Here is a 55637-nt window from a genome sequence, read left to right as displayed (position 1 = left end):
GCAGGTGCGCCTGGTCGAGCTCGAGCGCGAGAAGCGGGCGCTGCGCACGGAGTGAGCGTGTTGCGGTCGTGTGAAGAAATCGGCCGCACGCCCGTGCCGGTTCGGAGAGCGCTTCCAACTGTGTTACCTATGAGGAACAGCAATGCGGGCGTCCAGTGTCGTGACGCCACAGCCCACAGGAGATCTGTGTGCCGAGAGTCCGCGCGCCCGGAGCGCGCCCGCATCCCATCCTTGACAGGAAGAGGCAGACGGAGATGAATTCCGCATCCACTCGCGGCACCCGTGCACTGGCCGCCGCCGCAGGCTTCGCCGCGGTCGCGCTCGTGCTGACGGGCTGCGCCGCCGGCGGGAACGACTCGTCCGGCGGAAGCGCCGGAGGGGCCCTGACCATCGGCACCACCGACAAGATCACGACGCTCGACCCCGCGGGCTCCTACGACAACGGCTCGTTCGCCGTGATGAACCAGGTGTTCCCGTTCCTGATGAACACCCCCTACGGCAGCCCGGACGTCGAGCCCGACATCGCCGAGTCGGCGGAGTTCACCGCTCCCACGGAGTACACCGTGAAGCTGAAGGAGGGACTGAAGTGGGCCAACGGCCACGACCTCACCTCCTCCGACGTGAAGTTCTCCTTCGACCGCCAGGTCGGCATCGCGGCCGAGAACGGCCCTTCCTCGCTCCTGGCGAACCTCGACAGCGTCGCGGCTCCGGACGACACGACCGTGGTCTTCACGCTGAAGTCCGAGAACGACCAGACCTTCCCGCAGATCCTCTCGAGCCCCGCCGGCCCGATCGTGGACGAGGAGGTCTTCTCGGCCGACGAGCTGACCGCGGACGCCGACATCGTCTCGGGCGACGCCTTCGCCGGCCAGTACACGATCGCGAACTACGACGTGAACAACCTCATCCAGTACAAGGCCTACCCGGACTACCAGGGCGTTCTCGGCGAGGCGAAGACGGACACCGTCAACGTCAAGTACTACGCGGACTCGTCCAACCTCAAGCTGGACATCCAGGAGGGGAACATCGACGTCGCGTTCCGCAGCCTCTCGGCGACGGACATCGACGACCTCCGCGGCAACGACACGGTCAAGGTCGTGGACGGCCCCGGCGGCGAGATCCGCTACATCGTCTTCAACTTCGACACCCAGCCCTTCGGTGCGACGACCGGCGAGGCCGACAGCGCCAAGGCCCTCGCCGTGCGCCAGGCCGTCGCCGACCTGATCGACCGCGACGAGATCGCCGACCAGGTCTACAAGGGCACCTACACCCCCCTCTACTCCTACGTCCCCGCCGGCCTGACCGGCGCGGTCGAGCCGCTCAAGTCGCTCTACGGCGACGGCAACGGCGCGCCCGACGCGGACAAGGCGAAGGCGACCCTCGAGGCCGCCGGCGTCACCGCTCCGGTCACCCTGAACCTGCAGTACTCGAACGACCACTACGGTCCGTCCTCGGGCGACGAGTACGCGCTGATCAAGGACCAGCTGGAGTCGACCGGCCTCTTCACCGTGAACCTGCAGACCACGGAGTGGGTGCAGTACTCGAAGGACCGCTCGAGCGACGTCTACCCGGCGTACCAGCTCGGCTGGTTCCCCGACTACTCCGACGCCGACAACTACCTCTCGCCGTTCTTCATCAAGGAGAACTTCCTCGCGAACCACTTCGACGACGCCGAGGTGCAGAGCCTGATCGCGCAGCAGGTCTCGACCACCGACGCCGACGCGCGCACCGCGCTGATCGAGCAGATCCAGGAGAAGGTCGCGGCGCAGCTCTCGACCGTCCCCTACCTGCAGGGCTCGCAGGTCGCGGTCGTCGGCAGCACCGTGAGCGGAGCCGAGGACACCCTCGACGCCTCGTTCAAGTTCCGCTACGCGGCACTCAGCAAGGGCTGATCCACCCCCCTCGCGGCCGGCGCCTCCCCGACAGGAGGCGCCGGCCGTTCTCCACGAAAGGCATCACGTGACGACAGCCACGACGGCTGCGGCGACGGCGCCCACCCGGCGACCGCGCGGCTCCGGGGGCGGACTCGGGCGCTACCTGCTCGTCCGCTTCCTGCTCATCATCCCCACCGTCTTCATCCTCGTGACGCTGGTGTTCCTCCTCATGCGCTCCACGGGCGACCCGATCACGGCGGCCCTCGGCGGCCGCCTGACCGCGGACCAGCTCGCCGAGCGCGTAGCCGCCGCCGGCTACGACCGGCCGCTGATCGTGCAGTACCTCGAGTACCTCGGCAAGCTGCTGACCGGCGACTTCGGCACCACCCTGAGCGACAACCGCCCCGTCACCGAGGTGCTCCTCACCTACGGCGCTGCGACGGTCGAGCTCGCCTTCTACGCCCTGATCGTGGCGTTCCTGGTCGGCATCCCGCTCGGGATGCTCGCCGCCTACCACCGCGACCGCACGCCCGACGCGGTGCTGCGCATCTTCGCGATCCTCTGCTACGCGACCCCGGTGTTCTTCGCGGGCCTGCTGCTGAAGCTGGTGTTCTCCGTCTGGCTGAAGTGGTTCCCCGTCGCCGGGCGCGCCTCGACGAGCACCGAGCTCTCGCTCCAGTTCCTCGAGAACAAGACCGGCATCTATCTGATCGACGCGATCCAGACCGGCGACCCGGCCGCGATCTCGGACGTGCTCTCGCACGCGGTGCTCCCCGCCGTCGCGCTGGGCCTGCTCACCGCGGGCATCTTCCTGCGCCTGGTGCGCACCAACGTGATCGGCACGCTCGGCACCGACTACGTGGACGCGGCGCGCTCGCGCGGCGTCAGCGAGTTCCGGCTCGTCCGCACCCACGCCTACCGGCCGGCGCTCATCCCGATCATCACCGTGATCGGCCTGCAGATCGCCCTGCTGCTCGGCGGCGCCGTCCTCACCGAGACCACCTTCGAGTGGAAGGGCCTCGGCTTCCAGCTCGCCGAGTACCTCCAGGCCCGCGACTTCGTGGCCGTGCAGGGCATCGTCGCCCTGCTCGCCGTCATCGTGGCGCTGACCAACTTCATCGTCGACGTCATCGCGGCGCTCATCGACCCGCGAGTGAGGTACTGAGCATGAGCACCACCTCCCCGGCGCGTCCGCGCCGCCGCCTCGTCGACCGCCTGCCGGTCGTCCACCAGCTCCGGCAGAGCGTCGGCCTCCAGCGGGGGATGCTCGTCACCGGCCTGATCATCACCGGCGCGTTCCTGCTGGTGGCCCTGTTCGCGCCCCTCATCGCGCCCTACGGCTACTCGCAGCTGCGCTCGGGCGGCGAGTCGTTCGGCGCGCAGGAGCCGCCGAGCGCGGAGCACCTGCTCGGCACCACCGTCGGCGGCTACGACGTCCTCTCGCGAGTGATCTGGGGAGCGCAGACCGCGTTCCTCGTGATCGTCGTCGCCGTGGTCCTGTCCATCTTCCTCGGCGTCTTCCTCGGCCTCGTCTCCGGCTACCTCGGCGGCTGGCTCGACCGCGTGCTCGTCGTGATCTGCGACGCGATCTACGCGTTCCCGACCCTGCTGCTGGCGATCGTGATGTCGATCGTCATCTCCGGCGGGCAGTCGAACCTCTGGGCCGGCATCTTCGCCGCGGCGGTCTCGATCACCGTGGTCTACATCCCGCAGTACTTCCGCGTGATCCGGGCCGAGACCGTGCGGATCAAGGGCGACGCCTTCGTCGAGTCGGCGAAGGTCATCGGAGCGTCGACGCCGCGGATCATGTTCCGCCACGTCCTGCGGAACGCGACGCGCACGCTGCCGCTGATCTTCACGCTGAACTCCTCCGAGGCGATCCTGACCCTCGCCGGCCTGGGCTTCCTCGGCTTCGGCATCGAGCCGACGTCGGCCGCGGAGTGGGGCTACGACCTCAACAAGGCGCTGTCGGACGTCACGAGCGGCATCTGGTGGACCTCGGTCTTCCCGGGCCTGGCGATCGTGCTCGTGGTGCTGGGCATCACCCTCGTGGGCGAGAGCCTGAACGATCTCGCCGACCCGCGCCTGCGCGGTCGGCGCGCGGTGGCCGCCGGTGCCGGCGACGTCGCCGCGACGTCCGTCGTGCCGGGCGGCGTCCTCGCCGCCGACGGCCTGGAGACGCCGGGGCACGACCCCGTCGCCGGAGTGGAGGAGACGCGATGAGCGACCAGCGCATCGTCCGGGACGCCTCAGCGCGTCCAATCGTGGACATCACCGACCTGGAGGTCGCCTTCGCGAGCGACCGCGGCGCCGTCCGCGCCGTCGCCGGCGTGAGCCTGCGCGTCGAGCGCGGCGAGGTCCTGGCGATCGTCGGAGAGTCCGGCAGCGGCAAGACCGTGACCGCGAAGACCATCCTCGGCCTCCTGCCCGAGACGGCCACCGCCTCCGGAGTGGTCCTGCTCTCGAAGAAGGACGGCAGCGCGGCGACCGATGTCGTCTCCGTGCCGAAGGCCCGCCTCCGGGAGCTGCGCGGCACCGACGTCGCCATGGTCTTCCAGGAGCCGGGAACCGCCCTCAACCCGGTCTTCACGGTGGGCTGGCAGATCGCGGAGGGACTGCGCGCTCACGGCTCCGTCTCGAAGAAGGAGGCGCGCAAGCGCGCGATCGACGTCCTGCGCACCGTCGGCATCCCGGAGCCGGAGAAGCGGGTCGACTACTATCCGCACCAGTTCTCGGGCGGCCAGAAGCAGCGCGTCGTCATCGCGATGGCCCTGGTTCTGGATCCCGGCCTGATCGTCGCGGACGAGCCGACCACCGCGCTCGACGTGACCGTGCAGGCCGAGATCCTCGACCTGCTCCGCCGGTGCCGCGACGAGTTCGGCACCTCGATCGTGCTGATCACCCACAACATGGGCGTCGTCGCCGATCTGGCCGACCGCGTCGCCGTGATGTACCAGGGCGAACTGGTCGAGGAGGCGACGGTCTCCGAGCTGTTCTCGGCGCCGAAGGCCGAGTACACGAGGAAGCTCCTCGCCGCCGTCCCGCACGTGGGTCAGGGCGTCGAGCGCGCCCGCGTCCGCGCCGTCGAGCGCGCCGAGGCCCCCGAGGCCGAGACGCTCGTCGCCGCCGAGGGCCTGCGGATCCAGTACCCCGGCCGGCTCGGCCGTCCCGGCTTCGTCGCGGTCGACGGCGTCTCGCTGCGCATCCGCGCGGGCGAGGTGCTCGGCCTCGTCGGCGAGAGCGGCTCGGGCAAGACCACCATCGGGCGCGCCATCGCGGGCCTGACGCCGGTGACCGGCGGGTCGCTGAAGGTCCTCGGCAAGGAGATGCGCGGCATCCGCGAGCGAGCCTTCCGGCCGGTCCGCGGCGACATCGGCTTCGTGTTCCAGGACCCGGCGTCGAGCTTCAACCCGCTGCTCACCATCGCGGAGTGCGTCGCCGAGCCGCTGATCGTGCACGGACGGGCCGGCGACGCCGCCGGGGCGCGCTCGCGCGTCGACGAGCTCCTGGAGGCGGTGCAGCTGCCCCGCTCCTACGGTGACCGCTACCCGCACGAGCTCTCCGGCGGCCAGCGCCAGCGCGCCAGCCTCGCCCGGGCCCTCGCCCTCGAGCCGAAGCTGCTGATCGCCGACGAGCCCACCTCGGCGCTCGACGTGTCGGTGCAGGCCCGCGTGCTCGAGCTGTTCGCCGAGCTGCAGCGCGAGTTCGGCTTCGCCTCCCTGTTCATCAGCCACGACCTCGCCGTGGTCGACCTGCTCGCCGACCGCATCGCGGTGCTCTACCGCGGCGAGCTGGTCGAGGAGGGGACGGGGGCCGAGGTGCTCGCTGCGCCGAAGCACCCCTACACGCAGCGCCTGCTCGCCTCCCTGCCCGTGCCCGACCCGGTCGAGCAGGCCTCGAGGCGCGAGCTCCTGCGCAGCATCGTCGAGGCGGAGCGCCGGGCGTGAGCCGGACCGCCGAGGATCAGGCCCCCATCGTCGTCGACGACCTCAGCGTCGAGTACCCGCCGCGCGGCATCAGCCGACGGTGGACGGCACTGCGGGGAGTGAGCCTCCGCGTGGAGCCGGGGGAGGTGCTCGGGATCCTCGGCGGCAGCGGCTCGGGCAAGTCCACGCTCGCGCGCGTGCTCGGCGGCGACGGCCTGGGGCACGACGGCGGCCGCACGCGTCCGGTGATCATCGGAGGGGACGCGACGGTCGCGGGGCACCGCCTCCGCTCGCTCCCCGCCCGCGAGCTCAAGCGCTTCACCGTCGACGTCGCGCATCTCGCGCAGGACGCCGGTGCGGCCCTCCGCCCCGAGCTGACCGTCTCGGAGCTGATCGCCGAGCCGATCTTCCTCCGCGACCGCCACTACGACCCGAAGGCCGCGGCGGTGCGGGTGGCGACGCTGCTCGACTCCGTGCACCTGCCGCTGTTCCTGCTCGACCGCTACCCCTACGAGCTCTCCAGCGGCCAGCGCCAGCGCGTGGCTGTGGCCCGCTCGCTCGTGCTCGGGCCGAAGGTGCTGATCGCCGACGAGCCGACCTCGGGCATCGACGCGACGGTGCGCGAGTCGATCGTGGACCTCCTCGCCGACCTGCGGCGCCGGGAGGGCTTCGCCGCCGTCGTGGTCAGCCACGACATCGACGTGCTGAGCCGGGCGACCGACCGGATCGCCGTGCTCGTCGGCGGCGAGGTCGTCGCGTACGGGCCGCTGCTGGAGGTTCTGATCGAGGCCCGGCACCCCTACGTGCGCGAGCTCGGAGCGGCCTTCGCCGAGTACGAGCGCTTCGACGCCTCCCGAGCGCAGCGCGTCGAGGCGGCCGACCAGTGACCGTCCCGCGCGTCGCGGTGCTCCCGCGGCCGAAGCCGGTGTTCGCCGAGGCGGTGGAGTCGGGCGGTGGAGTGGTCGTCGGACTCGACGAGAGTCCGGACGCGCTGCTCTGGCTGTCCTACGGCCGCACGGACGAGCTGGCCGCTGTGCTGGAGGAGCACCCGTCGATCCGCTGGGTGCAGCTGCCCTGGGCCGGCGTCGACGTCTTCGCGCCCGTGCTCGCCGCGTCCCGCGCGGACGTCGTCTGGACCAGCGCCAAGGGCGCCTACGCGGAGCCGGTGGCCGAGCACGCGCTCGCGCTGGTGCTCGCCCTCCTGCGCTCGCTGCCGGAGCGGGCGCGCGCCGTGTCGTGGGGGCCGAAGAAGGCGGTCACGCTGCACCGCGCCTCCGTGGTGATCGTCGGAGCAGGAGGGATCGCTCGCGAGCTCCTGCGGCTGCTCGCCGTCTTCGACTGCCGGGTGACGATCGTCCGCCGCGGAGACGAGCCGGTGGAGGGCGCCGCCCGCACCCTGCCGGCGTCGCGGCTCGCCGAGGCCGCGGCGGACGCCGACGTGCTGGTCCTGGCCGCCGCCGCCACCGCGGGCACGGAGCGGATGGTCGACGCGGGTCTGCTCGCGCGGCTCCCCGCCCACGCCGTGCTCGTCAACGTCGCCCGGGGGAGCCTCGTCGACACGGACGCGCTCGTCGCGGCCCTCGCCGAAGGCCGTCTCGCGGGCGCCGCGCTCGACGTGACGGACCCCGAGCCGCTGCCGGACGGGCATCCGCTCTGGAGCGAGCCCCGGTGCCTGATCACGCCCCACAGCGCGGACACCCCCGAGATCACCGCGCCGCTCCTGGCCGAGCGCGTGCGCGCCAACGTGGCCGCCTGTGCCGCCGGCGGGCCGTTCGTCGGCCGCGTCGACCCGGGCTCCGGCTACTGAGTGCGCGCCCGATTTTGCGTTCGCGGAGAGTTTGCTAAAGTAGTACCGCGCTGATCGCCTCCGGGTGGTCGGATGATCCTCGATAGCTCAATTGGCAGAGCAATCGGCTGTTAACCGGTAGGTTCTTGGTTCGAGTCCAAGTCGGGGAGCGAAGGGTCCGGGACTCCACTCTCGGGCCCTTTTTTCGTGCCCGCGAGCGGTCGCCCTCGAGGGCCCACCCGCTCGGACCGACGATCGGAGGGGCGATGCGCGAGGACGTGCTCGCTCTCCTGCGCCGCCGCCCCGACGTCGAGGCGGCGGATCTCGTCGCCGTCGACGCCAGTGACCGTCTGCTGCTCGACCTCGCCGCCGATCGCGGCCGCCTCGCCGTGATCGGGGACGCCTACGGGGCACTGAGCCTCGGCCTCGCCGCCGACGGCCGTGCCGTACGCGTCGTGCAGGACTCGATCACCGCCGAGCGCGCTCTCGCGCAGAACCTCGAGACGGTGCGGGGATCGGGCGTCGATCTCGCGCCGATCGAGATCGTCGACTCCGTCGCGGAGGCCGTCCGCGACGCCGACGCGGTGCTCCTGCGCCTGCCGCGCTCGCTCGACGCGCTGGCCGCCGTCGCGGCCGGGACCGCACTCGCGAACCCGGCGGCGACCCTGATCGGCGCCGGCCGCATCAAGCACATGACCCGCACGATGAACGACGTGCTCGCCGTGCGCTACGAGCGGATCGACGTCTCCCTCGCCCGGCAGAAGTCGCGCGCCCTGCTCGCGAGCGGCGCGCTCCCCGACCAGCCGCCCGCGCCAGGGCCCGAGCGGCGCCGTCTGGACGAGCTCGACCTCGAGGTCGTCGCACTGCCGGGAGCCTTCGCAGGTGCACGACTGGACCTCGGCACCCGCGCCCTCCTCGCCGCCCTCGATCTCGACTCCCTCCCCGCGGGCACCGCACTCGACCTCGGCTGCGGAACCGGCGTGCTCGCCGCCGTGGTGGCTAGGGCCCGCCCCGACCTCGCCGTGATCGCGACGGACACCTCGCGTGCCGCGGTCGAGTCCGCCCGGGCGACCGCGGCGGCCAATGGGCTGGCCGTCCGCGTCCTCCGCGACGACAACGCCTCGACTCTGGAGGCGTCCTCCGTCGACGTCGTGCTCTGCAATCCGCCGTTCCACTCCGACGGAGCCGTCACCGACCTCGTCGCCCGGCGCATGCTGCGCGCGGCCGGCCGCGTGCTGCGCCCCGGAGGCGTGCTGTGGACGGTCTTCAACTCCCACCTCGCGCATCCGGCCGAGCTGCGCCGCGCGGTCGGGCCGACCTCGGTGGTAGCGCGCGACCGCCGCTTCACCGTCACCCGCTCCGTGCGCTCCGACGGCTGAGTCCGGCTCCGCAACCCCCTCCGCGGCCTCAGGTCCGCTGTCCGCGGCGCGGGTACGATCTCTCTCCGGCGCTCCTGTGCCGAACCCGTCCCGTCCCCCCGGAGGCCGTCGTGCTCGAAGTCGTCCTCGTCCTCGCCCTGATCGCCCTGGTCGCGGTCGTCGTGCTGTGGCGCCGCGCCGTCGGCGCCGAGCGCCGTGCCGCCGAGAGCCGTGCGGAGGAGGCGGCGCGCGTCGTCCGCCTCGAGCTGGCGGTCGGCGAGCAGGAGGCGAGGCTCCGCATCGTCGGCGAGCTCGAGCAGCTCGCGGTCCGCAGCGCCGCGCACGTCGTCGAGGAGGCCGAGAGCGTCAGGCTCACGATCGACCGCGACCCCGCCGCAGCCGCGCGGTCGGCGCAGCGTGCCGTGCGGGCGGCCGAGGCCTCGCTGGCGCAGCTGCGCCGCATCGCGACCGTCGCCTCCGTCGATCCGGGGGAGCTGCCGCGCACCGGCGGCTCCGTCCCCCTGATCGAGGGCGCCCGCGAGCGAGGCCTGAGCGTCCGCGAGGATTCGTTCGGCGAGCCGTTCCCGCTGCAGGACGGCGCCGAGGTGGCCGTGCTCCGGGTGCTCGAGTACGCCTTCGACTCGGCGCTGGAGACCGGCGGCGCGGGGACCGAGGTCCGCATCAGCTCCCGATGGACGACCACCGGCCTCCGGGTGGAGGTCGACGACGACCGCGAGCAGCACGGCGCTGCGGAGCAGGACGCCAGCGCTCTTGAGGCGGATCTGCGCTCGCTCACCGAGCGCATCGACAGCCCCGCGCTCGCCGAGCTGCGCGAGCGGGCCGCCCTCTTCGGCGGTGACGTGACCGAGAAGCGGACGCCCGGCGTCGGCCGGAGCGTCACCGCCTCGTTCCCCGCGATCCGCCACCACAACGGCGTGCACGGGGTCGACCTGGCCTGAGTCAGTCCTCGAGGTGCTCCACGCCGGGCAGCCACGAGACGCCGGGGCCGCCCCAGCCGCGCTTGCGGGTGATCTTCGCGACCGGCTTGTGGTAGTCGTGCTCGAGACGGTCGATGTAGAGCACGCCGTCGAGGTGGTCGAACTCGTGCTGGAACACGCGGGCGAACCAGCCGTCCGCGACGATCTCGAACGGCTCCTGCTCGAGGTCGACCGCGCGGAGGATCGCGCGCTCGGAGCGGCGGAGCGGGAAGCGCTCGCCGGGGAAGGAGAGGCACCCCTCCGACTCCGTGTCCTCGTCCGCCTCGCCGAGCGGGGTCGGCGTGACGAACAGCTCGGGGTTGATCGCGACGCCGCGGCGGGGGGTGCCGTCGTCGTCGGCGTAGTCGTAGACGAACAGTCGCAGCGGGACGCCGACCTGCGGGCCGGCGAGACCGACTCCGGGGGCTATGTCCATCGTCTCGAACATGTCGGCGACGAGGGTGCGCAGCGCATCGTCGAACTCGGTGACGGGAGCGGCGGGGGAGTGGAGGACGGGGTCGCCGGCGATGCGGATGGGGAGGACGGCCATGGGGGACAGGGTACAGCGGGGCCGTCGACCGGGTCCGCGAGGATCATCCGCTGGGCTCAGCCCCTCACCCGTGCGTCGGAGGACTCCCGGAGGCGTTCTGGGTAGGGTCGACCCCATGCCCGCCGATCTCGCCGAACTCCTCAACGACCCGGCGAAGTTCATCGGCATCCCGATCGCTCTCGTGGGCGCGGTGTTCCTCTCCCTCGGCGCGCAGTTCCAGCACCGGGGAGTGGCGAAGGTGGAGCGGTTCTCGAAGCGCTCCGGCTCCTCCGGGCTCAGCGGCGGCCAGCTGGTCGCGCTGCTCTCGCGCCCCTCGTGGGTGATCGGCACCCTGCTCCTCGGCCTCGCGATCGTCTTCCAGCTGACGAGCCTCGGCTTCTCCCCGCTCATCGTGGTGCAGCCGCTCGGAGCGGTGGCGCTCGTGATCACCGCGGTCGTCAACGCGCGGGTCAGCCGGGTGCGCCTGAACGCGGCATCGATCCGGGCGATCGTGCTCTGCGTCGGAGGCGTCGGCACGTTCGTCCTCGTGGCGGCGTTCAACGCGGTCGACAAGTCCATCCAGACGCCCGAGCTCATCACGATCCTCGTGATCCTCGCCGTGGTGCTCACGGTCTTCGTCATCGCCTTCCGCGTCTTCCGCCGCGGAGCGAAGGCGATCTTCTACATCGTGGGCGCCGGAGTGGTCTACGGCTTCGTCGCGACTCTCGCGAAGGTCGTGCTCAACCGCATCAAGTACGGCGAGTTCGACCCGCTGACGGTGGTCTGCATCGTGGCGCTCCTGGCCGCGACCGCGCTCGGCGGGTACTTCGTGCAGAACGCCTACTCCTCCGGCCCGCCGGACCTCGTCGTCGCGGGCCTCACCGTCATCGACCCGTTGGTCGCCGTCGCGATCGGCATCGTCGTGCTCGGGGAGGCGCAGTACGCGGCCCCGTGGGCGATCCCGCTCTTCATCGCGGCCGGTGCCGTCGCCATCTACGGCGTCTTCCTCCTCGCCAAGCACCACCCGCAGGCGCGCTGACGGCGCGGGATCCCGAGTGGTGAGGAGTCCTCTGCCTACAATGGGTCCGCGCCGAGAGCCACGAAACCGACCGACCTCCGCCGATCGCTCCCTTCTCTCCCCGAGCGGCACGACACCGATAGGAACTCCCGTGTCAGATCCCCGCGACGCGTCCCGACCGGGATCGCCCGACTCCCGACCGCTGACGGTCGTGATCGGCTGCGACACCTTCGCGCCCGACGTGAACGGAGCCGCGAAGTTCGCCGAGCGCCTCGCCGCCGGTCTCGCGCAGCGCGGCCACGAGGTCCACGTCGTCGCCCCCTCGGCCGACGGCTGGAGCGGCACCCGGGTCGAGACGCACGAGGGCCAGCGGATCATCGTGCACCGGCTCTACAGCTGGCGCTGGTACCCGCACGACTGGCTGCGCTTCGCGATGCCGTGGCGCATCCGGCAGAACAGCGCGCGCATCCTCGACGAGGTGAAGCCCGACGTCGTGCACTTCCAGTCGCACATCATCGTCGGCCGCGGCCTCGGGATCGAGGCGGCCAAGCGCGGCATCCGCATCGTCGGCACGAACCACTTCATGCCCGAGAACATGCTCGAGTTCACCCTCCTGCCGAAGGCCGTGCAGGCCAAGGCCGTGGCGATGGCGTGGCGGGCCGCGCGCCGCACCTTCGGCCGGGCGGAGGCGGTCACCACGCCGACCCGCAAGGCCGCGCAGTTCCTCGAGAAGTACACGGGCCTCCGGGGCGTCCACGCCATCTCCTGCGGCATCGACGCCGACAACTACACGCCCGACTTCTCGGCCCGCGCCGGCGACTCGATCCTCTTCGTCGGCCGCGTGACCGGCGAGAAGCACATCGACGTCCTGCTCCGCGCCGTCGCCCTGCTCGACCCGGCGCTCGACGCGAAGCTCGAGATCGTCGGCGGCGGCGACCAGATGCGCAACCTCCAGCAGCTCGCCGCGACCCTCGGCATCGCCGACCGCGTCCGCTTCACCGGCTACGTCTCGGACGCCGAGCTCAAGGAGGCGTACACCCGCGCCACCGTGTTCGCCATGCCGTCCATCGCCGAGCTGCAGAGCATCGCGACGATGGAGGCGATGGCCTCGGCCCTCCCCGTCGTCGCCGCCGACGCGATGGCCCTCCCGCACCTCGTCCACGACGGCGAGAACGGCTACCTCTTCGCTCCGGGCAGCGCCGAGGCCCTCGCCGAGCGCCTCACCGCCGTGCTCACGGCCGACCAGGAGGACCTCGAGGCGATGAAGCGCGCCTCCCTCCAAATCGTCGCCGCGCACGACATCAACCGCACGATCAGCACCTTCGAGAGCCTGTATCGTGGGGAGCCGGTGGCCGATCCGGCCTCCGACGCAGCGTCCGCACCCGCCGCCACCTGACGGCCGCTCGGACGGCCGCCGCGGGGCGTTAGCTCAGCCGGTCAGAGCAGCGGACTCATAATCCGTCGGTCACGGGTTCAAGTCCCGTACGCCCTACTCCGCTCCACCCGCGGTGGTTCCTTCTCTCCAGCGCCGGGTCGGGCATCCACCTGATGTCGGTCTCGTCGGGGCGGGCGGTCCGGCCCCGTCAGGCCGACGGGCCGTGCCTCAGGACGGTGCCGACGCGGTCCTCGCCGGCACGCCGACCGCGGACGAGTCGGAGGCGACGTTGCGGACGACGACGGCGCCGGCTCCGACCCGCACACGGTCGCCGACGGTCACGTCCCCGACGATCGTCGCGCGGGCGCCGATGTAGACGTCGTCGCCGATGGCGGGCGTCCGACCCTTCGACTCGCCGATGGTGACGCCGTGGTAGATGAACGCGTTCCTTCCGATCACCGTGCGCGGGTGCAGGATCACGCCGCGGCCCCAGTGGGGGAGCCGCAGGCCGGGCCCGACCTGAGCGGCCGGCGGCAGCTCGGCTCCGACGATCATGCGGGTCCAGACGAGATCGACCAGGCGGTAGACGAGGTGGAGGGGGAGCCGGGTCCTCCGAGAGCTCGAGTACTGCCCGAGTCGGAGGACGAGGACGGTGAGCCGGTCGGAGGCGTGGCCCTTGGCGGCCAGGTCCGCGCGGACGACGGCTCGGAGTTCGGCGAGATCCATGCTCCCAGTCTGAGTGGGAGCCTCGCGGGTGAGGGCGGGCCGTCGGAGATCGTCCGGGGCGTGGCGAGCATCCGCGAGCGGACGACACGGTGGCTCGATGCGCTAGCACGTCCTGACGCGCCGCGCCCGTACTGGCCGCTCTCCGCTCGACGTGATTGCCTGAACCCGTGCCTGATCTTCCGATGTTCCCGCTCGGCTCCGTGCTCCTGCCGCACATGCCGCTCCCGCTCCGGCTGTTCGAGCCGCGGTACCTGCGGATGCTCGGCGACGTCCTCGAGGACGAGACCCTCGCGTTCGGCGTCGTGCTCATCGAGCGCGGCCAGGAGGTGGGCGGCGGCGACCAGCGGTTCGCGGTCGGCGCCCGCGCGCGCATCCTGAACATCGACGGGGCGGAGTCGTTCGTCACGCTCGACTCCGTGGGCGAGGAGCGCTTCGAGGTCGTCCGCTGGTACGAGGACGACCCGTACCCGCGCGCCGAGGTCCGCCTGCTGCCCGATCTGGAGTGGGACGAGAAGCACGCCCCCGCGCTGGCTGCGGCGGAGTCGGCGGTCCGCACGGCACTGGCGGTCGCGAGCGAGTTCGTCGAGCAGCGCTACGGCGCGGTCGTCGAGCTCGCCGAGGATCCGGCCGCGCACGCCTGGCAGCTCGCCGGCGTCGCACCGGTCACCGAGCTCGACCGCCTCGCGTTCCTCCGCAGCTCCACCATGGAGGAGCTGCTGGAGTCGGTCCGGGAGCGCTCCGCCGAGGCGACCGAGTCGTTCCGCGCCGGCTGGGCCTGAGCCCCGTCCCGGCGTCCCACGACGAGCCCGTCAGTCCTCGAGGCTGACGCCGCGCTCCTCCGCCAGCTTGACCAGGTCGTCGACGACCACGAGCGCCATCCGCACCGAGCGGTCGCGGCGGTACTCCTCGTCGTCCGGGTCGATCCGCGAGGTGCGGTCGAGGGTCTCCTCGATCGACTGCGCGAGCTCGCGCCACGCGTCCTGACGGGCGTCGTCGACGAGCGTCGCGAGGTACTCCTCGTCCTGCGCCCGCCTGTGGAGGGAGTCGGCGACCAGGAGCGAGAGCCGCTCGCGGTGGTCGAGGTTGTCGACGTCGGCCGAGCGGTAGTCGTGCACGTGGTCGGAGCGGCCGCCCACCGAGGTCACGTCGGCGGCGATGCCGCGCAGGCGCTCGGCGGCCGCCTCGGACTCGCGCGCCAGCTTCTCGAGCTCCTCCGCGGCGACGACGGAGTAGCGGCCCGAGTCGAAGGGGACGTCAGCACCGAGGCCGTCCATCAGCACACGGTTCTTCACGGCCATCCGGCTCGCGTACTGCGCGAGCATCAGGCCCTCCTCGGCGGCCTCCTCGACGGAGGCGGGCTCGCGCGACGGGTTCTCATCGGGGTCGTACGGCTCCATCTTGAACCTGCGTCGACGCCGGAACCACACGTGCGTCACCTACATCCCGGAGCAGGCGCCCCGCCCGCCGGAGCACCTCTTCGAGAGTACCCGGCGGGCGGGCGCCGTGGTCGGCGGCTCAGGCCTCGCGCCAGTCGTCCTGCCGGAGGTGGGAGCCGGCCTGCGGCCCCATCTGCAGCATCCCGCCGTCCACGACGTACGAGGATCCGGTGATGTAGGAGGCAGCGGGAGAGGCCAGGAAGGCGACCACCGCCGCGATCTCGCGGGCGTCGCCGGGGCGGCCGAGGGGGATGCCGGGGCGGTCGATCGTGACGGGGTCCACATCCTCGGCGTCGTTCATCGGCGTCGCGATCTCCCCGGGGGCGACGGCGTTGACGGTGATGCCGAGGGAGCCGAGCTCGAGTGCGGCCACCTTCAGCAGGCCGCCCAGCCCGTGCTTGGCAGCGGTGTAGGCGACGGAGCCGACCCGCGGCTGGTGCTCGTGGACACTGGTGACCGCGATGATCCTGCCGCCCGTGAACTGGGACGCCATGCGCCGCGCGGCGCGCTGAAGGCAGACGAACGCTCCGTCGAGGTTCAGGGCGACGGTCGAGCGCCAGCTGTCGAGGCTCTGCTCGAGGAAGGGCTCGCCCCCGCCTCCGCCCGCATTGCTGACGGCGACGTCGAGCCCGCCCAGTCGATCCGCGAGATCGTCGATCACGTCGCCCGCGCCCTCCAGATCCGTCGTGTCGAGGCGCGCGATCTCGGCGCGCCGGCCGAGGGAGCGCACCTCCTCCGCCGTGCCCTGCGCGCCCTCCTCGTCGCTGTGCCAGGTGATGCCGACGTCCATGCCCGCCTCGGCCAGTGCCACCGCGGTCGCCCGGCCGATGCCGGAGTCAGAGGCGGTCACCAGTGCACGGGTGGGCCGGAAGTCTCGAGGTCCCTGGGTCATGTCGTCTCCTGTCTCGATCGGGCCGCCGATCCGGCGGACACGGGTCGATCCCATCAGGGGATCCGACGCGCTCGGGAGCCGGTTGACAGGTCCGGGCTCGCGCGAGACGCGTGGCGGTGTCCCCGCTGAGCGCCCCGATCGCGTTGACTGGGCGGATGGATCACCGGCGCATCTCGGTCGTCGTCCCCGTGAAGGACGACGCCCGCCACCTCGAGCAGCTGCTCGAGCTCCTCCGCGAGCAGACGCTCGCTCCGTTCGAGATCGTCGTCGTCGACGACGGGAGCACCGACGACAGCGCCGCCGTCGCGCGAGCGGCGGGCGCGCGGGTGGTGCGGCACGACGGAGCCGGGATCCCGGCGAGCACGGCGCACGGCTTCGACGAGGCGCACGGCGACGTCCTCGCACGGCTCGACGCCGACTCCCGCCCGGGACCCGACTGGCTGGCGCGCCTGGCCAGCCACTTCGCCGACCCCGAGGTCGGAGCGGTGACCGGTCCCGGACGCTTCGACGAGCTCGGCCCGATCGCCCGGGTGATCGCGCGGGTCGCCTACATGGACGCCTACTTCGTGCTGATGGGGTCGGCGCTGGCCAACTGGCCGCTCTTCGGCTCCAACTGCGCCGTCCGCCGGTCGGCGTGGGAGGAGATCGCGGAGGAGATGCACCGGCACGACGCCTACGTGCACGACGACGTCGAGATCAGCGTGCACCTGGGACTCCGGCACCGGATCGTGCTCGACCGCCACCTCGAGGTCGGCATCTCGGCCCGCCCCTTCGGCGCCTTCGCGGACATGCTCCGCCGGTTCGACCGCGCTCTCCACACGCTGGCGCGGCACCCCGGGATGGGGTCGTCCCTGCAGCGCTGGACGCACCGGGTGCGCCGCACCCACCGCGACCGACTGCGAGCGACGGCCGCGGCGCGCCGCTCCGGCTGACGACGAGAACCGGCGGCGCCGCCTGACGGCTAGGGCTGGGCCGCGTCCGGCCGGGCCGCGTCGGGCTCGGCCTCCGCCGCCCGATCCTCTCCGGGCGCGGTGCGCCCCTCCTTCGGCATCGCCCAGACCGCGGCGAGCATGCCCACGGCGAGGACCGTGAGCGCGATGCAGACGAAGCGGGTGCCCTCGGCGAGGTCCGCCGGTGCGGGGACGCCGCCGCCCGCCTTCGCGTTCACGATCGCGCCGAACACGGCCACGGCGACGGCGCTGCCGATGTTGCGGGCGAAGAAGTTGGTCGAGGAGACCACTCCGCGCTCGTTCCAGTCGACGCTCGACTGCGCCCGGATCAGCGTCGGAGTCGCCACGAGCCCCATGCCGGCGCCGATCAGCACGCAGAAGCCGGCGATCTCCCACAGCGTCGAGGAGGCGCCGAGCAGGACGGTCAGCGCCGTGCCGATCACGACGAGCCCCGCTCCGAGGAAGCCCGTGTTGCGGAAGCCGATGCGCAGGTAGAGCCGGCCCGACAGGCTCGCCGCGACCGGCCAGCCGAGCGTCATCGCCGCGACGGCGAAGCCCGCGCCGAGGGCGGAGCTGCCGAGCACGCCCTGCGCGAAGGTCGGGAAGTACGAGGTGACGCCGAGCGTGATCGCGCCGACGGTCACCGAGACCAGGCTGGTCGAGATCAGCACGCGCCGCGTGAGGACCCAGAGGGGGAGCACCGGGGCGGCCGCGCGCCGCTCGATCGCGACGAAGCCGGCGAACGCGAGGGCCGAGACGACGAACACGCCGACTCCGGCGGGGGAGAGCCACGGCCAGGCGCTGCCGCCCTCGAGCAGCCCGAGGATGAGCAGCGCGGTGCCCACGGCGAGCACGGAGGCGCCCGCCACGTCGATCCGCTGCTTCTCGCCCCGCGTGGTCTCGCGGAAGCTGCGGATCAGGAGGAACGCCGCCAGGAGGCACAGGGGGATGTTGACGAGGAAGATGCCGCGCCAGGCGCCCAGGTCCGAGAGCACGCCGCCGAGGGTCGGCCCGACGACCGAGGAGATGCCCCAGACGCTCGCGAGGTAGCCCTGGGTCTTCGCACGCTCGGCGACCGTGTAGATGTCGCCGGCGATGGTGATGCCCATCGGCTGGATCGCTCCGGCCCCCAGGCCCTGCAGGGCTCGGAACGCGATCAGCGCGGGCATGCTCCAGGCGAGGCCGCACAGGAGCGAGCCGACCAGGAACAGGGCGATGCCGATCAGCATGATGGGCTTGCGCCCGATCACGTCGGCGAGCTTGCCGTAGAGGGGGACCGAGACGGCCTGGGCCAGCAGGTAGATCGAGAACAGCCAGGGGAACTGCTCGAAGCCCCCCAGGTCGGCGACGATGGACGGCACGGCCGTCGAGAGGATCGTGGCGTCGAGGGCGACCAGAGCGGTCGAGATCATCAGGGACAGCAGGATCGGGCCGCGCTCCGAGCGCAGTCCGACACTCGCGCGGGTGGGGGCGTCGGTCACTCTGCCCAGGCTATTCCACAGCCGGGGGATGGAAGCGGGGAGGAGAGGATCCGCTCCGGGGCTCGATAGACTGGTGGCATGGAACTCGTTCTCTGGCTCGTCGTGTCCGCCATCGCCGGTGTCGGCCTCGTCTCCGGAGTCGCGGCTCTCATCGCCATGACGCGGGCGCCCTGGTCGGCCGACAAGTAGCCGCCCGACCGGCCTCGCGCCGGCACTACTCGTAGATCCGCACCACGCTCCACTGCGGCTCCGTCGACGCGACCACGTCGAGCACGAACGCTCCGCCGGTCGCGACGTCTGTCGCCTGGAAGCGCCAGCCGCCGATGCTCACCGGGGTGCGCCCGAACGTCGGCGGGAACCCCTCGAGGGGCGCCCACCACTCGCTCGTGCAGGTCCACACCGTCGGCCGGTCGGTCACCCGGTAGCTCCCGCCCCGCCACTCGAGCGCGATCGGCACTCCCTCGCCGTCGGTCGAGACCAGCGCCGTCTCGTCGATCACCGCCATCGTCGTGCTCCCGTTCACTCGCCGGACCCGGTTGGCCGTTCGAACATGTGTTCGATAGTCTGCGAGTGTACGCCGCGGCGCTCGTGCTCGCCACGGCCGCGGATCGACCGGTGGGAGGCGCGATGATCGAGTGGAGTCCGCTCCAGATGCTGCGCAGCAGCGGGCAGGACGAGTGGGTGATGGTCGACGCCCTGCGCACCGGCCGGATCGGCCTGGTGCGCCGCATCGAGACCGGCCCGTACCGCGAGACCTGGTTCCGCGCGGTGACCTGGGCGGCGGAGCCGGAGAGGCGGACGCTCGTGGGCTACTCCCGCTCGATGGACACCATCGCGGCCGCCCTGTGGGCCCATCAGCCGCCGACGGCGCAGGAGAAGCCCTTCCCCGGCTACCCGCCCTCGCGGCCGTCGCCGTGACTCCTTCAGCGAGAGGGGGCCCGGCCGTCCCCGCGACGGCGGCCTCCGTGTCCGCCACGGGGGAGAATGGCCCGATGCTCCTCGCACTCGTCGGCGGCCCCACGGGGGCGTGGCGGGCGGTCGACCCCGTCGGCGGCGCCGAGGCCGGGAGCGGCAGGGGCCCGGCCGAGCTGGCGGCGTTCGTCCGGGAGCGGGAGCCGGAGCGCCCGCGCTGGGTCTGGGACGACACCGCGCGCTGGTACCCCGCACTGCTGTCGGCCGGCGTGGTCGTCGCCCGGTGCCACGACCTCCGGCTGGCCCGCGCGATCCTCCGCCGCTCGGTCTCCGCCGCCGCATCGGCTCTCGCGCGCTCGCCCCTCGACCCGTGGGACGCGGGAGCCGCGGCCCCCGCCGCGCAGGACACGCTGATCGGGTTCGAGGAGGCGGCGGGCGGCTCCGACGAGCTCGACCCCGTCCTCGAGCTGGCCCGGCAGGAGGAGGCGCTCTCCGGCGTCGCCGAGGCCGGCCGGCTCCGCCTGCTGCTCGCCGCCGAGTCCGTCGGCGCCCTGATCGCTCGCGAGATCGCCCACGCGGGGCTGCCGTGGCGCGCCGATGTGCACGACCGGGTGCTCACCGGGATGCTCGGCCCCCGCCCGCTCTTCGGCGGCCGCCCGGCCCTGCTGGAGGCGCTGGCCGTCCGTCTGCGCGACGAGCTCGGCGCGCCCGAGCTCAATCCCGACTCGCCGGCCGAGCTCCTCAAGGCGCTGCGGCGCGCGGGGCTGCCGGTCGAGTCGACGCGCTCCTGGGAGCTGCAGTCCCTCGAGCACCCCGCGGTGCCGCCCCTCCTGGAGTACAAGAAGCTCTCCCGGCTGCTCACCGCCAACGGCTGGGCGTGGCTCGACGCGTGGGTGCGCGACGGCCGGTTCCGGCCGGAGTACGTGGTGGGCGGCGTCGTCACCGGCCGCTGGGCGACCTCGGGCGGAGGGGCGCTGCAGCTGCCGCGGCAGATCCGCGCCGCGGTCACCGCGGATCCGGGCTGGAGCCTCGTGGTCGCGGATGCCGCGCAGCTCGAGCCGCGCATCCTCGCCGCGCTGTCGGGCGACTCGGCCATGGCCGCCGCCGGGCGGGGCCGCGACCTCTACCAGGGCATCGTCGACGCCGGCGTGGTCCCCGACCGGCCGAGGGCGAAGGTCGCGATGCTGGGGGCGATGTACGGGGCGACGAGCGGCGAGGCCGGGCGGCTGCTCCCGAGGCTCGCCCGTGCCTACCCGCGCTCGGTCGCGCACGTCGAGGCGGCGGCTCGGGCGGGCGAGCGCGGCGAGAGCGTCTCGACGTGGCTCGGGCGCAGCTCGCCTCCGGCCCCCGAGGGGCTCTCGGCCGATGCGGCCCGGGCACGCGAGTGGGGACGCTTCACCCGCAACTTCGTGGTGCAGGGGACCGCGGCCGAGTGGGCGCTCTGCTGGATGGGCGAGCTGCGGGCGCGACTGCGCGCCGAGGGCGGCGCGGTCGGCCGGGCGCACCTCGTCTACTTCCTGCACGACGAGGTGATCGTGCACGCTCCCGCCGACGTCGGCGAGCGGGTCGCCGCGATCGTCCGCGAGGCGGCGGTGCGCGCCGGACGCTCGCTCTTCGGAGAGGGCGAGGTCGACTTCCCGGTCACCGTCGCCGTCGTCGACTCCTACGACCAGGCGAAGTGAGACGCGGGATCAGTACCAGTGCGGCGAGCGGTTGTTCCAGCTCGACCACGCGTTGCAGGGCGAGCCGTAGGCGCTCTTGATGTACGAGAGCCCCCAGTCGACCTGCGTCGCCGCGTTCGTCTGGTAGTCGGCTCCCGAGTTGGCCATCTTGCTCGCCGGGAGGGCCTGCGGGATGCCGTAGGCGCCGGAGGAGCGGTTCAGCGCGTTCCACCGCCACCCCGACTCGCCGTTCCACAGCGGGATGAGGCACCGGTCGACCTGGTCGGCGCCCCAGCCGAAGCGGCCGACAGCGGTGCGGGCGTAGGCCTGGGCCTGCGCGGGGGAGAGGCCGTCCGTGCGTCCGGCGTAGGTGCCGAGGGCGGCGATGGTCTTGGCGGAGCTGTTGCGCGCGCCGGTCGGGTCGTCGTCGCCGAGTTCGACCGGGCCGCCTCCGCCGCCGCCTCCGCCTCCACTGTTGGAGGGCGCTGCCGGAGCCGCGGCCGCGGCGGGAGCCGACGCGGCGCGCTGGCGGGCGGCCTCGGCCTCGGCGGCGAGGCGGGAGAGGCGCTGCTGCTCCTCGAACGCCGACTTCGCGTCCTGGCCGTCGGCGTACTCCCGCTCGATCTCGGCGGTGGTGTTCTTGAGCGAGGCGAGCTGGGTGTAGAGCTCCTGGCTGTACTTCTCCTGGTCGGCGACCTTGGCGTCGGCCTCGGCCTGAGCGGAGCGGGCGACCGAGAGCGCGTCGGCCGCGGCGGTGGCGAGGGAGACGCGCTCGCCCCGGGCCTGCTCGGCCTGAGCGGCGAGGGAGACGGCCTGGTTCTCGGTCGACTGCGCCGCGGTCTGGAGCCGGCTGGTCTGCTGGGTGAGCTGCGTCATGGTGCCGAGGCGGTAGAGCAGCTCGCTCGACTCGTCGCCGCCGATGAGGAGGTTGAGCGTCGCATCGGTTCCGCCGTTGCGGTAGAGCTGCGCGGCGAGACGGCCGGCCTGCTCCTTCGCGGCGTCGGCGTCCGACCGGGCGGCGGAGGCGCGCTCCTCCAGGGCGCTCACGCGCTGAGTCGCCTCGTCGAGAGCGCTCTGCGCGGCGTCCGCCTCGGCGGCCCGGCTGATGGCGGCGTCGGTGAGGGCGGCGGCCTGGTCGCGCAGGTCGGCGAGGAAGGCGGTGATGCGGTCGACCTCGGCGGCGGTGGCGCTCTCGCTCGACTTCGCGGCCTCCACATCGGACCACGAGGGGTAGTCGGACGGGTCGTAGGCGGCGGACGCGGAGAGCGGAGCGGCGAGGGCGGCGCACAGGACGAGGACCGTGCCCGCTCCGGCGGCGACGAGGCGCCGGCGCGCCCGGGTGGGGACGCGGAGACCGAGGGGGGTGCGGGACATGCGAACCACCCTAGGCGACGGCACCCGCGCCTGTCTCGTCCTAGCTCGAGGCTCGACGGCCCCGACGGGGACGCTCGAGAGCGTATCCGCGGACGCCCCGTCCCGGCCCGTCGCCCGTGAGCTCGTCGCGGGCCGCCTCGAGAAGGCGCCACAGGGCCTCCTCCCGCACGCCGGCGGCGATCGCGGCGAGGCGGCGCTGCGGGTGCGCGTCCTCCTCCTCCGCCTGCTCGTCGGCGGTGGCGGGCAGCGAGCTCTCGTACGCGTCGAGGACGGCGGCGAGGTCGGCGCCGGACAGGCTCGAGGCCAGCAGCACCCGGTCGAGGACGTCGTCCCAGTCCTCCTCCGGGGACGCTCCGTCACCCGTCAGCCAGGCGGCCGCCTCCGCGCGGCCCTCGTCGGTGAGCGCGTGCAGGGGGAGGCCGTCGTCGGTGGACCCGGCCGAGACGACGAGGCCCCGCTCGCGCAGGCGCTCGAGCGTCGAGTAGATCTGGCCGACGTTGACCCGGGGCCGGTGCGCGGCACGGTCGAGGAGCTCGGCGTGCAGCTGGAGGCCGTAGGCGGGGCCGAGCGTGAGCAGGGCGAGCAGGCCGTCGCGGACGGACACGGTGCTCCTCCCGGCGGGCGTCTGGCGGTGTGCGGCGTCCGGCGGCGCGGACGACCTGAGTATAGGCAGGAGCCGCCCCCGGCCGGTCGAGCAGGCGCGGCGAGCCGCCTTGACGGAGGTCCGCCGCTCCTGCATGATCGGGCGTGGTGGCACGCCCACCGTCATAATCGAAGAAGGCGCACCGCAGAGTGTTCCGTGGTCCGGGTCGTTGGGGAAGACGCACCGGGACGAACGGAGGACACCATGGTGGCGCAGCAGACTCGGGGTGTGCTCTTCGTGCACTCCGCCCCCCGCGCGCTCTGCCCCCACCTCGAGTGGGGGACAGGTCGCGCCCTTGGTCGTGCCGTGAACTTCGCCTGGATCGAGCAGCCCGTGCTCCGCAGCACACTGCGCGCCGAGTTCGCCTGGGAGGGCCCGGTCGGAACCGGTGCCGTCATCGCGTCCGCTCTCCGCGGCTGGGCCGACGTCCGCTACGAGGTCACCGAGGAGCCCTCTCCCGGCGTCGACGGCGGCCGCTGGATGCACACGCCCGAGCTCGGCATCTTCTACGCCCAGACCGACAGCGCGGGCAACACCGTCGTGCCCGAGGACCGCATCCGCTCCGCCATGGAGCTCGCCGGCGCCGATCCCATCGAGCTGCACCGCGAGCTGCGCCTCGCCCTCGGCCAGGCCTGGGAGGACGAGCTCGAGCCCTTCCGCTACGGCGGCGACTTCGCCCCCGTCGTCTGGATGCACGGGGTCGGCTGAGCTCATTCGACGCCGCTCCTCGCGCGGCGTCGCGCAGTCGGCTCGGTCGGGTGGTCGGGTTCCGTGGAGCGGCCGGCGTCCGGCGACGCCGATCCGCTGGCACGCGGATCGGCGGATACGCCTCGCGGGGACCGCTCGCTCCCGCCTCCCTGAACCAGGCGGCCAGCGGACCCCCCGTTCCGGCAGAGGTCCGCCTCGAAGCCGCGTCGTCACCTCGCGGTTGCCGCTCGCTGGCACGTCGACCAGAAGGTCGGCGGAGCACCGCGTTCCGGCGGAGGGCGTCGGAAGACTCGCGGAGCCGCCCGCACCTCTGTCGCGCACGACACCGACGGTCCGAGTATTGGCGAGTCGCACGCTCCCCACGAGCGAAGCCGCCCTGATCCGAGCATCCGACCCGAGTCGCGGCGAAGCCCGCGCTCCCCTCGAGCACAGCTGCTTGAACCGAAGCTTTCTACCCGAGCCGCGGCGAAGCCCGCGCTCCCACCCGGACAGCTTCCGCGATCGGAGTATCCGACGCGAGTCGCGGCGAAGCCCGCGCTCCCACCCGGACAGCTTCGTTGATCCGATCATCCGACCCGAGCCGCGGCGAAGCCCGCGCTCCCCACCAGCACGGCGTGCTCACCAGCCCGCACCAGACGGCGGCGCAGCTCCCTCGCGGCACGAGGCGTATCCGGGGATCCGCGTTCCAGCGGATCACCGTCGCCGCACCGCACCGGCCCTCGGGAACCCCGCCCCCCTCCCCAGCGGACGCGCCTGCGCCGCGCAAGGAGCGGCGCAGCCCGCTTACCGCACGGTGGAGCGGGGCTACGCCCCGCTACACCGTCCGGAAAGCGGCAACAGCATTGTGCCCCCCGAACCCGAACGAGTTCGAGATGGCGACCAGCGGTCCGTCGCCGAGGGCGCGGGGGCTGGTGACGACGTCGAGGGGGATCTGGGGGTCCTGCTCGAAGAGGTTGATGGTGGGGGGTGCGGTGCGCTCGTGGAGGGCGAGCACGGTGAAGATGGCCTCGAGCGCGCCGGTGCCGCCGAGGAGGTGGCCGGTGGACGCCTTGGTCGCGGAGACGGCGATGTTCGGGAGGTGGTCGCCGAAGACGCGCAGCAGGGCGCGGTACTCGGCGATGTCGCCGACCGGGGTGCTCGTCGCGTGGGCGTTGACGTGGGTGACGTCGGTGAGCGCGGCTCCGGCCTGCTCGAGGGCGCCGATCATGGCGCGGGCGGCGGCGGAGCCCTCGGGGTCCGGCGCCGTGATGTGGTACGAGTCGCTGGTGACGGCGCCGCCGGCGAGCTCCGCGTAGATGCGGGCTCCGCGGGCGAGGGCGTGCTCCTCGGTCTCGAGGATGAGCGTCGCGGCGCCTTCTCCGAGGACGAAGCCGTCGCGGGAGACGTCGTAGGGGCGCGAGGCGGTCGCCGGGTCGTCGTTGCGGCGCGAGAGGGCCTGCATCGACGCGAAGGCGGCGATCGGGAGCGGGTGGACGACCGACTCCGTGCCGCCGGCGACGACCACGTCGGCGAGGCCGAGCTGCATGTGCTCGTAGGCGTTCGCGAGGGCCTCGGTGCTGGAGGCGCAGGCCGACACGTCGGTGCGGGCGTAGGCGCGGGAGGGGATGGCCATGCTGATCGCGGCGGCGGCCGCGTTGGGCATGAGCATCGGGATGGTCATCGGGAGGACCCGGCGGGGACCGCGCTCGCGGAGGGTGTCCCACGCGTCGACGAGGGTCCAGAGGCCGCCGATGCCGGTCGAGTAGTCGACGCCCACGCGGAGCGGGTCGACGTCGGTGATGCCGGAGTCGGCCCAGGCCTCGCGGGCCGAGATGAGCGCGAACTGGCTGGAGGGGTCGAGGCGCTTCGCCTCGGGGCGGGAGAGCACCTCCTCCGGGCGGACCTTGGCCTGGGCGGCGAAGGTGACCGGGATGTCGTACTGGGCGACCCAGTCCTGCTCGAGGGAGCGGACGCCTGATTCGCCGGCGAGGAGTGCGTTCCAGGACTCCCGGGCGGTCCCGCCGAGGGGAGTGCTGGCACCGATTCCGGTGACGACGATCTTCTTGGTCATGACGAGCTTCTCTGTTCCGTGTGGGTGGGTGCCGGGCTCACCCCGGCCGACGATCGCCGGCCGGGGTGTCCGCCACGAGGACGGGGTGCGCGGGCGACGACTACTCGGACGCCTTGACGATGAAGCGGACCGCGTCGCCGACCGTCTTGAGGTTCTTGACCTCGTCGTCGGGGATCTTCACGTCGAACTTCTCCTCGGCGTTGACGACGATGGTCATCATCGAGATGGAGTCGATGTCGAGGTCGTCGGTGAACGACTTGTCCATCTCGACGGAGTCGGTGGCGATGCCCGTCTCGTCGTTGACAAGCTCGGCCAGGCCGGCGAGGACTTCTTCGTTGGACAGTGCCATGGTTCTCTCCTTGGGGGTTCTTCGGGTGTTCGTCAGTGACCGTAGGTCAGTTTAGGGGTGGGGTCGCGCCGGTCACGGGAGCACCACGACCTGCGCGCCGAACACCAGTCCGGCGCCGAAGCCGATCTGCAGCGCGAGTCCGCCGTGCAGCTCCGGGTGCTCCTCGAGCAGGCGGTGGGTGGCGAGCGGGATCGACGCGGCGGAGGTGTTGCCGGTGGTCTCGATGTCGCGGCCGATAGCGACGGTCTCGGGGAGCTTCAGCTGCTTCGCGAGCTCGTCGATGATGCGCATGTTCGCCTGGTGGGGGATGAACGCGGCGAGGTCCTCGGGCTGGACGCCCGCCTCCGCGAGCGCCTGCTTGGCGACCTTGGCCATCTCCCAGACCGCCCAGCGGAAGACCGACGGGCCGTCCTGGCGGAGGGTGGGCCATTCAGCGGTGCCGTCGCGGTAGGCCGCGAGCGGGTTGTCCATGCCGACGGTGTCCCACTTGGAGCCGTCGGATCCCCAGACGGTCTTCGAGATGCCGGCGGTGTCGCTGGGGCCGACGACCGCGGCGCCCGCGCCGTCGCCCAGGAGGAAGGAGATGCTGCGGTCGGTCGACTTGACCAGCTCGGACAGCTTCTCGGCTCCGACGACGAGCACGTACTCGGCCAGGCCGGAGCGGATGAAGGAATCGGCCTGGGCGATCCCGTAGGTGTAGCCGGCGCAGGCTGCCGAGATGTCGTACGCCGGGGCGGGGTTCGCCCCGATGCGGTCCGCGAGGAGCGCGGCCAGCGACGGGGTCTGCACGGTGTTGCTGATCGTGGAGACGAGCACGACGCCGATCTGGTCCGGGCGGATGCCCGCCTTCTCGATCGCCTCGAGGGAGGCAGTGGTCGCGAGGTCGACCGCGTGGATGTCGGCGGAGGCCCGGCGGCGCTCGATGATGCCGGTGCGCTGGCGGATCCACTCGTCGGAGGAGTTGATCGGCTCGATCAGGTCGTCGTTCGGGACGACGAGGTCGCCGCGGGCCGCGCCGATGCCGAGGATCCGGGTGTAGGCGCTGCCGCTGGACTGGGTGAGGGAAGGGGTCGTCATGGGGTCTCTCCTGCTAGGCGGCGTGCTCGTCGAGGAAGGCGCGGGCGGCGTCCACGTCGTCGGGGGTCGTGATGGCGATGCTCGGCACGCCCTTGAGGCCGCGCTTGGCGAGGCCGACCAGCGCGCCGGCGGGTGCCAGCTCGATGATCCCGGTGACGCCCGCGTCGGCGAAGGCCGCCATGCAGAGGTCCCAGCGGACGGGGGAGGCGACCTGGCCGACGAGCAGCTCGAGGAACGCGGCACCGGAGTCGACGACCGACCCGTCGCGGTTCGTCCAGAGCCGGAGCGTCGGGTCGGAGGGGGTCAGCCCGGCGGCGACGCCGGCGAGGGAGTCGCGGGCGGGCGCCATGTAGCGGGTGTGGAAGGCGCCGGCCACCTGCAGGGGGATCACGCGGGTCCCGCGGAGCGGCTCCGCCTTGAGCGCCTCGAGCGCGTCGACCGCGCCGGCGACGACGATCTGCCCGCCGCCGTTGTAGTTGGCCGGCTCGAGGCCGAGCTCGTCGAGACGGGCGATCAGGGCCTGCTCGTCGCCGCCGAGGACCGCGCTCATCGCGGTCGGTTCGGCGGCGGCCGCAGCGGCCATGGCACGGGCGCGCTCGCGGACGAACACCAGCGCGTCGGCCTCGGTGAGGACCCCGGCTCCGGCAGCCGCGGTGATCTCGCCGACGGAGTGGCCGGCGATGCCCGCGATGCGCTCGCGCCGTCCGCCCTCGAGGAGGGCGGCGAGGCTCACGAGTCCCGCGGAGACGATCAGGGGCTGGGCGACCGCGGTGTCGCGGATGGTGTCCGCGTCCGAGACGGTGCCGTGCGCGGCGAGGTCGATGCCGACCGCCTCCGAGTGCGCGGCGACCTGCTCGGCCACGGAGGGGATCTCGAGCCAGGGGGCGAGGAATCCGGGGGTCTGGGAGCCCTGACCCGGGGCGACGACGACGATCACGGTATCCAGTCTTCCGATCTGCGCTCGCACGTGCGGCGCGTGGAGCCACTGACAAAGCACAAAGAGCTTGTCGCGGGTCTACAAGTGTTCAGGGGCGGGAGGGATTCGGCGAGCAGACGGCCTCAGCGGCGGGACGGCTTCCGGCGGACGGCGCCGTCCGGGTCGCTCATGGAGCCGAGGATGAGGGCGGACTGGAGGATGAGCGCCTCGCGGGCGCCCGTCGCGTCCCAGCCGATCACCTCGGCGACCCGCTTGAGGCGGTAGCGCACCGTGTTCGGGTGCACGAACAGCTCGCGGGCGGTCGCCTCGAGGGAGCGGCCGTTGTCGAGGTAGGCCCACAGCGTGGTCAGCAGCTCGGTCGAGTGCTTCTGCAGGGGCCGGTAGATCTGCGTGATGAGGCTCTGGCGGGCGAGCGGGTCGCCGGCGAGGGCGCGCTCGGGAAGGAGGTCGTCGGCGTTGACCGGTCGCGGCGCGTTCCGCCAGGAGCGGGCGACCGCGAAGCCGGCGAGGGCCGCGCGGGCGCTGCGGGACGCCTCGACCAGGGTCGGCACCTCGTGGCCGAGGACGAGGTGGCCCGTTCCGAAGCCGGGCTCGAGCGCCTCCGCGATCTCGAGGAACGCGACCGGCGGGCCGGTCTCCTCCGTGGCGTTCTCGCTCGGCTCGGCGCGGCCGATGACCAGGACGAGCCGGCTGCCCTGCACGCCGATCAGCACGTCGGCGTCCATGTGCCGGGCCGTGCGGCGCAGCTGGTCGACGTCGAGCATCTTGGGGGCGGTGCCCACCAGGACGGCGACCTCGCCGTGGCCGTGCCAGCCGAGGGCGGCGATCCGGCTGGGCAGCTCGTCGTCGGCCTCGCCCGTGAGGATCGAGTCGACGACCAGCGCCTCCAGGCGCGCGTCCCAGAGGCCTCGGGCCTCGGCGGCGCGCGCGTAGACGTCGGCCGCGGCGAAGGCGATCTCGCGCGAGTAGAGGAGGATCGCCTCGCGGAGGTCCTCCCCGCCGTTCTTGATCCGGTCCTCGACGACCTCGACCGTCACCTTGATCAGCTGCAGCGTCTGCGTCAGCGAGACGGAGCGCAGCAGCTCGCGGGGAGCGGCTCCGAACACGTCCGCCGCGATCCACGGCGTGGCCGACGGGTCGTCGAACCACGAGATGAACGAGGTGATGCCGGCCTGGGCGACGAGGCCGACCGCCGAGCGCCGACCCGGGGGCATGCTGCCGTACCAGGGCAGCGTGTCCTCGAGGCGCTTGATCGTCTGCGTCGAGAGCTCACCGGCGAGGGTGCGCAGCCAGGCGAGGGTCTGCTCCTTCGTGCGGGGAGCGCCCGGCCGGGTGGCCGGACGCTCCGCCGCAGGAGCAGGACCCCGCGCACTCGACGGTGCGGGTTCCTGCGAGAGCACGGACTCGTCCGTCAGCTCTCGCCGCCCCCGGTGGTGCCGGCGTTGACGTCGAGGAGGCGGTACTTCTCGATCGCCTGGACGGCGAGCGAGGGGTCGACCTCGCCGCGCTTGGCGAGCAGCTGCAGCGTCCGCACGACGACCGAGGGGCCGTCGATCTGGAAGTAGCGCCGCGCCGCCGCACGGGTGTCCGAGAACCCGAAGTCGTCCGCGCCGAGCGTCGCGAAGTCGCCCGGGATGAACTGGCGCAGCTGGTCGGGGACCTGGTGCGAGAAGTCCGAGACGGCGACGAAGGGGCCCTTCGCGTCGGCCAGCTTCTGCGTCACGTACGGCACCTGCTCGGCGTCCTCGGGGTGGAGGAAGTTGTGCTGCTCGGCCTTGATGCCGTCGCGGCGCAGCTCGTTCCACGAGGTGACCGACCAGACGTCCGCCGAGACGCCCCAGTCCTCGGCGAGGAGCTTCTGCGCCTCGATCGCCCACGGCACGGCGACGCCCGAGGCGAGGAGCTGGGCCTTCGGCCCGTCCCACTGACCCCAGGAGATGCGGTGGATGCCGCGGACGATGCCCTCGACGTCGACGTCCTCCGGCTCCTTCGGCTGCACGATCGGCTCGTTGTAGACCGTGATGTAGTACATGACGTTGGGGTCGGTGTGCTTCCCGCCGTACATGCGCTCGAGACCGGACTGCACGATGTGCGCGATCTCGTACCCGTAGGCCGGGTCGTAGCTCACGACGGCGGGGTTGGTCGCCGCGAGGATCGGGGAGTGCCCGTCCGCGTGCTGGAGGCCCTCGCCGGTCAGCGTGGTGCGTCCCGCGGTGGCGCCGATCATGAAGCCGCGCGACATCATGTCGCCGGCCGCCCAGATCGCGTCGCCCGTGCGCTGGAACCCGAACATCGAGTAGAAGACGTAGACCGGGATGAGCGGCTCGCCCTGCGTCGAGTACGAGGTGCCGATCGCGGTGAACGCCGCGAGGGCGCCCGCCTCGTTGATGCCGACGTGGAGGATCTGGCCCTGCGGGCTCTCCTTGTAGGCCAGGAGGAGCTCGCGGTCGACCGACGTGTAGTGCTGGCCGCGCGGGTTGTAGATCTTCGCGTTCGGGAAGAACGCGTCCATGCCGAAGGTGCGCGCCTCGTCCGGGATGATCGGGACGACGCGGTTGCCGAAGTCCTTCGAGCGGAGGATGTCCTTCAAGATGCGGACGAACGCCATGGTGGTGGCGATCTCCTGAGTCCCGGAGCCCTTCTTGCCGACCGCGTAGGCCGAGTCCTCGGGAAGGTTCAGCTGCGTGTACTTCGAGCGGCGCTCGGGGAGGTAGCCGCCGAGCGCGCGGCGGCGCTCCTGCAGGTACTCGATCGCCTCGTCGTTCTGACCGGGGTGGTAGTACGGCGGGAGGTAGGGGTTCTCCTCGAGCTGCGCGTCCGTGATCGGGATGCGCATCGTGTCGCGGAACGACTTGAGGTTGTCCAGCGTCATCTTCTTCATCTGGTGGGTCGCGTTGCGGCCCTCGAAGCTGCGGCCGAGACCGTAGCCCTTGATGGTGTGGGCGAGGATGACGGTGGGCTGGCCCTTGTGCTCCGTCGCGGCCTTCATGGCCGCGTAGATCTTGCGGTAGTCGTGGCCGCCGCGGCGCAGGCCCCAGATCTGCTCGTCGGAGTAGCCCTCGACGAGCTTCTTGGCGCGCGGGTCGCGGCCGAAGAAGTTCTCGCGGACGTAGGCGCCGTCCTCCGTCTTGTAGGTCTGGAAGTCGCCGTCGGGCGTCTTGTTCATCAGGTCGAGCAGCGCGCCCTCGGTGTCGCGGGCGAGCAGGTCGTCCCACTCGCGGCCCCAGATGAGCTTGATGACGTTCCAGCCCGCGCCGCGGAAGTACGACTCGAGCTCCTGCACGATCTTGCCGTTGCCGCGGACGGGTCCGTCGAGGCGCTGGAGGTTGCAGTTGACGATGAAGTTCAGGTTGTCGAGGCCGTCGTTCGCGGCGACCTGGAGCTGACCACGCGACTCGACCTCGTCCATCTCGCCGTCGCCGAGGAACGCCCAGACCTGCTGGTCGGAGGCGTCCTTGATGCCGCGGTTGGTGAGGTACTTGTTCGCCTGCGCCTGGTAGATCGCGTTGATCGGGCCGAGGCCCATCGACACGGTCGGGAACTGCCAGAACTCCGGCATGAGCCGCGGGTGCGGGTAGCTGGAGAGCCCGCCGCCCCGGTGCGACTTCTCCTGGCGGAAGCCGTCGAGCTGGTGCTCGCTCAGGCGTCCCTCGAGGAAGGCGCGCGCGTACGGGCCGGGGGAGGCGTGGCCCTGGATGAAGACCTGGTCGCCGCCGCCCGGGTGGTCCTGGCCGCGGAAGAAGTGGTTGAAGCCGACCTCGTACAGCGAGGCGCTCGACGCGTACGTCGAGATGTGGCCGCCGACCCCGATGCCGGGACGCTGCGCGCGGTGCACGAGGATGGCCGCGTTCCAGCGGATCCACGCGCGGTAGCGGCGCTCGACGTCCTCGTCGCCCGGGAAGTCGGGCTCGTTCTCGGGCGCGATGGTGTTGATGTAGTCCGTGGTGGGCACCATCGGCACGCCGAGGTGGAGCTCCTTGGAGCGCTTGAGGAGGCTGAGCATGACGTCGCGCCCGCGACCCCGGCCCCGCTCCTCGACGAGCGCATCGAGCGACTCGTTCCACTCCGACGTTTCCTCGGGGTCCGAGTCCACGTGACCGACGGAATACGGGTCCTGATCGTTAACAGTCACCCTCGACCTCTCTCTGGGGGCAGATCGTGCCCGAGACATCACTCTCATGAAGCGGTGCGGATCCGCGGATCCGGGGCTCGGATGACGAGCCGCGCGCGGGCACCTCCGTCAGCCTAGCGATTCCCGTGCCCCGAACCTGGAATCGCACTGTGGTGATCCACGAGGAATGGGCGCCGACGACTGTAGGAGAGCGCCAGACGGGACGCGTCGACCGGCCCGTGATCGGGGGAGACGGGCCGTTCCTTGGAGTCTGCGCGGAGCGGGTCTAGCATTGCCCCTCGTGCTCGCGCGACTCTCGTGCGCACGGAAGGACATCGGACCGATGGCTCTCGAGAAGCTGACCCTGGCTCCCGACTTCGAACTCGCGAACCAGTACGGCGAGCGCATCCAGCTGGGCGACTTCCACGGGCGGCGCAACGTCGCCCTGGTGTTCTTCCCCCTCGCCTTCTCCGGCACCTGCACGGGCGAGTTCTGCGCGCTGCGTGAGAACCTCTCCCTCTTCGAGCACGCCGACGTGGAGCTGATCGGCATCTCTGTCGACTCCAAGCACACGCTGCGCGCCTGGGGCGAGAAGCAGGGCTACGACTTCACGCTCCTCTCCGACTTCTGGCCGCACGGCGATGTCGCCAAGCAGTACGGCGTGTTCACCGAGGCGAAGGGCTACGCGACCCGCGCGACCTTCCTGATCGACAAGGCCGGCGTCATCCGGGACACGTTCATGACCGCCCCGGGCGAGGCGCGCTCGATCGACGCCTACCGCGCCGCGATCGACGCGCTCGCCCCCGCGCACGTCTGACCCTCCGGAGGCGGACCGCCCCGGTCGTCAGCTGAGGATGTTGACGGCCCGCGAGATCACGAGGGCCAGCAGGACGAATCCGGTGAACGCCTCGGCGATCATCAGGAGCTTCATCCGGCTCGACAGCGGCATCGTGTCGGTCGGGCTGAACGCCATGGTGTTCGTCGTCGAGACCGAGAGGTAGTCGACGAAGCCGGGCCGCCAGTCGGCGCGCTCGGAGGAGGTCGCGGCGACCTCGGGCGCGGTGTCGCGGTAGGTGTCCTGCGGGAAGGCGAAGTCGGCCGCCGGCAGCTCGGTGCGGGGAAGCGTTCCGCGGGCGACCGGACCGCCGCGGTCGAGCTCCCAGAACAGCAGCGCGTACGCGACGACGTTGGTGACCCAGACCTGGAGCGCGGTGAGCAGCAGCGGAGGGCCGTCGGCCGTCCCGTCGACGAGGTCGATCACCACGGCGACCACGTTCACCTGGTTCGCCACGGCGAGCACGACCGCCAGCGCGATGGAGACCCCGCGCGACCAGCGCGTCTCGCTGTCGAGTCGGTGCGGGTTCACGACGAACAGCGGCACGAGCAGCGCGAGCGTGATGCCGGCGGCGACGAGGCGGACCACCGAGGTGTCGGCGCTGTGGCCGGCCACGTTCAGGGCGACGGCCACCAGGATCGCGGCGGAGGCGGGCCAGCGGCTCTCGGCGCGCCGCCTCGCCCGGGAGTCGCTGTCGGCGGTCATGTGCCGAGGCTAGTGCCCGCAGGGGGCCGCTCCGCCTGCCGTAGGATCGAGTCGATCGTCCGCGGGTGAGACCGCGACGGGGGCCTTTAGCTCAGTTGGTAGAGCGCCACGTTTACACCGTGGATGTCATCGGTTCGAGCCCGGTAGGGCCCACCACGTCCGGCGATCGGACACTGCGCGTCAGCGGGACTGGCGGCGCTTGTAGGGCTTGGGCTGGCCCTTGACGATCGGCGCGCGCCCGGTCCCCTTGGAGGCCTTGGCCTTGCCTCCCGACTTCGGGGCCGCCTCCGGCTCGTCGCCGAGCGCGGCGAGCTCCTCGCGGGCCGAGGCGAGGCGCTGCCGCCCGGCCGCGGTGAGGGTCGTGGCGGCGGCACCGGGCTCGAAGAGCGGCTTGCCGAGGTCGAGCTCGACGGCGGCGACGGAGGAGTCGAGCTTCTGCCGCGAGATGCCGAGGCGCTCGGCGGCGCGCACGAAGTGCAGCTCCTCGGCGACCGCCACGAAGTGGCGCAGCTGGCTGATCTTCATCCCGAACCCTTCACGGCCGCTCTCTGCGGCACGACCACGGTACGCGGTCCGGGAGGGGGCGCCGACCGCCGGGAGCGCCGTCGGGAGCAGCGGCGACCCGTCGATCCGCGCCAGAGGACCCGGCGGACATTGCCGGACGGAGGCGGGAGGCCTACGGTCGCGCCCGTGGGCGGTCCCGAAGCCGGCCACGGAGAGAGGCCGACGTGGGCGCGCTCATCTACAGCTCGATCGCGTCGCTCGACGGCTACGTGAACGACGCGGACGGCGGATTCGCCTGGGCGGAGCCGCGACCCGCCGTGCACCGCTTCATCACGGAGCGCGAGGGGCGGGTGCGCACGTACCTGTACGGGCGGCGCATGTACGAGGTCATGCGCGCGTGGGAGCAGACCTGGGCCCTCGCGGAGGAGTTCGCGTTCATCCGCGACTTCCAGGAGATGTGGCGGGCGGCCGACAAGGTCGTGTACTCGACGACGCTGGAGTCGGCCGAGACCCGCCGTACCCGCGTCGAGGGCGGGTTCGACCCGGTCGTCGTCGCCGCGCAGGTCAGCGCCGCCGACCACGACGTCTCGATCGGCGGGCCGACCCTCGCCCGGCACGCGCTGCTCGCCGGGATCGTCGACGAGGTGCAGGTCTACACGGTGCCGGTGGCGGTGGGCGGCGGGACCCACTTCCTCCCGTGCGGGTTCCACGCGCGCCTCGACCTGCGCGAGGAGCACCGCTTCGCCGACGGCACGGTCTTCACGCGCTACAGCGTGCGGCGCTGAGACCGGCTACTCGGCGCCGACCAGCGCGGCGATCCGAGAGGCGAGACGGGCGCCCTGAGCACGTCCGGCGCGGGCGGAGGCGGCGCGGACGGCCGGGTCGAGCGAGTTCGGGCCGAAGGCGCGCACCGACTCCTCGTCGGCGTAGAGCACCTCGACCCGCGAGTCCGCGAGGGCGTCGAGCTCGCCGGTCGGGATCAGGCCCGCGCCGGGCGTGCCGACTCCCGGCAGCGGAGTGACGATCAGGACCCAGTCGGCTCCCGCGGCGAGGTCGGCGTTGCTGCCGGAGCGCACGCCGCCGTCCATGTAGCGGACGCCGTCGATGCTGACGGGAGGCCAGACCCCGGGGACGGCGCAGCTGGCGGAGATCGCGTCGACGAGGCCGACACCGCTCTCGCGGTCGAACACGCGCAGCTCACCGGTGGCCGTGTCGACCGCGGTGATGAGCAGACGCTGCTCGGGCCAGTCGGCGTCGCCCACGCGGGCCGAGATGACGGCCCGGCGCGTGTCCTCGGGGAGCGTCTCGGCCTCGAGCGCGAGGGTGCCGATGCGGCGCCGCGCGTCCTGGGGCGAGGTCGCGCCCTCGACGGCCGCGGCGAAGAGGGCCTGGAGGCGCTCACCGTCGACGTCCGCTCCGATCTCGGCGGACTCCTCCTGGAGCTGGGCCTCGTACGACTCGTCGAGGCCGGTGCCGGTGCTCAGCTGCGCGGCGACCGCGGAGCCCGCGGAGGTGCCGATGAAGGTCGTCGACGGATCGAGCAGGAGGCGGGCCGCCTCTGGGGAGGCGTCTGCGAGGCCGCGGAGGACGCCGAGCTCCCAGGCGATTCCGGCGAGGCCGCCGCCGGCGAGGACGAGTGCACCAGGCATGGGGGAGGTCCTTTCGATCAGGATCAGGAGGGGGCGGGCGCTGCGGAGCGCCGCAGCACCAACGCTGTCACATCGTCGTGCGCGTCGTCTGCGAGAGCGTGCAGACGCTCGAAGAGAGCGGGGTCGTCGTTGCTCCGCACCAGCTCGGCGAGACGGTCGAGCGCGTCGAGGCGCCCGCCGAGGACGTCGAGCAGGCCGTCGCTGCAGGAGAAGAGCGCATCGCCGGGGGCGAGCACGCGCTGCTCCTCCTCCCAGGAGACGTCGGCGGCGATGCCGAGCGGGACGCCCGTGGAGGCGAGCCGCTCCGTGGTGCCGTCGGCGCGCAGCAGGAGGGTGAGGCCGTGGCCGCTGTCCACGAACGAGACGGCGCCGCTCGCGAGGTCGACCCGGGCGATCAGCGCGGTCGCGAACATGCCGGTCGCGGTCAGGTCGGGCAGGAGCTGGCGGTTGACGGCCTCGACGGCTGCCGCGGGAGGGAGCTCCGGCCGCGCCTGGAACGCGGAGCGGATCGCGGAGGCGACGATCGCCGCCGAGACCCCCTTGCCCATCACGTCGACCAGCTCGAGGGAGAGGTCGTCCCCGCTGCGGCGCCACGCTGTGTAGTCGCCGGCGACGTCGTGCAGCGGCGTGGTCAGCGAGTCGAGGCTCCACTCGCCGAGGTCGAGGCGCTGGGGCCAGAGCCGCTCCTGCGTCTCGCTCGCGCGTCCGGAGAAGGCGATCTCGCGCAGCTCCCGCTCGGCCCACCGGCCGAGGTCCTCGAGGATCTCGCGCTCCTCCTCCGAGAAGCCGCGCACCTCGCTGTCGATGATGCAGATCGTGCCGACGCGGAGGCCGTCCCCGACGACGAGCGGGCGGCCCGCGTAGAAGCGCACGTGAGGGGATCCGGTGACGACTCCGCGGTCGGCGAACCGCGGATCGGCGGTGGCGTCCTCGACGACGAGGATGTCGCCCTGCTGGACCGTGACGTCGCACATCGAGTCGGCGCGCAGCATCCTGCTCGCCCGCGCCGAGCGCTGGGGCGACTTCGTGAACTGCGTCGACTCCTCGAGGATGTTGATCTCGGCGAGGGGGACGCGCAGGAGTCGGCGGGCGACGCGGGTGATCCTGTCGAAGCGCTCCTGGGGGGTGCTCAGGCCGATCCCGAGCTCGGCGATCGCGGCGAGGCGGGCGCGCTCGGTCGGCTCGCTCACGTGCGGGTCCGGGCGAGTGCCCAGAGGTTCTGCCCGTCGACACGGCGGTAGGAGAACTCGGTGACGAGGGCGTGGATGAACGGGATCCCGCGGCCTGCCTCGTCCCACTCGTCCGGCATGTCGCGGGGGTCGGCGACCTCGGCGGGCGCCTCCTCGGCGGAGTCGTTGAGCGAGGCGCGCAGCTCGGTCGCGTCGACGCGGATCTCGACCAGGCAGATGATGTGCCGGTACGACCGGGCATGCTGGACGATGTTCGAGGTCAGCTCGACCAGCGCGGTCTCGAACGACATCCGGTCGACCGGCGCGACGCCCGGCTCCTCGAGCCACAGCTCCTCGAGCGCCTCGTGGACGGCGGTGACGCCGTCCTCGGGCGGCGTGCGCACGACGAAGGAGCGCTCAGGCACGGTAGGCCTCCTCGACGGTCTCGGCGCTCCCGAGCAGGCGGTCGAGGTTGGACAGGCCGAGCACCATGGCGGGCTGCTCGCCGGCGGCGGCCACGCGCAGCTCGCCGCCCGCCTTCCGCGCCTCCTTGAGTCCGGCGACGAGGACGCCGAGCCCGGACGAGTCGAGGAACTCGACGGCCGCCAGGTCGACGACCACGCGGACCTCTCCCGCCTCGAGCGCGCGCTGGAGGACCGCTTCGAGCTCCCACGCCGTGGACAGGTCGAGCCGGCCGACGGGGCGGATCACCACGATGTCGGGCTCGATCCGCTCGGTGCTGATCCTCGAGCTGGGCTCCATGGTTTCCTCCTGACGGGACGGCACGCGGTTCCGCAGGGCTCGGAGACGTGGTGAGGACGCGGTCGGGGGCGCGACCGAGGGATTCCGGGTCCGGTGCGGGGGTGAATCGGGGAGTTCGTCCGCCTCCGACCGTACAAGGGAACGGGGCGCCCCGTGGGAGGCGTGACCGCATCCGCGCTGCGACACGCGGTCCGCGGCCCCGGGAGGAGGCTCCGCTCAGCCCCTCGCGGCGGCGAGAGCGTCGGCGGCGAGCCGCACGGAGGCGTCCCGGCCGGTCAGCCAGAGCGGCACGGAGCGGGCGCGGAGCCCCGCCGACTCGAGCGCCGGGACCGCGTCCGCGTCCTCCTCGCCGACGAGCCAGGCGTCGAGGAGGCCGCCCCCGCTCCGGGCTCCGTAGTGCCGGCCGACGGCCTCGGCGGAGGTCTCGACGCCGATCGCGGCGAGGCAGGCGTCGGCCATGCCGCGCACCACCGCGCCTCCGATGACGGGGGAGACGCCCACGACGGGTGCGGAGGTCCGGCGGAGGGCGTCCGCGATCCCGGGCACTCCGAGGATCGTGCCGATCGAGACGACGGGATTGGAGGGGGCGACGAGCACCGCGTCGGTGTCGGCGATCGCCTCCAGCACGCCCGGGGCGGGGCGGGCGCTCTCCACCCCCTGCTGGACGAAGCGGCGCGCGGGCGCTGACGCCCGAAGCCGCACCCACCACTCCTCGAAGTGGAGGAGCCGCACGCCCTCGCCGGGAAGGTCGACCTCGACGTGGGTCTCGACGTCCTGGTCCGACATCGGCAGCAGGCGGACCCCCAGCGGCCAGCGGGCGGTGATCCGCGCGGTCGCCTCCGAGAGGGTGAGGCCGTCGCGCAGCATCGAGCTGCGGGCGATGTGGGTGCCGAGGTCGAGGTCGCCCAGGGTGAACCACGGCCAGCCGACGCCGAAGGCGGTGAGCTCGGCCGAGACCCGCTCGCTCTCGCCGGCCCGCCCCCAGCCGCGCTCCGTGTCGTTCACTCCGCCGAGCGCGTAGGTGATCGAGTCGAGGTCGGGGCAGACCTTGAGGCCGGTGAGCCACATGTCGTCGCCGGTGTTGACGACGACGGTGATCTCGCTCGCCTCGCCGCCGGCGGCCTCGAGATCGCGGAGGTGCTCGCGGACCGCCGAGGTGAAGCGGGCGCCGCCGACGCCTCCGGCCAGGATCGTGATGCGCATCCGCCCACGCTAGCGGCACCGACGGATTCCTCCCCCGGCGAGCCTTAATGCTGCGGATCCGCGCCGGAAACACCGGGGAAACGTCGAACCCCGACGATGAAGCCCTGTCCCCGGAGCCGGACGGTCCGTCATTGCCTTCGGGCCCGGCGGGGACCACAGTGGGTCCACGTCCCCGGCTCCGCACCGCCCGGCGGAGCACGACCGGAGCCGGACAGGGACGCCCGAGCATGGAGGTACCGATGACCATCGTCCGCGCAGCGATCACCCAGACGACCTGGACCGGCGACAAGGAGTCGATGCTCGACAAGCACGAGCGGATGGCCCGGGACGCCGCAGCCGACGGCGCGCAGATCGTCTGCTTCCAGGAGCTGTTCTACGGCCCGTACTTCGGCATCACCCAGGACAAGAAGTACTACCGCTACGCCGAGCCCGCCGACGGGCCGATCGTGCAGCGCTTCGCGGCCCTCGCGAAGGAGCTGGGCGTGGTGATGATCCTCCCGATCTACGAGGAGGAGCAGACCGGCGTCTACTACAACACCGCGGTCGTGGTCGACGCCGACGGGACGATCCTCGGCAAGTACCGCAAGCACCACATCCCGCACCTGGACCGCTTCTGGGAGAAGTTCTACTTCCGGCCCGGGAACCTCGGCTTCCCGGTCTTCGACACCGCGGTCGGCAAGGTCGGCGTCCACATCTGCTACGACCGCCACTTCCCGGAGGGCTGGCGGGAGCTGGGCCTGAACGGCGCCCACCTCGTCTTCAACCCCAACGCCACCAAGCCCGGCCTGTCGAACCGCCTCTGGGAGGTCGAGGGCCCGGCGGCCGCGGTGGCGAACGGCTACTTCGTGCTGCAGCCCAACCGCGTCGGCCGGGAGGACAACGAGTACGGCGACCTCGCGGTCGACTTCTACGGCACCAGCCAGATCATCGATCCGCGGGGGGAGTTCGTCGGGGAGCGGGGCTCGGGCGAGGCCGAGGAGATCCTGATCCGCGACCTCGAGATGGACATGGTGCAGGAGATGCGCGACGACTGGCAGTTCTACCGGGACCGCCGGCCGGAGTCGTACACCAGCATCCCGAAGCCGTGACCGCAGACCGAGACGGGGAAGACCGATGAAGACCCTCATCACCGGCGGGACGGTCGTCAACGCGACCGGCACCGGAGCCGCAGACGTCCTGATCGACGGCGAGACCATCGCCGCCGTCCTCGCCCCCGGCTCCACGCTGCTGGGCTTCGACCTGGCGGCCCACGTCGACCGGGTGATCGACGCGAGCGGCAAGTACGTCATCCCGGGCGGGATCGACGCGCACACGCACATGGAGATGCCGTTCGGCGGCACCTCCGCCTCGGACACCTTCGAGACCGGCACGCGCGCCGCGGCCTGGGGCGGCACGACGTCGATCGTCGACTTCGTGGTGCAGTACCCGGGCGAGAGCGTCGTCGACCGGTTCCAGGCGTGGCAGGAGAAGGCGGCCGGCAACTGCGCGATCGACTACGGCTTCCACCAGATCCTCTCGGACGTGCAGGACTCCTCGCTCGTCGCGATGGACGAGCTGATGCGCGAGGGGGTGACCAGCTTCAAGCTGTTCATGGCCTACAAGGGCGTGTTCCTCTCGGACGACGGGCAGATCCTCCGGGCGTTCCAGAAGGGCGCGGAGAACGGCGCGATGATGATGATGCACGCCGAGAACGGCGCCCTCATCGACGAACTGGTGAAGCAGACCCTCGCCGCCGGGAACACCGCGCCGTACTTCCACGGCACCTCTCGACCCTGGCAGGCGGAGGAGGAGGCGACGCACCGGGCGATCATGATCGCCGACCTCACCGGCGCGCCGCTGTACGTGGTCCATGTCTCCGCGAAGCAGGCGGTGGAGCAGATCGCGCAGGCCCGCGACCGCGGCATGAACGTCTTCGGCGAGACCTGCCCGCAGTACCTCTACCTCTCGCTCGAGGAGCAGCTCGGCGCGCCGGGCTTCGAGGGCGCGAAGTGGGTGTGCTCCACGCCGCTGCGCTCGAAGGCGGAGGGGCATCAGCACCACATGTGGCAGTCGCTGCGCACCAACGACATCCAGATGGTCTCGACCGACCACTGCCCCTTCTGCATGAAGGGCCAGAAGGACATGGGGATCGGCGACTTCTCGACGATCCCCAACGGCATCGGCTCGGTGGAGCACCGGATGGACCTGATGTACCAGGGCGTGGTGTCGGGGCAGATCTCCCTGCCGCGCTGGGTCGAGCTCACCTCGACCACCCCGGCGCGGATGTTCGGGATGTACGGGAGGAAGGGCGTCATCCAGCCCGGGGCCGACGGCGACGTCGTCGTCTACGACCCGAGCGGGCACACCTCGATCGGGATCGGCGAGGGCCGAAGCCACCACATGAACATGGACTACTCGGCCTGGGAGGGCTTCGAGATCGACGGCCACGTCGACACGGTGATCTCCCGCGGCAGGGTCGTCGTCGACGACGGCTCCTACGTCGGCACGAAGGGCGACGGGGCGTACATCCCGCGCGGTCTGAGCCAGTACCTGATCTGAGCCGGCACCCGATCCGAGCCAGCACCTGATCGAGCAGAAGGAACCCCATGGACTTCGGAGTCGTCCTCCAGACCAACCCGCCCGCCTCGCGCACCGTCGCGCTCGCCGTCCTCGCGGAGACGCACGGCTTCGACTACGCGTGGACCTTCGACTCGCACCTGCTCTGGCAGGAGCCCTACGTGATCTACTCGCAGATCCTCGAGAGGACGCACCGGATCACGGTCGGCCCGATGGTCACCAACCCCGCCACGCGTGACTGGACGGTCATCGCCTCGCTGCACGCGACGCTCAACGAGATGTACGGGAACCGCACGGTGTGCGGGATCGGCCGCGGCGACTCCGCGGTGAGAGTGACCGGAGGAGCTCCGACGACGCTCAACACGCTGCGGGAGTCGATCCACGTCATCCGCGAGCTCGCCAACAGCCGTCCGGTCGAGTACAACGGCCAGACGCTGCAGTTCCCGTGGAGCCGGGGCTCGTCCCTGGAGATCTGGGTGGCCGCCTACGGCCCGCTCGCCCTGAAGCTCGCGGGCGAGGTCGGCGACGGCTTCATCCTGCAGCTGGCCGACGTGGACATCGCGCGCTGGATGATCGGCGCCGTCAAGGAGGCGGCGGCGAACGCCGGCCGGGATCCCGGGTCGCTGCAGTTCTGCGTCGCGGCGCCGATGTACATCGGCACCGACCGGGAGCACATGCGCGACCAGTGCCGCTGGTTCGGCGGGATGGTCGGCAACCACGTGGCCGACATCGTGGGCCGCTACGGCGCCTCCGGAGCGGTGCCGCAGGCGCTGACGGACTACATCGCCGGGCGCGAGGGCTACGACTACAACGAGCACGGCCGCGCGGGCAACAGCCACACCGCCTTCGTGCCGGACGAGATCGTGGAGCGCTTCTGCGTGCTGGGCACGGCGGACGAGCACATCGAGAAGCTCCGGGCGCTCGCCGACATCGGCGTGACGCAGTTCGCGGGCTACCTCCAGCACGACAACAAGGAGGAGACGCTGCGCGTGTACGGCGAGCGGGTCATCCCGGAGCTGCGCGAGCACATCGTGGCCCGCGCATGAGACCGGCCCTCGCGCGCGGGCTCGTGCTCGGCGCCGGCGGGCTCCTCCTGCTCGCGCTCGTGTGGGAGGGCTGGAAGGCGCTCGGGCCCGAGGCCGGGGTGGTCGTCGGAGGAGTCACGGTGCTCCCGCGCACGAGCGCCATCGCGATGCCCCACCTCTGGGAGATCGCGGCCCGGCTCGGCGAGCCGGTCACCGGAGCGCGGAACGCCCCGGCGCTCTGGTCGGCCGTCCTGGGGGCGAGTGCCTTCTCGCTCGGGATCGCCGCGGTCGGCTGGGTCGTCGGCACCGTCGTGGGGCTGCTCCTGGCTCTCCTGATGCAGCGGTTCCGCACGGCGGAGTCGGCGGTGCTGCCCTGGATCGTGCTGAGCCAGACGGTGCCCCTGATCGCGATCGCCCCACTGGTGCGGCGCTGGGGGTCGCAGCTCGAGCTCGGACCGGTGACCTGGGAGAACTGGATGTCGGTGTCACTGATCGCCTCCTACCTCGCGTTCTTCCCCGTCTCGATCGGGGCGCTCCGCGGGCTCGGCTCGCCGACGGCCCACCAGGTCGAGCTGATGCACGTGTACGGCGTCGGCTGGTGGAAGACGCTGGTGCGCCTGAGGCTCCCGGCGAGCGTGCCCTACCTGCTGCCGGCCCTCCGGCTCGGAGCGGTCAGCGCCGTCGTCGGCACGATCGTCGCCGAGGTCTCGATCGGCCTGCGCGGCGGGATCGGCCGCATGATCATCGAGTTCGCCTCCGCTGCCGGAGGCGACCCCGCCAAGCCCTGGGCGCCGATCCTCGGGGCGGTGCTGGTGGGCCTCGCGGCCGCCGGCTCCGTCGGTCTGCTCGGCACCCTCCTCCGTCCGTACCGCCGAGGGGAGCAGCCCGCATGAGCCCTGCAGGATCCGCGGTCGTCGTCGACTCCGTCACGAGGACCTTCACCACCGCCCGCGCCGCGAGCGTCACGGCGCTCCAGGACGTCTCGCTCGAGGTGGCCGCGGGGGAGTTCGTCTCGCTGATCGGCCCGTCCGGCTGCGGCAAGTCGACGCTGCTGCGGCTGATCGCCGACCTCGACGAGCCGGACTCCGGCTCGATCGCCGTGTTCGGCAAGACGGCCCGGCAGGCGAGGCTCGACCAGGACTACGGGATCGCGTTCCAGCAGGCGGGCCTCCTGCCGTGGCGCACGATCCGGGCGAACATCGCCCTGCCGCTGGAGCTGCACGGCGTCGCCGCGACCGCCCGGCGCTCGCGCGTCGACGAGCTGCTGGCGCTGGTCGGGCTCGGCGACTTCGCCGACTCCTACCCGGACCAGCTCTCCGGCGGGATGCAGCAGCGCGTCGCCATCGCGCGGGCGCTCGCCGAGAGCCCGCGCCTGCTCCTCATGGACGAGCCGTTCGGGGCGCTCGACGAGATGACCCGCGAGCGGATGCAGACGGAGCTGCTGCGGATCCGGCGCGAGACCGGCGCCGCCGTCGTCTTCGTCACCCACTCGATCCCGGAGGCGGTGTTCCTCTCGGACCGCGTCGTGGTGATGTCGCCGCGGCCGGGAAGGATCCGCGACGTCCTCCCGGTCGGACTCCCCGGAGCATCCGAGCGCGACGCGGCGGTCAGGGAGGACACGGCGTTCTTCCGCGACGTGAGCGCCGTGCGCGAGCTGCTGCACGGCGATCCCGCCGCCGTGCCGCGCGGAGTGGAGAACCGGTGAGCACGACGGCGCTGGCGCGCAGCGTGCTCGCGCCGCTCGTGCTCGGGATCGCCGCGGTCCTGCTCTGGCAGGCCGGGGTCACCGCTCTGGCGATCCAGCCGTTCGTGCTCCCGTCGCCGCTGGCGATCGGACAGGAGTTCGCCACGAACCTCGGCTCCGTCGCCGAGGGCAGCGCGGTGACCGGCCGCAACGCGCTGGTCGGCCTGCTGGTCGGCGCGGTGCTGGCGGTCGTGGTCGCCGGGCTCTCGGCGCTCGCGCGGGTCTTCGACGGACTGGTCGCGCCGATCGTGGCCGCGGCCGCCGTCGTGCCGATCGTCGCCCTCGCTCCGGTGCTCTACACGATGTTCGGAGCGAACGCCGAGACCGCGAGGCAGCTCGTCGCGGCGCTCGCCGTGTTCGTGCCGGTGTACGTGACGACGCTGCGCGGGCTGCGGCAGGCCGCTCCGGTGCACCGCGACCTGCTGAAGGCCTACGCGGCGACCCCCTGGCAGACCGCCCGCACGATCACGCTGCCGGGAGCGGTGCCCTACGTCTTCACGGGGCTCCGCATCGCCTCTTCGCTCGCGGTGATCTCGGCGCTGGTCGCCGAGTACTTCGGCGGACCCGTGGGCGGGCTCGGCAAGTCGATCACGACGGCGGCCTCGGGCAGCGACTACGCGCTCGCCTACGCCTACGTCCTGGGCGCCGTGCTCGTCGGCCTCGCGTTCTACTGCGTGACGGCCGCGCTCGAGGCGTTCGCGCTGCGCCGCAGCCGGCTGCGCTGAGCGCGGCGCCGCGCGTCCCCGCACCCTTCTCGATCCTCCCGATTCCCGACTCCCGATTCCCGACTCCACCCGACGCACCATCCGCACCGCCCGCATCATCAGCGCCACCTGCACCACAGCACCACCTGCACCGCCGCACCACGGGGCGCGCCGCACCGGCGACCCCGCAGACCGCACCAGGAGGACCCGTGACCAGACGCACCCGCATCACCCTGACGACGACCGCCGCCTTCGCGGCCGTGGGCCTCGCGCTCACCGGCTGCAGCGACTCCGGCGGCTCCGACCCGGGGTCGGACTCCGGCTCCGGCGGCCTCACGCCGGTCACCCTGCAGCTGCAGTGGGTGGCCCAGGCGCAGTTCGCCGGGTACTACGCCGCGCTCGACCAGGGCTACTACGAGGACGAGGGCCTCGACGTGACGATCGCCGAGGGAGGCGGCGACATCGTCCCCCAGGACGTGCTCGCCTCGGGCGACGCGGACTACGCGATCTCCTGGGTGCCCAAGGTCCTCGGCTCGATCGAGCAGGGGGCCGGGATCACCGACGTCGCGCAGATCTTCGAGCGCAGCGCCACCACGCAGATCTCCTTCAAGGACAAGGGGATCACCTCGCCGGCCGACCTGGCCGGGAAGAGCGTGGGCAGCTGGGGCTACGGCAACGAGTGGGAGCTGTTCGCCGGCATGCAGAAGGACGGCGTCTCCCTCGACGACATCTCGCTGGTCCAGCAGCAGTTCGACATGAACGGCTTCCTCGCAGGCGACATCGACGCGGCCCAGGCGATGACCTACAACGAGTACGCCCAGGTCCTCGAGACCGTGAACCCCGCCACAGGCGAGCTGTACCGGCCGGACGACCTGAACGTCATCAGCTGGAACGACATCGGGACCGCGATGCTCCAGGACGCGATCTGGGCGGACGCGGGCAGGCTCGCCGACGACGACGCGTACGCCGAGCAGACGGTCGCCTTCATCAAGGCCTCGATCAAGGGCTGGATCTTCGCGAAGGACGACCCGCAGGCGGCGGCCGACATCGTCACCGCGGCCGGATCCACGCTCGGCACCAGCCACCAGCTCTGGATGACCAACGAGGTCAACAAGCTGATCTGGCCCTCGACGAGCGGCGTCGGGATGATCGACGAGGCCGCGTGGCAGCAGACGGTCGACATCGCGAAGGAGACGGAGAACGAGACGGGCGCGACGATCATCAGCGCGGACCCGCCCGCCACCGCCTACTCGAACGAGTACATCGAGAAGGCGCTCGCGGAGCTCGCCGACGAGGGAGTGGACACGAGCGGTGCCGACTACGCGCCGATCGACGTGACGCTGGAGGCCGGCGGCGCCTGAGCCCGGACTCCGCCCCTCCCGGCTCCTCCCGGCCCCTCCGGCCCCGGAGGGGGCCGGGAGGGGTAGGCTGGACCCTCGTGACTACTTTCAAGAAGACGCCGTTCACCGTGAACGTGCGCGACCTCGTGAGGCGACCGGGCGAGATGCGCGAGCACCGCCTCGAGCTCGAGGCGCCGGAGCAGTTCGGCGAGGGGATCGTCGCGGTCCGCAAGGGATCGGCCGTCGATCTCGACGTCCGGCTCGAGTCCGTGCACGAGGGGATTCTGGCCAGTGTCGAGGTGTCGGCGAGGGCCGACGGCGAGTGCAGCCGGTGCCTGACCGACATCTCCCTGCCTGTCGATGTCGAGTTCCAGGAACTTTTCGCGTACTCTTCTGACGAAGCTTTCGACTATGAGGTTCACGACGACCACGTGGATCTTGAACCTCTGGTCAGGGATGCGGTGGTTCTGTCGCTGCCGTTCCAGCCGGTCTGCCGGCCGGACTGTCCGGGCCTCGACCCCGTCACGGGGGAGCGGCTGGCCGATTCCTCCACGCCCGAACCCGAGGCGCCGCGCGACTCCCGGTGGGCCGCGCTCGCAGGGTTGAGCGAGGAGGACGGCGGGGCCGCAGCGCCCGGAGCTTCCACCGACAGAGCTTCCGCAGACAGCGGTGAGGGCGCGACCGCCCGCACCGAATCCGACTAGAGGTAGAGAAGAGAGAATCATGGCTGTTCCCAAGAGGAAGAAGTCCCGCGCGAACACCCACGCCCGTCGTTCGCAGTGGAAGGCCGAGGTCCCCACCCTCGTCAAGACCATCGAGAACGGCAAGGTCGTCTACAGCCTTCCCCACCGCGCCAAGGTCGTCGAGGACTCCGCGGGCACCGCGCTGTTCCTCGAGTACAAGGGCCGCAAGGTCGCCGACGTCTGATCCCGCTCCTCGTCCGCACGGCGCGGGGCGCACCGCCTCTCGACGAACGGACCGCGGTCCATGGTGAACCAGACCTCCGCACGACCCTCCAGCGACGACCGGTCGCGTCTGGAGGCCACGCTCGGCGTGAGCCTCGACGGTGAGCTCTTCGAGCTCGCCCTGACGCACCGGTCGTTCGCTTTCGAGCACGGCGGCATCCCGCACAACGAGCGCCTCGAGTTCCTCGGCGACTCGATCCTCGGGCAGGCCGTGACCGTCATGCTCTACACCGAGTACCCCGCCCTCAGCGAGGGCGACCTGGCCAAACGCCGGGCGAGCCTCGTCTCGACCGTCGCGCTCGCCGAGATCGCCCGCGGCATCGGCCTGGGCGAGTTCCTCCGCCTCGGACGCGGCGAGGAGCTGACCGGCGGCCGCGACAAGGCGTCGATCCTCGCCGACACGGTCGAGGCCATCATCGGCGCCGTCTACCTGGGCACCGGTCCCGACGCGGCCCGCGACCTGGTGCTGCGCCTGATCGCCCCTCTGCGGGCCGATCCGCTCCGCTTCGGCGTCTCGATGGACCCGAAGACGAGCCTGCAGGAGGCGGCCGCCCAGCGCGGTGCGCCGGCCCCGCGCTACGAGATCGCCGCCACCGGCCCCGACCACAACAAGGTGTTCGTCGCCACCGTGATCGTCGGCGGACTCGTCACCGCCCGCGGCGAGGGGACGAGCAAGAAGGCGGCCGAGATGGCCGCCGCGCTCGACGCGTGGACGCGTCTGGCGGCCCCCGGCGCACCCGTCGCTCCAACGGTCTCGGACTGACCGTGCCCGAGCTGCCCGAGGTCGAGGTGGTGCGGGCGGGTCTCGCTCCCGCGGTCACCGGCTCCCTGGTGACCGGCGTCGAGATCGTCGACGAGCGCTCGCTGAAGCGGCACGTGCATCCGCACGGGACCTTCGAGCGCCTGCTCGTCGGGCGCCGGCTCGAAGCGGCGGTGCGGCGCGGGAAGTTCCTCTGGCTGCCCGCGGGCCGCGACGAGGCGCTGCTCGTGCACCTCGGCATGAGCGGCCAGGTGCTGCTGCGCACGGCGGATGCGGCGCTGCCGCGGCTGGCGCGCATCCGGATCGGGATCGAGCACCCCGAGCACGGCGAGCTCGCCCTGCACTTCGTCGACCAGCGGATCTTCGGCTCGATGGCGGTCGACGCTCTGGTGCCGACCCCGGACGGAGCGCCGGGCGGCTACGCGGGCGAGGAGGTCCGCGGAGGCGGCTGGCTGCGCGCCGTGCCCTCGCAGGTCGCGCACATCGCCCGCGATCCGCTCGACCCCTCCTTCGACCTGGGCTCGGTCGTCGCGTCGCTGGCGAGGAGGAGCAGCGGGATCAAGCGGGCGCTGCTCGACCAGACGCTCGTGAGCGGCATCGGGAACATCTACGCGGACGAGTCGCTGTGGGCGGCGGAGCTGCACCCGGAGCGGCCGAGCTCGTCGCTCGGCGAGGCGCGCATCCGCCGCCTCTTCGCCGAGGTGCGCTCGGTGCTCGAACGGGCGCTGGCCGAGGGCGGCACCAGCTTCGATGCGCAGTACGTGAACGTGAACGGCGCCTCCGGCTACTTCTCGCACAGCCTGCACGCCTACGGGCAGACGGGGAAGCCGTGCGCCCGGTGCGGCGCGGCGATCGTGCGGGTGCCGTTCATGAACCGCTCCTCGCACCTCTGCCCGCACTGCCAGCAACTGCCGCGCTGACGCGCCGGTGGGCGCCGCCTCAGGCGGCGGCGTCGGCGGGCGCCGGAGCGTACCGGGAGTGGACGACGAGCTCGCCCAGCAGCGTCGCGACGAGCGTGATGACCGCGGCGATCGCCAGGCCGAGCCAGAGTCCGACCAGCAGGGCGAGCGCGCCGACTCCGGCACCCGCGGCGATCAGGACGATCGCCGCCGCGCGGCGGAACCACGGCTGACCGGAACCACCCGCCAGGCGGGAGTCCGCGGCGAGGCCGGTAATCGTCGAGGTCACGACGACCGTCGTGACGTCCTTGACGGCGAGGTGGCGGGCGGTCGCGGCCTGGAGGCCCATCGCCCCGCCCAGCACGCCGGTGACGGTGAAGGCGAGTGGCTCGGGGTGCTCGGGCACGACCGCGAGCACGATCGCCAGGACGCCGAGCAGGATGCCGACCACCGCGAAGAGCCAGGTCGAGCGCGAGGTCCAGCCCTTCTTCACCGGGCGGAGCACCCGGCCGCCGATCACGGCGCCGATCATGAAGGCGCCCAGCGCGATCAGGGGGCCGACCACGGGCAGGTCGGCCGCGCCGGAGAGGGCCATGCCGAGGATGACGACGTTGCCGGTCATGTTGCCGGCGAAGACGCGGTCGAGCCCGAGGTACCCGACGGCGTCGATGATGCCGGTCGAGAAGGTGAGGGCGAGCATCAGGCCGAGGGTCGCGCCCTCGGAGCGGGTGCGCAGGCGTCGGAACACGGGAGTCCTGTCGTCGGGGGCGGGTCTGGAGAATCGTGGCACACGCGTGCATATGCTCGAAACACGGCGCGGTTAGGGTCGGACGGCGCGGACGGGCCGCGCGGGAGGCGGACGCGCATGCGGTGGACGGAGTGGGCGGTGCAGCCCGGTGAGGGAGTGCCGCCGGGGGTCGACTACCTGCCGGCCGAGCCGGGTTCGGTGCTGTGGGGGCGCCTGCCGTGCGCGGCGGACGCGCCCGTGCTCACCGTCGACTCGGGGGCCGAGGTCGTCATCGACACGCTCAGCCACGAGGGCGTGCTGGAGGATCAGGGCCGCGATCCGGTCGCCTTCTTCGGCCGCCACGGAGTCGCTCCGGAGGGGGTGCTGCGCGACGCGGTCGCGCTCGCCGCGGACGGGCCGTTCCGCGACGGCGAGACGGACGGGCCGCACGTGGTCACGGGGCCGATCGCCGTCCGGGGAGCGCTGCCGGGGGACCTGCTCCGGATGACCCTCCTCGAGGCCGAGCCGCGCGTGCCGTACGGAGTCGTCTCGAACCGGCACGGCCGCGGGGCGCTGCCGGGCGAGTACCCGCTGCAGGAGGGGCCGTTCAGCGTCTTCGCGCGCGTCGACGAGGACGCGCAGGGCGGTCTCCGCGGCGTGATCCCGCTGGTGCCGGGAGGAGAGCGGGCAGCCCGGTTCCCGCTCCGGCCGTTCCTCGGGATCATGGGCGTCGCCGTCGCAGGGGAGGAGCGCCCGCACTCCGTGCCGCCCGGTGCGCACGGGGGCAACATCGACATCGCACTGCTGACCGCCGGAACCAGCCTCTACCTTCCCGTGCAGGTCCCGGGCGCGCTCGCGTACGTCGGCGATCCCCACTTCGCGCAGGGCGACGGCGAGGTGGCGCTGACGGCGATGGAGGCGAGCCTGCGCGTCCGGGTGCGCCTGGAGGTCGTCCCGCGCGCCGAGGCGATCGCGGCGTTCGGGGAGCTGCTCGGGCCGATGGGGGAGACCGGCGAGTTCCTCGTGCCCACCGGGATGGACGAGGACCTGGACGTCGCCGTGCAGAACTGCGTCCGCGCGGCCATCGCGCTGCTGGCGGCCCGCTACGGGATGGACCCGGCTCACGCCTACGCCTACCTCAGCGCGGCGACCGACTTCGACATCTCGCAGGTCGTCGACCTGGTGAAGGGCGTGCACGCCCGCGTCCGGACGGCCGACTTCGATGACTGACCCGCGGGTGACGACGCTCGAGGGCGACCTGCCGGACGGGCTGGTGGACGCGGTCCTGGCGTACGAGGCGGCGCTCGGGGCGGACGACGTCGCGGCGCTCGCCGACGCGTTCGTGGACGCGCCGACGACGCTCCGGGGCGACGCCTCCGGGCTGCTCGTCGGCCACGCGGTGATCACCGGCTTCCGGGGTCGTCGCGGCGGGGCACCTGTGCGGGAGCTGGTGGAGCTGCACGTCAGGGCGGTCGATGCGGGCACGGCGCTCGTGGTGAGCGTGAACGCTCCGGCCCGTGGCGGGCGCGGGCTCGTCACGCAGCTGTGGTCGCGCGAGGGCGGGACCTGGCGGGTGCGCGCTGCGCAGGTGCAGGCGCCCTCGCCCGCGCTGGACCCCCGCGTCTGGCGGGCCGTCGGCGCGCCGCTCGTGCCGGCCGCCGGCTCCGGGACCCTCGACGGACTGGACGTCGCAGTCAAGGACCTCTTCGCGATCGAGGGCCAGCGGATCGGCGCGGGAGTGCCGGCCCGCCTCGCCTCCGCGCCGATCGAGGCGGCGACCGCTCCGGCCGTCGCGCAGCTGCTCGCAGCGGGAGCGTCGGTGCGCGGGATCGCTCAGACCGATGAGTTCGCCTACAGCATCGCCGGCCGGAACTCCGGCTACGGGACGCCGCCCAATCCGGCCGTGCCCGGAGCGATCCCGGGCGGATCGTCGAGCGGACCGGCGACCGCCGTGTCGCTCGGGCAGGCAGCCGTCGGGCTGGCGACCGACACCGCGGGATCGATCCGGGTACCCGCCTCCTACCAGGGCCTGTGGGGGCTGAGGACGACCCACGGTGCAGTGCCCGTCGAGGGGCTGCTGCCGCTGGCGCCGAGCTTCGACACCGTCGGGTGGCTGACGCGGGACCTCGGCACGCTGAGGCGGGTGGCCGAGGTCTGCCTGCCGTCCGGCCCGCCGGTGCGGAGTCTCGCGGTGGCGCCGGCACTGCTGGGCGGGGTGGACGCGGCCGTCCGCGCGGCGTTCCGATCGGCCGTCGAGGGGCTGAGCGCCGACGAGGTGGCGCTGCCGGCCGTGGCGGAGATGCTCGAGGCGTTCCGGCTGGTGCAGGCCGCGGAGGCGTGGCGGTCGAGCGGCTCGTGGGTCGCGGCGCATCCGGGAGTGCTGGCGGCAGACGTGCAGGCGCGCTTCGACGCGGCCTCGCTCGTCGACGAGCAGGAGGAGACGGCCGCGCGGGCGCGGGTCGCGGGTTTCCGGCAGGCGCTCGACGGCGCGCTCGACGGGCGGGTGCTGCTCCTGCCGTCGGCGTCGTCGGTCGCGCCGACCCTCGACGCGTCGGTCGAGACGATCGACGCGGCACGGTCGGCGACGCTCGGCCTGACCTGCGTCGCGGGGATCGGCGGGTATCCGGCGCTGTCGGTGCCGCGGCTGAGCGTCGACGGTGCTCCGGTGGGGCTCTGCCTGGTCGGGCCACGCGGATCGGACCTCGCGCTCCTGGAGCTGGCCGGCGCGCTCTGAGGGCGCGCTCCGAGTGCGGGTGGGGGGCATCCCGCGCCCGCAGGAGCGCAGCATGTCCCGCGGTCAGAACGGCGGCGGCGCATCGCTGAAGCTCGGCCTGCGCGGTGGCCACGGTGGCGCGGGCGGATCGGGGGGACGGGTGACCACGCGGCGGCCGGTGGGAGTGGTCCAGTCGGCCGAACCGTCGGGGTGGAGCGTGTAGGTCCAGCGGTCCCCGTGGCGGACGTGGTGGTGGCCGACGCAGAGCGACGCCAGGTTGTGGAGTGCGGTGTCGCCTCCGTGGCGCCACTCCAGCGTGTGGTCGGCCTCGGCCGTCGCCGCCGGCCGGGTGCAGCCGGGAAAGCGGCAGGTCCGGTCGCGCAGCTGGAGTGCGAGGCGCATCCGCGGGGGAGGGAGGCGGTGCGTCCTGCCGACCGAGACGACGGCACCCGACCCCGGGTGGATGAGCACCGGGGTGACGGCCGAGCAGGGTCCGAGGAGCTCGCGCGCGACGCCGGCCGGGACGAGGCCGTAGCCGTCCAGTTCTGCCGGCGTCTCGTCCTGCCCGGCCGCGGTGCTCGCGGCCACGGTCAGACGCACCTCGGCCCGGATGCCGCGAGCAGACGTCCGCGGCCTCTCGTCGCCTGGCGCCGTACCGGACACGTCGCCGTCGCAGAGCAGGTCGACGAGCGCGTCGGCCCGCAGCTGCGCGAGCGTGCGCTCCTGCGCCGGACCGCTCCCGCCGCCCGTCCTGTCGCCGTTCCCGTCGCGGAGGGTGCGGGCGATCCGGTCGAGCCGCGCGAGCGCGCCCATCGCGGCCGGAGCGGGGAGGGTCGCGCAGAGCGTGGCCATGCCGTCCTGCTCGGGTGAGACCCAGACGGCCCGGTCCTCCCGGGCGCGAGCGTGGCGATCGGCGAGGGGCACGTCGTGCAGTTCGTCGCGCAGTCGGACGAGGCGTCCCCGCAGCTGGGTCGGCGTCATCGAGGCGGCGAGTCCCGCAGCGCGCTCGTCGAACTCCCGGAGGGAGGCCGGCGGCAGGGTCGCGGCGACTCCGCAGATGATCTGCCCCGCCTCCCAGCGCAGCCGCGCCTCGGCCAGCGCGGCGCGCGTGCACGGGAGGTGCTCGACCAGCAGGCGGGCGTGCTCGAGCTCCCGGGCGGCCACGCGCTCGGACACGGCCAGCGCTACGGCGAGCTCGGCCCGCACCGAGCGCTCCACGAGGTCGCGCGACTCGCTGGGTGACCCGCCGCGAGCGAACGCCTCGGGGCGGCGGAGCGCAGCCCTGTACGCCTCGTGCAGCGCCTCGGCGGAGGCGAGGTGGAGCGGAGCCGCGGACCGGGCGAGCAGCGCCGCACGGTCGCCGAGGGCGCGGACCTCCTCGACTCCCTGCCGCATCCGATCCGCCATACCTGTATTGAATCAGCGACCACCGACACCCGGGCCGCAGAGGCGTCCGATCAGGAGAATCAGACCCTGAGCCGCCCCTGTGGAGGAGCGCTGCTCCGCCGGAGGGGTGCCGAGACCCCGACACGGCTCAGGAGGGTCCGCGGAGGACCGACGTCAGCGTGAGCAGGATCACGACGACGCCGACGACGACGAAGAGGGCGCCTCCCGCGGCCATCACGACGGGCGACTGCGTTCTCGGCCCGACCCTCTGCCCCCGCCTGCGCAGCTGGTCACGGGCCCGCGCGGAGATCCACTCGCGCCGGCCGATGAACACCGCTCCGAAGACGATCGCGATCGGCGCCCAGACGAGAGCGACGATCTGGTCCTCGGTCACCGGCCAGTGACCGTTCGGTGCGGCGCTGTCCTCATGCCGACCAGTGTCCCGCGGACCTCCCGGGTGACCCGCCGCACACCGCGAAACACCGGCGAAACGTCCGTCGCATAGGCTCTCCGGGTGAAACGACTGTTTCTCTCCCGCTCGTGAAGAGGTGGCCCATGACCGCGCCCGCACCGTTCCTCCCCGTCGATCCGCCGCCGCGCCTGCTGATGGGGCCGGGCCCGATCAACGCGGATCCGCGCGTCCTGCGTGCGATGTCGGCGCAGCTGGTCGGGCAGTACGACCCGTTCATGACGGGGACGATGACGGAGACGCAGGAGCTGTACCGGCAGGTGTTCCGCACCCGCAACGAGAAGACGATGCTCGTCGACGGCACGAGCCGTGCGGGCATCGAGGCGGCGCTGGTCTCGATGCTGGAGCCGGGCGACCGCGTGCTCGTGCCGGTCTTCGGGCGGTTCGGGCACCTCCTCCGGGAGATCGCGGAGCGCTGCGGCGCGGAGGTGCACGTGATCGAGGCCGAGTGGGGGCAGGTCTTCCCCGTCTCGGCGATCGCCGAGGCCCTGGCCCGGGTGAAGCCGAAGATGCTGGCCGTGGTCCACGGCGACACGTCGACCACCATGGCGCAGCCGCTGGAAGAGCTCGGCGCCCTCTGCGAGAAGCACGGCGCCCTCTTCTACACCGACGTCACCGCCTCCCTCGCGGGCAACGCCTTCGCGACCGACGAGCTCGGGCTCGACGCGGTCACCGCGGGGCTCCAGAAGTGCCTGGGTGGCCCGTCCGGATCGGCTCCCGTCACCTTCTCGGAGAAGGCCGTCGCGGTGATCGAGTCGCGCAGGAGCATCGAGGCGGGGATCCGCGACGAGGGCGACACTGTCAGCGCCCGCCGCGTCCGCTCCAACTACTTCGACCTCGGGATGATCTTCGACTACTGGGGGCCGCGCCGCCTCAACCACCACACCGAGGCGACCACGATGCTCTACGGCGCGCGCGAGTGCGCCCGCATCGTCGTCGAGGAGGGCCTGGACGAGACGGTCGCCCGCCACGCGCTGCACGGGTCGGCGATGCTCGCCGGAGTCCGCGGCCTCGATCTCGAGGTGTTCGGCGACGTCGGGCACAAGATGACGAACGTCGTCGCGGTGCGCATCCCGCAGGGCGTGAACGGTGATGCGGTGCGCGGGGAGATGCTCGCCGACTTCGGCATCGAGATCGGCACGTCCTTCGGGCCGCTGCACGGGAAGGTCTGGCGCATCGGCACGATGGGCTACAACGCCCGGACGGACGCGGTGCTGACCACCCTGGCGGCGCTGGAGGCGGTGCTGCGCCGCGCGGGCGCCTCCGTCCCGGTGGGCGGCGGAGTCGCGGGGGCCTACGAGGTCTACGGGGCGGCACGCGTATGACCGGCACCACCACGGACCCCGCCACCACGACCGCGCCCCCCGCCGCC

56 protein-coding genes and 3 tRNA genes (1 of these 59 running past the window's edge) are annotated in these 55637 nt (G+C 72.5%); 35 read left to right on the top strand and 24 right to left on the bottom strand.

The genetic code is table 11. The features are described 5' to 3' along the window. From dnaG to C5C63_RS08305, 10 genes are all read left to right on the top strand, one after another. Positions 1–55 carry the end of a DNA primase gene (dnaG, locus tag C5C63_RS08350; RefSeq protein WP_104295887.1) on the top strand. The gene continues 1817 nt to the left of window position 1, outside the view, so 55 of the gene's 1872 nt are visible here — the last part of the coding sequence; its start codon lies beyond the left edge, outside the window; its stop codon occupies positions 53–55. A gap of 199 nt (positions 56–254) precedes the next feature. Further along, positions 255–1892, top strand: coding sequence for an ABC transporter substrate-binding protein (locus C5C63_RS08345; protein WP_104223443.1), 1638 nt, complete (start codon positions 255–257; stop codon positions 1890–1892). A gap of 67 nt (positions 1893–1959) precedes the next feature. Then, on the top strand, positions 1960–3039 hold the full coding sequence (locus C5C63_RS08340; protein WP_104223444.1) for an ABC transporter permease: 1080 nt from the start codon (positions 1960–1962) through the stop codon (positions 3037–3039). A 2-nt stretch (positions 3040–3041) separates the two neighbouring features. Then, positions 3042–4097, top strand: a complete 1056-nt coding sequence (locus tag C5C63_RS08335; protein ID WP_104226685.1) for an ABC transporter permease — start codon at positions 3042–3044, stop codon at positions 4095–4097. After that, positions 4094–5821, top strand: a complete 1728-nt coding sequence (locus tag C5C63_RS08330; RefSeq protein ID WP_104226684.1) for an ABC transporter ATP-binding protein — start codon at positions 4094–4096, stop codon at positions 5819–5821. The genes C5C63_RS08335 and C5C63_RS08330 overlap by 4 nt, the downstream gene beginning before the upstream one ends. Continuing rightward, positions 5818–6687 carry an ATP-binding cassette domain-containing protein gene (locus C5C63_RS08325; protein WP_258060485.1) on the top strand — a complete coding sequence of 290 codons (870 nt, stop codon included), beginning with the start codon at positions 5818–5820 and terminating at the stop codon, positions 6685–6687. Before C5C63_RS08330 ends, C5C63_RS08325 begins: the two co-directional genes overlap by 4 nt. Continuing rightward, on the top strand, positions 6684–7607 hold the full coding sequence (locus C5C63_RS08320) for an NAD(P)-dependent oxidoreductase (protein WP_258063520.1): 924 nt from the start codon (positions 6684–6686) through the stop codon (positions 7605–7607). Before C5C63_RS08325 ends, C5C63_RS08320 begins: the two co-directional genes overlap by 4 nt. A 76-nt stretch (positions 7608–7683) precedes the next feature. Continuing rightward, a tRNA-Asn gene (locus C5C63_RS08315) sits at positions 7684–7756 on the top strand. Positions 7757–7852: 96 nt separating this feature from the next. Next, positions 7853–8965 (top strand): class I SAM-dependent methyltransferase, encoded by a 1113-nt coding sequence (locus tag C5C63_RS08310; RefSeq protein ID WP_104292599.1) that lies wholly within the window; start codon positions 7853–7855, stop codon positions 8963–8965. A gap of 110 nt (positions 8966–9075) precedes the next feature. Continuing rightward, positions 9076–9903: a hypothetical protein gene (locus C5C63_RS08305; protein ID WP_104325846.1), complete on the top strand. Its 828-nt coding sequence runs from the start codon at positions 9076–9078 to the stop codon at positions 9901–9903. A gap of 1 nt (position 9904) precedes the next feature. On the opposite strand, the gene def is transcribed toward C5C63_RS08305, so the two are convergent. After that, positions 9905–10471, bottom strand: a complete 567-nt coding sequence (gene def / locus C5C63_RS08300) for a peptide deformylase (RefSeq protein ID WP_104234187.1) — start codon at positions 10469–10471, stop codon at positions 9905–9907. A 115-nt stretch (positions 10472–10586) separates the two neighbouring features. Here def and C5C63_RS08295 point away from each other — a divergent pair, with 115 nt between their 5' ends. From C5C63_RS08295 to C5C63_RS08285, 3 genes are all read left to right on the top strand, one after another. Beyond that, positions 10587–11489 (top strand): DMT family transporter, encoded by a 903-nt coding sequence (locus C5C63_RS08295; RefSeq protein ID WP_104223451.1) that lies wholly within the window; start codon positions 10587–10589, stop codon positions 11487–11489. A 130-nt stretch (positions 11490–11619) separates the two neighbouring features. Beyond that, positions 11620–12864 carry a glycosyltransferase gene (locus C5C63_RS08290; protein ID WP_258065416.1) on the top strand — a complete coding sequence of 415 codons (1245 nt, stop codon included), beginning with the start codon at positions 11620–11622 and terminating at the stop codon, positions 12862–12864. 22 nt (positions 12865–12886) lie between these two features. After that, positions 12887–12960, top strand: a tRNA-Ile gene (locus C5C63_RS08285). 111 nt (positions 12961–13071) lie between these two features. Here the strand turns inward: C5C63_RS08285 and C5C63_RS08280 are convergent. Further along, the gene (locus tag C5C63_RS08280; RefSeq protein WP_104325844.1) at positions 13072–13569 is read right to left on the bottom strand and encodes a DapH/DapD/GlmU-related protein; all 498 of its coding nucleotides are present in this window, start codon (positions 13567–13569) and stop codon (positions 13072–13074) included. Between the two features lie 167 nt (positions 13570–13736). Between C5C63_RS08280 and C5C63_RS08275 the strand changes: the two genes are divergently transcribed. Next, a complete protein-coding gene (locus tag C5C63_RS08275) occupies positions 13737–14348 on the top strand; it encodes an LON peptidase substrate-binding domain-containing protein (protein ID WP_244229436.1) in 612 nt (203 codons plus the stop codon). 30 nt (positions 14349–14378) lie between these two features. Here the strand turns inward: C5C63_RS08275 and C5C63_RS08270 are convergent, their stop codons facing one another. Together C5C63_RS08270 and C5C63_RS08265 are read right to left on the bottom strand one after the other, a co-directional pair. Next, positions 14379–14966: a hypothetical protein gene (locus C5C63_RS08270; protein WP_104223455.1), complete on the bottom strand. Its 588-nt coding sequence runs from the start codon at positions 14964–14966 to the stop codon at positions 14379–14381. Between the two features lie 118 nt (positions 14967–15084). After that, a complete protein-coding gene (locus C5C63_RS08265) occupies positions 15085–15897 on the bottom strand; it encodes an SDR family oxidoreductase (RefSeq protein ID WP_104325859.1) in 813 nt (270 codons plus the stop codon). Positions 15898–16052: 155 nt separating this feature from the next. On the opposite strand from C5C63_RS08265, the gene C5C63_RS08260 reads away from it, so the two are divergent. Then, positions 16053–16829: a glycosyltransferase family 2 protein gene (locus C5C63_RS08260; RefSeq protein ID WP_104234192.1), complete on the top strand. Its 777-nt coding sequence runs from the start codon at positions 16053–16055 to the stop codon at positions 16827–16829. Positions 16830–16858: 29 nt separating this feature from the next. On the opposite strand, the gene C5C63_RS08255 is transcribed toward C5C63_RS08260, so the two are convergent. Beyond that, positions 16859–18259: an MDR family MFS transporter gene (locus C5C63_RS08255; RefSeq protein ID WP_104250985.1), complete on the bottom strand. Its 1401-nt coding sequence runs from the start codon at positions 18257–18259 to the stop codon at positions 16859–16861. A gap of 283 nt (positions 18260–18542) precedes the next feature. Further along, complete coding sequence (locus tag C5C63_RS08250) at positions 18543–18851, bottom strand: hypothetical protein (protein ID WP_146080951.1); 309 nt, start codon at positions 18849–18851, stop codon at positions 18543–18545. 104 nt (positions 18852–18955) lie between these two features. On the opposite strand from C5C63_RS08250, the gene C5C63_RS08245 reads away from it, so the two are divergent. After that, entirely contained in the window at positions 18956–19246 is a 291-nt protein-coding gene (locus tag C5C63_RS08245) for a hypothetical protein (RefSeq protein WP_146076962.1), read from the top strand. Positions 19247–19320: 74 nt separating this feature from the next. Then, positions 19321–20922, top strand: a complete 1602-nt coding sequence (locus C5C63_RS08240) for a bifunctional 3'-5' exonuclease/DNA polymerase (RefSeq protein WP_104325843.1) — start codon at positions 19321–19323, stop codon at positions 20920–20922. 9 nt (positions 20923–20931) lie between these two features. Here C5C63_RS08240 and C5C63_RS08235 read toward each other — a convergent pair whose 3' ends face one another. Both C5C63_RS08235 and C5C63_RS08230 read right to left on the bottom strand, forming a co-directional pair. After that, the gene (locus C5C63_RS08235) at positions 20932–22275 is read right to left on the bottom strand and encodes a hypothetical protein (RefSeq protein WP_258065415.1); all 1344 of its coding nucleotides are present in this window, start codon (positions 22273–22275) and stop codon (positions 20932–20934) included. A gap of 40 nt (positions 22276–22315) precedes the next feature. Continuing rightward, positions 22316–22879, bottom strand: coding sequence for a PadR family transcriptional regulator (locus tag C5C63_RS08230; RefSeq protein WP_181110582.1), 564 nt, complete (start codon positions 22877–22879; stop codon positions 22316–22318). 243 nt (positions 22880–23122) lie between these two features. Here C5C63_RS08230 and C5C63_RS08225 point away from each other — a divergent pair, with 243 nt between their 5' ends. Further along, the gene (locus C5C63_RS08225; RefSeq protein ID WP_104226674.1) at positions 23123–23626 is read left to right on the top strand and encodes a DUF3145 domain-containing protein; all 504 of its coding nucleotides are present in this window, start codon (positions 23123–23125) and stop codon (positions 23624–23626) included. An 814-nt stretch (positions 23627–24440) separates the two neighbouring features. Here the strand turns inward: C5C63_RS08225 and C5C63_RS08220 are convergent. The 6 genes from C5C63_RS08220 to aceE all read right to left on the bottom strand — a co-directional run bounded on the left by C5C63_RS08220 (position 24441) and on the right by aceE (position 32171). Next, positions 24441–25676, bottom strand: a complete 1236-nt coding sequence (locus tag C5C63_RS08220; RefSeq protein WP_104226673.1) for a beta-ketoacyl synthase — start codon at positions 25674–25676, stop codon at positions 24441–24443. A gap of 100 nt (positions 25677–25776) precedes the next feature. After that, the gene (locus C5C63_RS08215) at positions 25777–26025 is read right to left on the bottom strand and encodes an acyl carrier protein (protein ID WP_104223463.1); all 249 of its coding nucleotides are present in this window, start codon (positions 26023–26025) and stop codon (positions 25777–25779) included. Between the two features lie 72 nt (positions 26026–26097). Then, complete coding sequence (locus C5C63_RS08210; protein ID WP_104223464.1) at positions 26098–27102, bottom strand: beta-ketoacyl-ACP synthase III; 1005 nt, start codon at positions 27100–27102, stop codon at positions 26098–26100. Positions 27103–27115: 13 nt separating this feature from the next. Next, on the bottom strand, positions 27116–28039 hold the full coding sequence (locus tag C5C63_RS08205; protein WP_104226672.1) for an ACP S-malonyltransferase: 924 nt from the start codon (positions 28037–28039) through the stop codon (positions 27116–27118). Between the two features lie 122 nt (positions 28040–28161). Continuing rightward, positions 28162–29328, bottom strand: a complete 1167-nt coding sequence (locus C5C63_RS08200) for a CdaR family transcriptional regulator (RefSeq protein WP_181027189.1) — start codon at positions 29326–29328, stop codon at positions 28162–28164. Between the two features lie 122 nt (positions 29329–29450). Next, on the bottom strand, positions 29451–32171 hold the full coding sequence (gene aceE / locus C5C63_RS08195; RefSeq protein ID WP_104325841.1) for a pyruvate dehydrogenase (acetyl-transferring), homodimeric type: 2721 nt from the start codon (positions 32169–32171) through the stop codon (positions 29451–29453). A 322-nt stretch (positions 32172–32493) separates the two neighbouring features. Between aceE and C5C63_RS08190 the strand changes: the two genes are divergently transcribed. Continuing rightward, complete coding sequence (locus C5C63_RS08190; RefSeq protein WP_104223507.1) at positions 32494–32967, top strand: peroxiredoxin; 474 nt, start codon at positions 32494–32496, stop codon at positions 32965–32967. Positions 32968–32994: 27 nt separating this feature from the next. On the opposite strand, the gene C5C63_RS08185 is transcribed toward C5C63_RS08190, so the two are convergent. Then, the gene (locus tag C5C63_RS08185) at positions 32995–33690 is read right to left on the bottom strand and encodes a hypothetical protein (protein ID WP_104226669.1); all 696 of its coding nucleotides are present in this window, start codon (positions 33688–33690) and stop codon (positions 32995–32997) included. 80 nt (positions 33691–33770) lie between these two features. On the opposite strand from C5C63_RS08185, the gene C5C63_RS08180 reads away from it, so the two are divergent. Further along, a tRNA-Val gene (locus tag C5C63_RS08180) sits at positions 33771–33846 on the top strand. Between the two features lie 24 nt (positions 33847–33870). Here C5C63_RS08180 and C5C63_RS08175 read toward each other — a convergent pair. Continuing rightward, a complete protein-coding gene (locus C5C63_RS08175; protein WP_104223469.1) occupies positions 33871–34215 on the bottom strand; it encodes a LysR family transcriptional regulator in 345 nt (114 codons plus the stop codon). 203 nt (positions 34216–34418) lie between these two features. Here C5C63_RS08175 and C5C63_RS08170 point away from each other — a divergent pair, with 203 nt between their 5' ends. Beyond that, positions 34419–34979 carry a dihydrofolate reductase family protein gene (locus C5C63_RS08170; RefSeq protein ID WP_104226668.1) on the top strand — a complete coding sequence of 187 codons (561 nt, stop codon included), beginning with the start codon at positions 34419–34421 and terminating at the stop codon, positions 34977–34979. A 6-nt stretch (positions 34980–34985) separates the two neighbouring features. On the opposite strand, the gene C5C63_RS08165 is transcribed toward C5C63_RS08170, so the two are convergent. The 5 genes from C5C63_RS08165 to cofD all read right to left on the bottom strand — a co-directional run bounded on the left by C5C63_RS08165 (position 34986) and on the right by cofD (position 38977). Next, positions 34986–35843 (bottom strand): patatin-like phospholipase family protein, encoded by an 858-nt coding sequence (locus C5C63_RS08165; protein WP_104238200.1) that lies wholly within the window; start codon positions 35841–35843, stop codon positions 34986–34988. A gap of 23 nt (positions 35844–35866) precedes the next feature. Further along, positions 35867–37033: a PP2C family protein-serine/threonine phosphatase gene (locus C5C63_RS08160; protein ID WP_181110581.1), complete on the bottom strand. Its 1167-nt coding sequence runs from the start codon at positions 37031–37033 to the stop codon at positions 35867–35869. Continuing rightward, positions 37030–37437 carry an ATP-binding protein gene (locus tag C5C63_RS08155; protein ID WP_104223473.1) on the bottom strand — a complete coding sequence of 136 codons (408 nt, stop codon included), beginning with the start codon at positions 37435–37437 and terminating at the stop codon, positions 37030–37032. The genes C5C63_RS08160 and C5C63_RS08155 overlap by 4 nt, the downstream gene beginning before the upstream one ends. Continuing rightward, positions 37430–37774: an STAS domain-containing protein gene (locus C5C63_RS08150; RefSeq protein ID WP_104223474.1), complete on the bottom strand. Its 345-nt coding sequence runs from the start codon at positions 37772–37774 to the stop codon at positions 37430–37432. The genes C5C63_RS08155 and C5C63_RS08150 overlap by 8 nt, the downstream gene beginning before the upstream one ends. 216 nt (positions 37775–37990) lie before the next feature. Then, positions 37991–38977 carry a 2-phospho-L-lactate transferase gene (gene cofD, locus C5C63_RS08145; RefSeq protein WP_104234201.1) on the bottom strand — a complete coding sequence of 329 codons (987 nt, stop codon included), beginning with the start codon at positions 38975–38977 and terminating at the stop codon, positions 37991–37993. 239 nt (positions 38978–39216) lie between these two features. Here cofD and C5C63_RS08140 point away from each other — a divergent pair, with 239 nt between their 5' ends. The 11 genes from C5C63_RS08140 to mutM all read left to right on the top strand — a co-directional run bounded on the left by C5C63_RS08140 (position 39217) and on the right by mutM (position 48991). Further along, positions 39217–40065, top strand: a complete 849-nt coding sequence (locus C5C63_RS08140) for a nitrilase-related carbon-nitrogen hydrolase (protein ID WP_104223476.1) — start codon at positions 39217–39219, stop codon at positions 40063–40065. 25 nt (positions 40066–40090) lie between these two features. Beyond that, positions 40091–41515 (top strand): dihydropyrimidinase, encoded by a 1425-nt coding sequence (hydA, locus tag C5C63_RS08135; RefSeq protein ID WP_104325839.1) that lies wholly within the window; start codon positions 40091–40093, stop codon positions 41513–41515. A gap of 47 nt (positions 41516–41562) precedes the next feature. Further along, positions 41563–42579: a TIGR03842 family LLM class F420-dependent oxidoreductase gene (locus C5C63_RS08130; protein ID WP_104325838.1), complete on the top strand. Its 1017-nt coding sequence runs from the start codon at positions 41563–41565 to the stop codon at positions 42577–42579. Then, positions 42576–43451, top strand: a complete 876-nt coding sequence (locus C5C63_RS08125; protein ID WP_104325837.1) for an ABC transporter permease — start codon at positions 42576–42578, stop codon at positions 43449–43451. The genes C5C63_RS08130 and C5C63_RS08125 overlap by 4 nt, the downstream gene beginning before the upstream one ends. Beyond that, the gene (locus tag C5C63_RS08120; protein WP_104226661.1) at positions 43448–44263 is read left to right on the top strand and encodes an ABC transporter ATP-binding protein; all 816 of its coding nucleotides are present in this window, start codon (positions 43448–43450) and stop codon (positions 44261–44263) included. Before C5C63_RS08125 ends, C5C63_RS08120 begins: the two co-directional genes overlap by 4 nt. Next, the gene (locus tag C5C63_RS08115; protein WP_104295900.1) at positions 44260–45027 is read left to right on the top strand and encodes an ABC transporter permease; all 768 of its coding nucleotides are present in this window, start codon (positions 44260–44262) and stop codon (positions 45025–45027) included. The genes C5C63_RS08120 and C5C63_RS08115 overlap by 4 nt, the downstream gene beginning before the upstream one ends. Before the next feature lie 188 nt (positions 45028–45215). After that, on the top strand, positions 45216–46367 hold the full coding sequence (locus C5C63_RS08110; protein ID WP_258065414.1) for an ABC transporter substrate-binding protein: 1152 nt from the start codon (positions 45216–45218) through the stop codon (positions 46365–46367). 143 nt (positions 46368–46510) lie between these two features. After that, positions 46511–47050, top strand: a complete 540-nt coding sequence (locus tag C5C63_RS08105) for a DUF177 domain-containing protein (RefSeq protein WP_104247536.1) — start codon at positions 46511–46513, stop codon at positions 47048–47050. A 19-nt stretch (positions 47051–47069) separates the two neighbouring features. Beyond that, positions 47070–47273 (top strand): 50S ribosomal protein L32, encoded by a 204-nt coding sequence (rpmF, locus tag C5C63_RS08100; RefSeq protein WP_104223482.1) that lies wholly within the window; start codon positions 47070–47072, stop codon positions 47271–47273. A gap of 60 nt (positions 47274–47333) precedes the next feature. After that, positions 47334–48074, top strand: coding sequence for a ribonuclease III (gene rnc / locus C5C63_RS08095; RefSeq protein ID WP_104325836.1), 741 nt, complete (start codon positions 47334–47336; stop codon positions 48072–48074). 2 nt (positions 48075–48076) lie between these two features. Then, positions 48077–48991 carry a bifunctional DNA-formamidopyrimidine glycosylase/DNA-(apurinic or apyrimidinic site) lyase gene (mutM, locus tag C5C63_RS08090; RefSeq protein WP_104283536.1) on the top strand — a complete coding sequence of 305 codons (915 nt, stop codon included), beginning with the start codon at positions 48077–48079 and terminating at the stop codon, positions 48989–48991. 19 nt (positions 48992–49010) lie between these two features. Here mutM and C5C63_RS08085 read toward each other — a convergent pair whose 3' ends face one another. Next, on the bottom strand, positions 49011–49718 hold the full coding sequence (locus tag C5C63_RS08085) for a YoaK family protein (RefSeq protein ID WP_308470741.1): 708 nt from the start codon (positions 49716–49718) through the stop codon (positions 49011–49013). Positions 49719–49835: 117 nt separating this feature from the next. Here C5C63_RS08085 and C5C63_RS08080 point away from each other — a divergent pair, with 117 nt between their 5' ends. Then, the gene (locus C5C63_RS08080) at positions 49836–50927 is read left to right on the top strand and encodes an acetamidase/formamidase family protein (RefSeq protein WP_104325835.1); all 1092 of its coding nucleotides are present in this window, start codon (positions 49836–49838) and stop codon (positions 50925–50927) included. After that, positions 50920–52431, top strand: coding sequence for an AtzH-like domain-containing protein (locus tag C5C63_RS08075; RefSeq protein ID WP_104325834.1), 1512 nt, complete (start codon positions 50920–50922; stop codon positions 52429–52431). Before C5C63_RS08080 ends, C5C63_RS08075 begins: the two co-directional genes overlap by 8 nt. Positions 52432–52494: 63 nt before the next feature. Here the strand turns inward: C5C63_RS08075 and C5C63_RS08070 are convergent, their stop codons facing one another. Continuing rightward, complete coding sequence (locus C5C63_RS08070; RefSeq protein WP_104325833.1) at positions 52495–53817, bottom strand: HNH endonuclease signature motif containing protein; 1323 nt, start codon at positions 53815–53817, stop codon at positions 52495–52497. A 127-nt stretch (positions 53818–53944) separates the two neighbouring features. Then, the gene (locus C5C63_RS08065; RefSeq protein WP_104239596.1) at positions 53945–54190 is read right to left on the bottom strand and encodes a hypothetical protein; all 246 of its coding nucleotides are present in this window, start codon (positions 54188–54190) and stop codon (positions 53945–53947) included. A 161-nt stretch (positions 54191–54351) separates the two neighbouring features. Here C5C63_RS08065 and C5C63_RS08060 point away from each other — a divergent pair, with 161 nt between their 5' ends. Continuing rightward, the gene (locus C5C63_RS08060) at positions 54352–55590 is read left to right on the top strand and encodes an alanine--glyoxylate aminotransferase family protein (protein ID WP_258065413.1); all 1239 of its coding nucleotides are present in this window, start codon (positions 54352–54354) and stop codon (positions 55588–55590) included. Positions 55591–55637: the final 47 nt, after the last annotated feature.

This window comes from Rathayibacter sp. AY1B8 (assembly GCF_002932775.1).
Lineage (GTDB): Bacteria > Actinomycetota > Actinomycetes > Actinomycetales > Microbacteriaceae > Rathayibacter.
The sequence above is the reverse complement of the archived record's forward strand: the minus strand, read 5'-3'. Positions and strand labels throughout refer to the sequence as shown.

Coding starts and splice junctions, on each gene's coding strand:
- C5C63_RS08345 (WP_104223443.1), top strand. CDS start 255: ATGAATTCCGCATCCACTCGCGGCACCCGTGCACTGGCCGCCGCCGCA.
- C5C63_RS08335 (WP_104226685.1), top strand. CDS start 3,042: ATGAGCACCACCTCCCCGGCGCGTCCGCGCCGCCGCCTCGTCGACCGC.
- C5C63_RS08330 (WP_104226684.1), top strand. CDS start 4,094: ATGAGCGACCAGCGCATCGTCCGGGACGCCTCAGCGCGTCCAATCGTG.
- C5C63_RS08310 (WP_104292599.1), top strand. CDS start 7,853: ATGCGCGAGGACGTGCTCGCTCTCCTGCGCCGCCGCCCCGACGTCGAG.
- def (WP_104234187.1), bottom strand. CDS start 10,471: ATGGCCGTCCTCCCCATCCGCATCGCCGGCGACCCCGTCCTCCACTCC.
- C5C63_RS08295 (WP_104223451.1), top strand. CDS start 10,587: ATGCCCGCCGATCTCGCCGAACTCCTCAACGACCCGGCGAAGTTCATC.
- C5C63_RS08280 (WP_104325844.1), bottom strand. CDS start 13,569: ATGGATCTCGCCGAACTCCGAGCCGTCGTCCGCGCGGACCTGGCCGCC.
- C5C63_RS08270 (WP_104223455.1), bottom strand. CDS start 14,966: ATGGAGCCGTACGACCCCGATGAGAACCCGTCGCGCGAGCCCGCCTCC.
- C5C63_RS08265 (WP_104325859.1), bottom strand. CDS start 15,897: ATGACCCAGGGACCTCGAGACTTCCGGCCCACCCGTGCACTGGTGACC.
- C5C63_RS08260 (WP_104234192.1), top strand. CDS start 16,053: ATGGATCACCGGCGCATCTCGGTCGTCGTCCCCGTGAAGGACGACGCC.
- C5C63_RS08255 (WP_104250985.1), bottom strand. CDS start 18,259: ATGATCTCGACCGCTCTGGTCGCCCTCGACGCCACGATCCTCTCGACG.
- C5C63_RS08245 (WP_146076962.1), top strand. CDS start 18,956: ATGATCGAGTGGAGTCCGCTCCAGATGCTGCGCAGCAGCGGGCAGGAC.
- C5C63_RS08240 (WP_104325843.1), top strand. CDS start 19,321: ATGCTCCTCGCACTCGTCGGCGGCCCCACGGGGGCGTGGCGGGCGGTC.
- C5C63_RS08235 (WP_258065415.1), bottom strand. CDS start 22,275: ATGTCCCGCACCCCCCTCGGTCTCCGCGTCCCCACCCGGGCGCGCCGG.
- C5C63_RS08225 (WP_104226674.1), top strand. CDS start 23,123: ATGGTGGCGCAGCAGACTCGGGGTGTGCTCTTCGTGCACTCCGCCCCC.
- C5C63_RS08220 (WP_104226673.1), bottom strand. CDS start 25,676: ATGACCAAGAAGATCGTCGTCACCGGAATCGGTGCCAGCACTCCCCTC.
- C5C63_RS08215 (WP_104223463.1), bottom strand. CDS start 26,025: ATGGCACTGTCCAACGAAGAAGTCCTCGCCGGCCTGGCCGAGCTTGTC.
- C5C63_RS08210 (WP_104223464.1), bottom strand. CDS start 27,102: ATGACGACCCCTTCCCTCACCCAGTCCAGCGGCAGCGCCTACACCCGG.
- C5C63_RS08190 (WP_104223507.1), top strand. CDS start 32,494: ATGGCTCTCGAGAAGCTGACCCTGGCTCCCGACTTCGAACTCGCGAAC.
- C5C63_RS08185 (WP_104226669.1), bottom strand. CDS start 33,690: ATGACCGCCGACAGCGACTCCCGGGCGAGGCGGCGCGCCGAGAGCCGC.
- C5C63_RS08175 (WP_104223469.1), bottom strand. CDS start 34,215: ATGAAGATCAGCCAGCTGCGCCACTTCGTGGCGGTCGCCGAGGAGCTG.
- C5C63_RS08165 (WP_104238200.1), bottom strand. CDS start 35,843: ATGCCTGGTGCACTCGTCCTCGCCGGCGGCGGCCTCGCCGGAATCGCC.
- C5C63_RS08150 (WP_104223474.1), bottom strand. CDS start 37,774: ATGGAGCCCAGCTCGAGGATCAGCACCGAGCGGATCGAGCCCGACATC.
- cofD (WP_104234201.1), bottom strand. CDS start 38,977: ATGCGCATCACGATCCTGGCCGGAGGCGTCGGCGGCGCCCGCTTCACC.
- C5C63_RS08140 (WP_104223476.1), top strand. CDS start 39,217: ATGACCATCGTCCGCGCAGCGATCACCCAGACGACCTGGACCGGCGAC.
- hydA (WP_104325839.1), top strand. CDS start 40,091: ATGAAGACCCTCATCACCGGCGGGACGGTCGTCAACGCGACCGGCACC.
- C5C63_RS08130 (WP_104325838.1), top strand. CDS start 41,563: ATGGACTTCGGAGTCGTCCTCCAGACCAACCCGCCCGCCTCGCGCACC.
- C5C63_RS08125 (WP_104325837.1), top strand. CDS start 42,576: ATGAGACCGGCCCTCGCGCGCGGGCTCGTGCTCGGCGCCGGCGGGCTC.
- C5C63_RS08120 (WP_104226661.1), top strand. CDS start 43,448: ATGAGCCCTGCAGGATCCGCGGTCGTCGTCGACTCCGTCACGAGGACC.
- C5C63_RS08105 (WP_104247536.1), top strand. CDS start 46,511: ATGCGCGAGCACCGCCTCGAGCTCGAGGCGCCGGAGCAGTTCGGCGAG.
- rpmF (WP_104223482.1), top strand. CDS start 47,070: ATGGCTGTTCCCAAGAGGAAGAAGTCCCGCGCGAACACCCACGCCCGT.
- rnc (WP_104325836.1), top strand. CDS start 47,334: ATGGTGAACCAGACCTCCGCACGACCCTCCAGCGACGACCGGTCGCGT.
- C5C63_RS08080 (WP_104325835.1), top strand. CDS start 49,836: ATGCGGTGGACGGAGTGGGCGGTGCAGCCCGGTGAGGGAGTGCCGCCG.
- C5C63_RS08075 (WP_104325834.1), top strand. CDS start 50,920: ATGACTGACCCGCGGGTGACGACGCTCGAGGGCGACCTGCCGGACGGG.
- C5C63_RS08070 (WP_104325833.1), bottom strand. CDS start 53,817: ATGGCGGATCGGATGCGGCAGGGAGTCGAGGAGGTCCGCGCCCTCGGC.
- C5C63_RS08060 (WP_258065413.1), top strand. CDS start 54,352: ATGACCGCGCCCGCACCGTTCCTCCCCGTCGATCCGCCGCCGCGCCTG.